Origin of the sequence: Acidovorax sp. KKS102 (assembly GCF_000302535.1) — a bacterium.
Taxonomy (GTDB): Bacteria; Pseudomonadota; Gammaproteobacteria; order Burkholderiales; family Burkholderiaceae_C; genus Acidovorax.
In genome coordinates this window covers 856,152-913,822 of record NC_018708.1, presented here as the reverse complement: position 1 = coordinate 913,822, position 57,671 = coordinate 856,152, and the positions used below count along the sequence as shown (strand labels likewise).

The following is a 57,671-nucleotide window of genomic DNA, read 5'->3' as shown; positions in this document are numbered from 1 at the left end:
CCGCGCCGGACGGCCGCACCTCGCCCCGCTTGCGCACCAGCAACGGCGCCCCAATCAACGCCTCCAGGTCGGCAATGTGCAGGCTGACGGTGGGCGGCGCCAGATGCAGCGTGCGGGCCGCTTCGGCAAAAGACCCGAGATCAGCGATGGTGACCAGGGTGCGCAGCCGGTCGAGATTGAGTTCGCGCATGACGTTCAGCAGAACTGATCTTGAAGTTTGTGAAATTCAACTTTTCAAAGTTTAGACCGGCGCCGAAGATTCCATATCCCCCCATGTCAGGAATCCGCACCATGACCACCCAGCCCCTTGTTTTTATTGACGGCGACCAAGGCACCACCGGCCTGCAAATCCACCAGCGTCTGCACGGCCGCACCGACCTGCAGGTGCTGACACTGCCCGAATCCGACCGCAAGAACCCCACCCGCCGCGCCGAAGCCATCAACAGCTGCGACATCGCCATCCTGTGCCTGCCCGACGCCGCCGCCCGCGAAGCCGTGGCCGCCATCCACAACCCCGCCGTGCGCGTGATCGACGCCAGCTCGGCCCACCGCACGGACGCGCAATGGGTCTATGGCTTTCCAGAAATGGACGCGGCGCAGGCCGCGCGCATCGCCAGCGCGCAACGCGTCAGCAACCCCGGCTGTTACCCCACAGGTGCTATCGCCCTGCTGCGGCCCCTGGTGCAGGCCGGCTTGCTGCCTGCCGACCATGCGCTCAACATCCATGCGGTGTCGGGCTACTCCGGCGGTGGGCGTGCTCGCGTGCAAGCGCACGAAGGCCCCGAGGCCGCCCATGCGCCCGCCTTCCAGGTCTACGGGCTGCAGCTGGAGCACAAACACACGCCCGAAATCGCGCAACACGCCGGGCTATCGCAGCGGCCGTTTTTCTTGCCCTCGTACGGCGCCTTCCGCCAGGGCATCGTGCTGACAGTCGGGTTGCATCTGCGGCAGCTCGCGCCGGGCACACAAGGCGAACACCTGCACGCCTGCCTGCAGCAGCACTATGCCGATGCCCCCTTTGTCGAGGTGATGCCCCCCGCCGCTACCGAAGCAGCCGAACACCTGGACCCACAGGCCCTGAACGGCACCAACCAGTTGCGACTGGGGGTGTTCAGTAACGTCCGCCACGGCCAGGTGCTACTGACCGCCGTGTTTGACAACCTGGGCAAAGGCGCCTCAGGGGGGGCAGTGCAGAACCTGGATCTGATGCTGAGTGGCGCGGCCTGACGGACGCGGGCAGAGCTGGAGAGGCGAAGCCTTCTTCCCTATGTTCTGGGGGGGTGTCTTGAAATGGCCACAAATGCCCGTATCATTAGCACTCACCGCAGACGAGTGCTAACACCGCGCTCCCTGCTGGCAGTTTGGTGGCCCCGGATGGCCGGGGCTGATTGAATCCATCAGCTTTTTTTACTGAAAACAGGAGCAATGCAATGAACCTTCGCCCTCTGCACGATCGCGTGATCGTCAAGCGTATTGAAAGCGAAACCACGACGGCCTCCGGCATCGTGATCCCTGACAACGCCGCCGAAAAGCCCGATCAAGGTGAAGTGTTGGCCGTGGGCCCTGGCAAGAAGAACGACAAGGGTGAAGTGATCGCCCTGAACGTGAAGGTCGGCGACCGCGTTCTGTTCGGCAAGTACTCGGGCCAGACCGTCAAGGTCAACGGCGACGAGCTGCTGGTCATGAAGGAAGACGATCTGTTTGCCGTGGTCGAGAAGTAATTCCCCCTGCGTTACTCATCTTTTCATAGCTGCTCGCACTGATTGATCAAGCGCTAGCAGCCAATTTGAACCCAATTTTCAGGAGCTCCAAAATGGCAGCAAAAGACGTAGTTTTCGGCGGCGAAGCCCGCGCACGCATGGTTGAAGGCGTGAACATCCTGGCCAACGCGGTCAAGGTCACGCTGGGCCCCAAGGGCCGCAACGTGGTGCTGGAGCGCTCGTTCGGCGCCCCCACCGTGACCAAGGACGGTGTGTCCGTGGCCAAGGAAATCGAACTGAAGGACAAGCTGCAGAACATGGGCGCCCAGCTCGTGAAGGAAGTGGCCTCCAAGACCAGCGACAACGCTGGTGACGGCACCACCACCGCTACCGTGCTGGCCCAAGCCATCGTGCGCGAAGGCTCCAAGTACGTGGCCGCTGGCCTGAACCCCATGGACCTGAAGCGCGGTATCGACAAGGCCGTTCTGGCCCTGACCGAAGAGCTGAAGAAGGCTTCCAAGCCCACCACCACCTCCAAGGAAATCGCCCAAGTGGGTTCGATCTCCGCCAACTCCGACGAATCCATCGGCAAGATCATTGCTGACGCCATGGACAAGGTCGGCAAGGAAGGCGTGATCACCGTGGAAGACGGCAAGTCCCTGCAAAACGAGCTGGATGTCGTGGAAGGCATGCAGTTTGACCGCGGCTACCTGTCGCCCTACTTCATCAACAACCCAGAAAAGCAAGCCGCTCTGCTGGACAACCCCTTCGTGCTGCTGTTCGACAAGAAGATCAGCAACATCCGCGACCTGCTGCCCACGCTGGAACAAGTCGCCAAGGCTGGCCGTCCCCTGCTGATCATTGCTGAAGAAGTCGAAGGCGAAGCCCTGGCTACGCTGGTGGTCAACACCATCCGCGGCATCCTGAAGGTGGTGGCTGTGAAGGCTCCTGGCTTCGGCGACCGTCGCAAGGCCATGCTGGAAGACATCGCCATCCTGACGGGCGGCAAGGTCATCGCTGAAGAAGTGGGCCTGAGCCTGGAGAAGGTCACGCTGGCCGACCTGGGCCAAGCCAAGCGCATCGAAGTGGGCAAGGAAAACACCATCATCATCGACGGTGCTGGTGCCGCTGCCGACATCGAAGCCCGCGTGAAGCAAATCCGCATCCAGATCGAAGAAGCGACCAGCGACTACGACCGTGAAAAGCTGCAAGAGCGCGTGGCCAAGCTGGCCGGCGGCGTGGCAGTGATCAAGGTCGGCGCTGCGACCGAAGTCGAAATGAAGGAAAAGAAGGCCCGCGTGGAAGACGCCCTGCACGCTACTCGCGCTGCGGTGGAAGAAGGCATCGTGGCCGGTGGTGGCGTGGCCCTGCTGCGCGCACGCCAAGCGGCTGGCGAGATCAAGGGTGACAACCCTGACCAGGACGCTGGCGTGAAGCTGATCCTGAAGGCCATCGAAGCCCCTCTGCGCGAGATCGTTTACAACGCTGGTGGCGAGCCATCGGTGGTGGTGAACGCCGTGCTGAACGGCAAGGGCAACTACGGCTTCAACGCTGCCAACGACACCTACGGCGACATGATCGAAATGGGTATCCTGGACCCCACGAAGGTGACCCGTACCGCTCTGCAGAACGCCGCTTCCGTAGCATCGCTGCTGCTGACGACCGAAGCCATGGTGGCTGAGGCTCCAAAGGACGACGCACCTGCTGCTGGCATGCCCGACATGGGCGGCATGGGTGGCATGGGCGGCATGGGCATGTAATTGCCCGGCCCCTGCGCAGCAGCCCGGTGCTCGCTGCGCAGTCCACAACACAAAAGCCCGCAGGCCTTACGGTCTGCGGGCTTTTTTCATGGGCGCCAACGCGGGGCGTCAGCTTGCGGCGGCTTTACTCCCCGCTGGGCTGCACCCACCAGTAAATTAGCACCAGGGTACCAATACCGGTGAGCGACAGCAGCTGCCACCAGCCGGAGCGCCCAATGTCATGCAAGCGGCGTGCGCCCACCGCCAGCGCGGGCAGCAGCAGGGCCAAGGCGGCAATGCCGTAGAGCACCTGGCTGATCATGGTGGCAATCACCAGCACGCCGAGCTGGAACAGCGCGAACCACCAGAACTCGGAGCGTGGCGCACGACCCGAAAACCCGGCGTACTGCGCGAAGCAGCTTTTGACAGCCGAAACAAAATCCATAGCGAACTCCCTCTCTTGAACAATCGTTGCTCGGTCACGGGGTATCCCCGCGTGGCCATGATAGAGGGGCGTTGCGACAAGTCCAGCCGGCTCGACACACACAGCGGCCACGCTGTGCCGCCCGCGCCACGGATTTTTTAAAGTTAGACGCTATTATTTTTATAGCTGCCAGCGCTTAATGCACTAGCGCATGGGGCACTTTCGGCAGCAAACCCAGCGCCAGCGATCCCTCAGGCCGCCTTGCGCAGCGCCTGGGTGTCGCGCGCCAGTTGCGTGATGCGCGCCCAGTCGCCCGCACGCACCGCGTCGGTGGGCGTGAGCCACGAGCCCCCCACGCAGCGCACATTGGGCAGCGCCAGGTAGTTGGAAGCGGTGGCGTTGGTGATGCCGCCGGTAGGGCAAAAGCTCACCTGGCCAAACGGGCTGGCCCAGGACTTGAGCAGCGGGATGCCACCCACGGCCTCGGCCGGGAACAGCTTGAGGAACGAGAACCCATCGGCCAGCGCCGCCATGATCTCGCTCGACGTGGCCACGCCGGGCAGCAGCGGCAGGTTCAGGCCCTTGCAGGCGCTGCCCACGGCCGAGGTGTAGCCGGGGCTCACGGCAAACCGCGCACCGGCTTCGCTCGCGCGGCGGGCGTCATCGGCGTTGAGCACCGTGCCCACACCCACCACGGCCTCGGGCAGATGGCGGGCGATGGCTTCGATGGCAGGCAGACCCGCAGCGGTGCGCAACGTCACCTCCAGCACCTTCACGCCACCGGCCAGCAAGGCCTCGGCTAGGGGCAGCGCGTCGTCCACGCGGTCGATCACGATGACGGGGATGACCGGGCCGTGGCTGGCGATGTCGAGGGGATTCATGGAGGTGGAAGCAGGGGTTACAGCCATGTGCAGGCTCCTTGTTCGGCACCGCCTGCGTGGCGGCGAAAGTTGGTGAAGAGTTCACGGCCAAAGCCGATGGGTGATGGGGCGTTGAAGGGTGCCGGGGCGCGAGCGGCCCACTCGGCATCGTCCACCAACACATCGAGCGTGCCAGCGACTGCATCCACCCGCACGATGTCGCCATCGCGCACCTTGGCCAGCGGACCACCGGCCAGTGCCTCGGGCGTGACGTGGATGGCAGCAGGCACACGGCCCGATGCGCCGCTCATGCGACCGTCAGTCACCAGCGCCACCTGGAAGCCTTGGTTCTGCAGCACCGCCAGCGGGGGCGTGAGCTTGTGCAGCTCGGGCATGCCATTGGCCTGCGGCCCCTGAAAACGCACCACGGCCACCATGTCCTGGTTGACCTCGCCCGCGCTGAAGGCGGCGAGCAGGGCTTCTTGCGAATCGAAAACACGCGCCGGGGCTTGGACGATGTGGCGGTCTTCGGGCACGGCCGAGACCTTGATCACCGCACGGCCCAGGCGGCCTTGCAGAAGGCGCAGGCCGCCCGTGGGCGAGAAGGGTTCGCTCACAGGCCGCAGCACCGAGGTGTCGCCCGATACGGCGGGTGCGCTCTTGCCGCCATCGGCAATGCCGCCCGCGTTCACGCTCAATACATCGGGGTGCATGAAGCCACCCGCCAGCAGCTCGCGCAGGATCCACGGCGGGCCGCCTGCGGCCTGGAACTGGTTCACATCGGCATCGCCGTTCGGATACACACGGGCCAGCAGGGGCACCACGGACGAGAGCTCGTCAAAGTCCGTCCAGTCGATCAGGATGCCCGCGCTGCGTGCAATGGCTACCCAATGGATCAGGTGGTTGGTGGAGCCTCCCGTGGCCAGCAAGGCCACCATGGCGTTGACGATGCAGCGCTCGTCCACCAGCTTGCCGATGGGGGTGAAACGCGATCCGCGCTTGCCGATGTCGAGCACGGTGCGCAGCGCCTGGCGGGTGAAGGCCTCGCGCGCCTCGGTGCCGGGGGACTCGAACGCCGCGCCGGGCACATGCAGGCCCATGGCTTCGAGCAGCATCTGGTTGCTGTTGGCCGTGCCGTAGAAGGTGCAGGTGCCGGGGCTGTGGTACGCGGCGGACTCGGCCTTGAGCAGTTCGTCACGCCCCACCAGACCTTGTGCGTACTGCTCGCGCACCTTGGATTTGTCCTTGTTCGACAGGCCCGTGCCCATGGGGCCTGCGGGCACGAACACGCAGGGCAAGTGGCCGTAGTGCAGCGCACCGATCAGCAAGCCCGGCACGATCTTGTCGCACACGCCCAGCAGCAGCGCACCATCGAACACATCGTGGGACAGCGCTACCGCCGTGGCCATGGCAATCGCATCGCGGGAGAACAGCGACAGCTCCATGCCGGGCGTGCCCTGCGTCACGCCGTCGCACATCGCGGGCACACCACCGGCCACCTGCACCGTAGCGCCTTGCTTGGCGGCCTCATCACGCAGCACGGCGGGGTAGCCCTGGTACGGCTGGTGGGCCGAGAGCATGTCGTTGTAGGCGGTCACCACGCCAATGTTGGGCGCCTTTTCGACCGTCACCTTGAACTTGTCGGAGCCCGGCAGCGCCGCATAAGCATGGGCCAGATTGGCGCAGCCCATGCGGTCTTGGGCGGGCTTGCGGGCGATCATGGCGTCAACGCCGGCAAGGTAGGCGCTGCGGGTGTCTGCGCTGCGCTGGACAATGCGCTCGGTCACGCGCGCTACAACTGGGTGCATGGAAGTCTCCATCGGTGGGTGGCAAGGCCCCATGCATGGTGCCGGGGCTCAGTAGCTGAAGCCCTAGAATGTAACTCGATAACCACCCCGCTTCAACCCATGTCCCTGCAAACCTTGCCCTTGCCGCCGTCCGAACTGGGCGAATCGCCCTTCTGGCACCCCACGGAAAAATCCCTTTACTGGTGTGACATTCAGGGACAAGCGGTGCATGCATGGCACCCCGAAAGCGGCCGCCACCGGCAATGGCGCATGCCCAGCGAGCCCGGCTGCTGCGCGCCAGCGGCGGATGGACGATTGGTAATCGGGTTACGAAACGGTTTCTATCTTCTGGACACGGCCAAGGACAGCGCAGACCCCACCGCCCTCACCTGCCTGGCCCCGCTGCCGCCGGAGCAGCACGACACCGCGGTCCTGCGCTTGAACGACGGCCGCTGCGACACCGCAGGCCGCTTCTGGGCGGGCTCGGTCATCACGCCGCGCACGGCGCCGAATGCCGCGCTGTGGTGCCTGCAGGCCGATGCCAGCAGCGCCACCAGCTACCGCGTGCGCTACATGGCAGGCGACAACTTCACCGCCAACGGCCTGGCCTTCAGCCCCGACAACCGCACGATGTATTGGGCCAACACGCCGGAGCACCGTATCGATCAGTTCGACTTTGATGTGACCACGGGTGAGATCACGAATCGCCGCCCCTGGGTGCACTTTGACCGCAAGGTGGAAGGCCAGCCCTACGGCGGGCGTCCCGATGGGGCTGCGGTGGATGTGGAGGGGAATTACTGGGTCGCTATGTACGAGGGGGCATACGTGTTGCAACTCTCGCCAGCGGGTGAGGTGCTGCAGCGCATTGCGGTGCCGGTGCAGTGCCCGACCATGGTGTGTTTTGGGGGGGAGGATCTGCACACGCTGTTCATTACGTCGGCGCGAGCGGGGAGGCCTGTAGACGAGCAGGAAGCGGCGATTCCGGCGGGGTCGCTGTTCAGTGTGCGGGTGAAGGTGGCAGGACTGCCAGTCAACGCATTCCAATGTGCATAAGAAGGAGCGATCCAGCGTGCCCAGCGGCAATGCTTGCAGGCCCGTTTTCCCGGCTTACCGATTGGCCGTGTATCGCAGCCAGCCAGCAATCGTTCCGCTGCGTACACCAGCATCCTTGGGATGCATCCGCCCTTCGCTGACGGGCACCTCTTCGAAGTCGAAAGGACTCATTCCTTCGATACACGCAACATTGATCCCGTATTGATGAGGAGAGGACCGGCGTTGATGAAAGGTATAGATGCCGCAGCGGGAACAAAAGTAGTGCTTGGCCTCACGCGTGTTGAACTGGTACAGGGTCAGTACATCCGCGCCCTGCAATACCTTCATATCGCTCAAGTTGGCAGAAACAGCCACCGCGCCACGCATGCTGCAGTAGGAGCAATTGCATCTACGGGCACTGCGCAAGCCGTCTGTGAGCCGTACCTCAAACCGAACTGCACCGCAATGACAGGCCGCTTGGTACATGGGCCGACTCTCAGTGGCGATTTCGCTCATACACAAACCTCGTCCTTGGAAATGGCAGTAGTCGCCATTCTCCGCGCTCAAGTCCCCGCTGCCACCACTCCCAACACGTCATAACACGCCCCCATGTTGTGATAGTCCACCTTCCCCGCATTGCTCTTTTCGCGGGTGGTGTTGCGGTTGTCGCGGTGCAGGATGCGAAACCACGCGCCGTGTTGGTGGTCCACAAAGTGGGCCCAGCAATAGGCCCAGATGCGGTCGTACCACTGCCAGTAGCGCTCGTCGCCCGTGCGCACCGCCAGCACCGCCGCAGCCGCCACGCTTTCGGCTTGCACCCAGTGGTATTTGCCGTCGTCGCAGATGCTGCCGTCGGGCGCCATGCCGTAGTACAGGCCGCCGTGCTCGGCATCCCAGCCGCGCTCCACAGCCGCATCGAACAGGCGCTGCGCACAGGGCAGGTGCCAGTCGGCGGGCAGCAAGGCGTCGAGTTGCAGCAGCAGCTTGGCCCATTCGGTCTGGTGGCCAATCTGGTAGCCCCAGGGGCGGAAGATGTTGCTGCGGTCGTGGCGGTTGTAGTCCCAGTCCACGGACCAGTCGGCGTGGAAGTGTTCCCACAACCACCCTTCAGCGGCGGGAGCAAGGGCGGCGGTGGACAGCGCGGCCTGCCGCTGGCAGATGCCTTGTGCGAGTTGCTCCGCACGCTCGATGTAGCGATGCTCGCCCGTGGCGCGGAAGGCCGAGATCATGGCCTCGCAGGCGTGCATGTTGGCGTTCTGGCCCCGGTAACTGGTGAGTTGCCAGTCAGGGCTGGCCTCGTCGGCATACAGGCGTGCGGCGGGTTGCCAGAAATGCTTCTCAGCCGTTTGAAAAGCCTCAGCCAGCCAATCGCAGGCCTCGGGCACTCCGGCCTCGTAAGCGCGCGCACAGGCCAGCATCACAAAGGCCATGCCGTAGCAGTGGCGTGTGGCGTCTTGTATGGTGGCGCGGCCATCCTGCCAATCGATCAGCCAAGCATAGCCGCCCGTCGCAGGATCGAGGAACGCTGTGCGCAGGAACGTGAGCGCGTGCCGCATGCCCACCTGGTAGCGCTCATCGCCCGTGGTGCGATAGAGCATGGCATGCGTGATTACAAAACGCGTGGCGCTGACGAGGTGGCGGGTGCGCGGGTTGTAGACCGTGCCATCGTCCAGAAAGAAGTGGAACTGCCCGCCGCTCGGGTCGGTGGCCACGGGGTCGTAGAACGCCATGGTTTTACGCAGATGCTGGCGCAAAAAGGCAGCGGAGCGGAAGTTTGGCAGTGGCGGAATCGCCATGGCATGTGTCTCCTGATCTGTGGGCTGTGGGCAAGAAACCGCGCTGGTTTCTGCCGGTGGGGCGCCTAGTCTCGCGCCAGCGCTACCCCGAGGACGGTGCAGTTCCGTGAGGGTCAGGCCGCGTTGCGCAGCAGGCCCAGCAAGCCCGCCGTGGAGCCATCGAGCCCGGCCACGTCACCGCTTTCCAGGCGCGCCTCGATGTCTTTGGCCAGCACCTTGCCCAGCTCCACGCCCCATTGGTCAAAGCTGTTGATGCCCCACAAGCTGCCGCTCACAAACACGCGATGCTCCTGCAGCGCAATCAACGCGCCCAACGAGGTGGGGGTGAGGGATTCGAGCAGCATCAGCGTGCTGGGGCGGTTGCCGGGAAAGTGGCGGTGCCCGTCGTCGCTGGCCTTGCCCACCATCAGCGCCTGCGTTTGCGCCAGCGCGTTGGCCAGCAGCTTTTGCTGGTGGCCGGGTAGGGGGTGTGATGCCTTGCGCACGGCCACGATCTCCAGCGGCAGCACGTCGGCGCCCTGGTGCAGCATCTGGAAGAACGCGTGCTGGCCGTTGGTGCCGGGCTCGCCCCAGAGCACGGGCGACGTCACGCAGGTAAGCAGGCTTCCGTCTTGTGCCACACGCTTGCCGTTGCTTTCCATCTCCAGCTGCTGCAGGTAGGCCGAGTAGCGGCCCAGCGCCGCGTGGTACGGCGCGATGCAGCGGCTGGTGAAGCCGTGGAAGTTGCGGTACCAGACATCGAGCAGGCCCAGGCGCACGGGCAGGTTCTGCGCCAGCGGCGCGGTGCGGAAATGCTCGTCCATGGCATGCGCGCCCGCGAGGAAGTCGCGGAACCCCTGCGCACCAATCGCGATGGCGATCGGCAGGCCAATGGCCGACCACAGCGAGTAACGGCCGCCCACCCAGTCCCAGAAACCGAAGGTGGTGGTAATGCCCAAGGCGCCAGCGGCTTCGATGTTGGTGGTGAGCGCCGCAAAGTGGCGGGCTACATCGCGACCGCCCTGGGCAGCAAACCACGCGAGCGCCGAGCGCGCGTTGGTCATGGTCTCGGCCGTGGTGAAGGTTTTGGACGCGACCAGGAACAGCGTGCTCTCGGGCCGCAGGCCCTTGAGCACATGGTGCAGCTCGTACCCGTCCACGTTCGACACAAAGTGAAAGCGCTTGCCGGGGATGCGGAACTCTTCGAGCGCACGCACGGCCATGTGCGGGCCCAGGTCCGACCCGCCGATGCCGATGTTCACCACGTCGGTGATGGCGGCATCGCTGCGCACCCGCTCGGCGTACTGCAGCATAGCGTCAAGCGTGTGGTGCACATCGGCCAGGCGCTGCGCGGTCTCGGGCACATCACCGGGCAGGGCCACGCCTGCAGGGCGGCGCAGCAGCGTGTGCAGCACGGCGCGGTTTTCGGTGGTGTTGATGGCCTCGCCAGCAAACATCGCATCGCGGTGTTGCACCAGGCCGCAGTCGCGGGCCAGGTCCAGCAGCAACGCTTCGGTATCGCGGTCCCACAGGTTCTTGGACAGGTCGGCAAACACATGCGGGGCCGACTGGCTGAAGGCGGCAAACCGCTGGGCGTCCTGCGCAAACGCCTGGCGCATGTCCAGGTGCTGGCCATGGGAGGCGTAGTGGGCGGCCAACTGGGGCCACAGCGCAGACTGGTCGCAACGGAGGGGCATGGTCATCAAACAGGTAGGGTGAAAAGCGCCGAGATAGTAACTTGATTACACAATCAAATGGCTTATTGGCAGGTTCTTTTGAGTTACACGCAGTAGTAACAAGGCAGCATTCTTTGGAAAATCATGTAACGTGATTACAATTCCACGCAACAAAACGAACCACCCCATCACGGAGACACCATGAGTTTTGACCTCGTCCTGTTCGGCGGCACCGGCGACCTTGCCTGGCGCAAGCTCATGCCCGCATTGTTTCAGGCATTCCGACATGGCACGCTGCCTGAGGGGGGGCGCATCATCGCGGTCGCACGCGACGACCTGAGCGACGAACAATACCGCAGCCTGATCCAGTCGCGGTTCGACAGCGTGGAACTGGCCAAGCGCCCCAGCCCGGACGAGTTTGCACGCTTCGCGGCACTGCTGCATTACCTGCGCATGGACCTGTCCAAAACCCAGGACTACGAGCGCCTGGCCGAGACACTGAAAGCGCGCGGCGCCGAATCGGTGGTGATGTACGTGGCCACCGCGCCCAGCCTGTTCACCAACGTGTGCGAGCAGATCGCCGCCGTGGGCCTGAACGGTCCCACCACCCGCGTGGTGCTGGAAAAGCCCCTGGGCCACGACCTGCAGTCCAACCAGGCCATCAATGACACGCTGCGCCGCGTGCTCAAGGAAGAACAGGTCTTCCGCATCGACCACTACCTGGGCAAGCCCTCGGTGCAGAACCTGTTTGCGCTGCGCTTTGGCAATGCGCTGTTCGAGCCCCTGTGGCGCCGCGAGACCATCGCCAACATCCAGATCACGATTGCCGAAGAGCTGGGCGTGGAATCGCGCGGCGCGTTCTATGACCAGACCGGCGCGCTGCGCGACATGGTGCAGAACCATGCACTGCAGCTGCTGTGCGCCATCGGCATGGAGCCGCCCATCAACTCCAGCGCCAACGCCATCCGCGACGAAAAGCTCAAGGTGCTGCAGTCGCTCAAGCCCTGGACGCTGGAGACCATCGGCCAGCATGTGATCCGTGGGCAGTACGCCGCCGGCAACCACCAGGGCCAGCCCGTGCCCGGCTACGCGCAAGAAAAGGGCGTGGCCGCCAGCAGCACCACCGAGACCTTTGTGGCGCTGCGCACCGAGATCAGCAACTGGCGCTGGGCGGGCGTGCCGTTTTACATCCGCACTGGCAAGCGGTTGGCGGGGCGCGACGCGCACATCGTCATCAACTTCCGGCCCGTGCCCCACCCCATCTTCAAGACGCCTGCGGGCGCCGCCAACCGGCTGGTGATCAACCTGCAACCCAAGGACGGGCTGGAGCTGCACCTGATGGCGCAGGGCGCCGCCCAGCACCAGACCGAACCCGCGCTGTCGCAGGTGCACTTGAACCTGGACTTTGACCAGCGCTTTGGCACCGAGCGCGTGGGCGCCTACGAACGCTTGCTGCTCGACGTGATTGCGGGCCGCCTGAACCTGTTTGTGCGCAGCGACGAGCAGGAAGAAGCCTGGCGCTGGGTAGAGCCCATCCTGCAGTACTGGAAGAACGACCCGGCAGGCCCACGCCCCTACCCTGCCGGCAGCTGGGGCCCGCGCGCCGCGAGCGCAATGATTGCGCGCGACGGGTATTGCTGGAGCGAGGAGATGTGAAACGGAAAAAGGCCCGCCAGGGCCTTTTTTTTCTGAGCGCAGACAGATCAGCGGGGGTCGCGTACAGGTCCCACCAGCTCGATCGGCAACCCGTCCGGGTCGGCAAAGAAGGTGAACAGTGCGCCCGTGAACGGGTCCGTGCGCACTGGCTCCACGGCCACGCCATGGGCGGCCAAGGCGGCCACGCTGGCCTGCATGTCGGCCACGCGCAGGGCCAGGTGACGCAGGCCGCAGGCCTCGGGGTAGGACGGGCGCGGCGGCGGGTTTGGAAAGGAGAACAGCTCCACCTGCGTGCCATCGGGCAGTTGCAGGTCGAGCTTGTACGACTGCCGCTCGGCGCGGTAGTGCTCGTGCACCACCTGCAGGCCCAGCACCTGGGTGTAGAAGCGGCGGGAGCGCGCATAGTCGCTGGCGATGACGGCCACATGGTGCACGCCGATGGGCCGCAGCGTGGGCGGTGGTGCGCTGTCGCTGCTCATGCATCCGAGCCCGCAATGTCCAGCGCACGCGATGCGCCAAACAGCGCGGGTGTGGCGCTGGGGTCAATCACCCAGCAGGGAATCGTCGCCAGGTAAGACTGGAACCGCCCCTTGGATTCAAACCGTGCGCGGAACGGCGACTGGTCAAACCACGTGCCCAGGCGCGGCACCATGCCGCCGCCGATGAACACGCCGCCGCGCGCGCCGAGCGTGAGCGCAAGATTGCCCGCCACGCTGCCCAAGAAGCCGCAGAACAGCTCCAGCGCCTCCTGCGCCAGCGGGTCGTTGGCTTGCAGTGCCAGCTCAGTCACCTGCGCGGCCGAGCTGACCTCCTTGCCACCGCGCTGGGCCAGCCGCCGCAGCGCGTGGTACAGGTCCACCAGCCCGGCGCCACACACGGCGCGTTCGGCCGACACGTGGCCGTAGCGCTCTTGCAGGATGCCCAGCACATCGAACTCGCGCTGGGTCTGCGCGGCCAGCGTGACATGGCCGCCCTCGCCCGACAGCGGCACCCCCAGGCTCGAGCCGGGCGGAAACACCAGGCCCGACACGCCCAGGCCCGTGCCCGGGCCCAGCAACGCAATTGCGGCGCCCGGCACGGCCTCGCCACCACCCACCGGGCGCAGCTGCTCGGGCGTGAGCAGGGGCAGCGCCAGCGCGAGTGCGGTGAAGTCGTTGATAACCACCAGCCGCTCAAAACCAAACGCCTCGCGCACGGCGCGCTGCGAGAAGCTCCAGCTGTGGTTGGTCATGCGGATGGCGTCTCCCGTGACCGGGTTGGCGATGCCAAACGCCGCCTCGCGCGGGGTGGCGATGTTCACTTCGGCCAGGTAGGCCGACAGGGCAGCATCCACCGTGGGGAACTGAGCACAGGGCAACACACGGGTGTCGTGCAGGGGGCCATCGGGCTGGTCTTGCCAGGCCAGGCGAATGTTGGTGCCGCCGATGTCGGCCAGCAGGCGCAGGGGTGTCATGCGGTGTTTTTAAGCAAAAACAGCTGCCAGCGCTAGTAGGACATGCGCTAGCAGCTATTGTTTCAATAGCAATCAGTGTGCTGTCCCGCAAATAGCTGCACGAAATGAAATCGATGGCATCGCGCCCAGGGCAAGGCGCAAACCGCAGTGATAGCCGTAGCTATCGCGAGGATTTGCAACGCAGCCCTGGGGGTGAGGACGCGATTTCATGTGCAGCTATTTGCGGGACGGCACACTACATGCAACGACCGGGCGGCGCTTGCACCGCGCGGCTCACGCCAACCGATTCTCGCTGCTGGCGTCAAACCAATGGGCGTTGGCGGGCTCTACCGCCAGGCCCACGGCGTCGCCGGGCTGCACGCGGGTCTGGGCGTCGGTGCGCAGCGTGACGCTGCCTGCGGCCGTGTCCACCATCACATAGGTGTCTGGGCCGGTGGGCTCCACCACACTGACGCGGCCGCGCCAGGGGGCGGTCTCCTGAATCACCAGGTGCTCGGGACGCACGCCCAGCAGCACCTCGTTGGCGCTGGCGGGAGCGGCCAGGTTCAGCGCTGCACCCTGAATGCCAAACTGCCCGCCCGTGGCCGCGCCGCGCAGCAGGTTCATGGTGGGCGATCCGATGAAGGTGGCCACATAGGTGTTGGCCGGGCGGTTGTAGATGTCGTCCGGTGTGCCCAGCTGCTGCACCACGCCGCCCTTCATCACCGCGATGCGCGAGCCCAGCGTCATCGCCTCCACCTGGTCGTGCGTGACGTACACGCTGGTGATACCGCTGGCCTGGTGCAGGCGCTTGATCTCGGCGCGCATCTCCACGCGCAGTTTGGCGTCCAGGTTGGACAGCGGCTCGTCAAACAAGAAGAGCTGCGGCTGGCGTGCCAGCGCCCGGCCCATGGCCACACGCTGGCGCTGTCCGCCCGAGAGTTGGCTGGGCCGGCGGTCCAGCAGGTGGCTGATCTGCAGCATCGTGGCCACTTCGTCGATGCGCTTTTGGCGCTCGGCCTTGGGCATCTTGCGCATCTCCAGCGCAAAGCCGATGTTGTCGGCCACGCTCAAGGTGGGGTACAGCGCGTAGCTCTGGAACACCATGGCGATGTCGCGATCGCGCGGGGGCATGCCCACCACGTTCTTGCCGCCGATGCGGATCTCGCCCTCGGTGGGCTCGTCCAGCCCCGCAATGATGTTGAGCAGCGTGGACTTGCCGCAGCCCGAGGGGCCGACCAGGATGAGGAACTCGCCGGGCGCGACGTGGATGTCCACCTTGCGCAGCACTTCCACGCTCTTGTCGCCCTTGCCAAAGCGCTTGTTGATGCCTGCAATGTCGAGTGATGACGCCATGATTTATCCCTTCACCGCGCCGGCCGTCAGCCCGCGCACAAAAAATTTACCCGCCAGCACATAGATCACCATCGTGGGCAGGCCCGCGATGATGGCGGCCGCCATGTCCACGTTGTACGCCTTCACGCTGCTGCTGGTGTTGGCCAGGTTGTTCAGGCCCACGGTGATGGGCTTGGACTCGGTGCCCGAGAACACCACGCCGAACAGAAAGTCGTTCCAGATGTTGGTGAACTGCCAGATCAGCGTGACCATGACGATGGGCGTGGACAGCGGCAGCACGATGCGCCAGAAGATCTGCCAGAAGCTTGCGCCGTCCATGCGTGCGGCGTTCACCAGCTCCTTGGGGATGGCCGCGTAGTAGTTGCGAAAGAACAGCGTGGTGCCTGCCAGCCCCGCCAGGCAGTGCACCAGCACCAGCCCGGTGATGGAGCTGGACAGCCCCAGCCAGCCCAGCACCTGGCTCATGGGCAGCAGCACGACCTGGAAGGGCATGAACACGCCAAACAGCAGCAGGCCAAACAAGGTGTCGCTGCCGCGAAACTTCCACAGGCTCAGCACATAGCCGTTGAGCGCGCCCCACACGGTGGAGATCAGCACCGCAGGCACGGCCATGGCCACCGAGTTCCAGAAAAACGGGCGCAGTCCGTTGCAGTCCACGCCCGTGCAGGCGCTCTGCCAGGCCGTGCCCCAGGCCGACCAGTTCAGCGAGCCCGGCAGCGCCAGCAGCGAGGTGCTGCGGATCTCCTCGGCGTCCTTGAACGACGTGACCAGCATGGCGTACAGCGGCAGCAGAAAAAACGCGGTGGCCAGGGCCAGCACGCCATAGACCAGCAGGCGGCCCACGGACGGAAACACAGAGGGCTTAGCGGTCATGGGGTTTGCTCCGCAGTTCGCTGTAAAGGTAAGGAATCACCAGGGCCGCCACGGTGGCCAGCATCATGGTGGCGCTGGCCGCGCCCAGGCCAATCTGCCCGCGCGAGAACGACATGGTGTACATGAAGGTGGCGGGCACATCGGTGGCAAAACCGGGGCCACCCGCGGTCAGCGCCATCACCAGGTCAAAGCTCTTGATGGCCAGGTGCGACAGCACCATGAGCGTGGAGAAAAACACCGGCCGCAGCGCGGGCAGCACGATGCGCCAGTAGATGCGCGGCAGCGAGGCACCATCGACCTGCGCGGCCTTGATGATGCTGTCGTCAATGCCGCGCAGCCCGGCCAGGAACAGCGCCATGGCAAACCCGGCGCTTTGCCAGATGCCGGCGATGACCACGCAGTAGATCGCCATCTCGGTGTCCACCAGCCAGCCAAATTCAAAGTTCGTGAAGCCCCAGTCGCGCACCATTTTCTCGATGCCGAGGCCGGGGTTCAGCAGCCACTTCCAGGCCGTACCGGTCACCACGAACGACAGCGCCATGGGGTACAGGTAGATGGTGCGCAGCGCGCCCTCGGCGCGGATCTTCTGGTCCAGCAGCACGGCCAGCACCACACCAATCACCAGAGAGCCACCCACATAGCCCACGCCAAAAATACCCAGGTTCTTCAGGGCGACCCACCAGCGGTCCATCTCCCACAGGCGCTCGTACTGCGCCAGGCCCGCCCATTCGTAGTTGGGCAGCATGCGCGATGCGGTGAGGCTGAGCACGCCGTTCCACACCATGAGGCCATAGATGAAGGCAAAACCCAGCACAAACGCCGGGGTCACCACCAGCCTGGGCAGCCAGGTTTCAAAGGAATTCTTCATTGCTTGCGAATCTCTCTTGCGTACGCACTTCACACGCTGCGTGCGCGGTAGGCGCTGTACGCGGTATCTCGATCAATCACTCAACCACCGTTTCACTCATTCACACATCCACTTTGTGTCACATGAAAAAAGGGGGGGTGCGCTCAGAGCACCCCCCAATGAACAAAGTGTTTACCTCAAACTAACTCGCTACTCACTCTCTCACTTAGAACCTGTTCAAAATCTGTTCGGGGATCGCATTGGAGTGCAATCGGGATGAGTGGCTGCTTCGGATGCGCCGCATGGGCTCATGCCCATGCAAGCAGCCGGGGCGTCCAATCGCCCGATTTCACTCCAACCCTTCGGGCAAGTGGCTTGCCGGGCGGTCTGCGGCGTTGCGGCGCTTGCCAATAGCACGGGCTATTGGCTGCGCAGCGCGCCTTGCACCCCATCCCGGCAAGGTACTTGTGCGACCCCGAAAAGATCTTGAGCAGGTTCTTACCACCACACCTCGTACTGCACGCCCACCAGCGTGCGCGAGGTCTTGCCATTGGCGCCAAAGGTGCCTGCGTTGGCCACCGCCGCCGCCTGGTTCCAGTTGGCCTTGGTCACATACAGACGCAGCTCGGGGCGCGACCAGAAGTCTTCATTCAGGGCCAGGGCACCCGCCAGCGTGACCTTGGACAGGCGCTGGTCCGGACCACTGCCCTTGCGGGTGGTGGTGGACAGTTCCACCAGGCCCTTGAAGTTCTTGGTGAACGCGTACGAGCCACGGCCGCCCAGCGAGAAGTCCTTGGTCTCCACACCAGTCAGGTCAGCCTTGTTGGTCTGGTAGCCAATGAGGGCCTGGCCGCCAAACGGGCCGCTTTGCCAGTTGATGGAGTCGGCGATGCGGGTGGCGCGCTTGCCAGCGCTGGTGCCCTCGATGGCCTCGAACTCCCCGTCGATGCGGGCATGGCCACGCGATGTCTGCAGGTACAGCGTGTTGGTGATGCTGGGCAGCAGGAACTCCTTTTGCGTGTGCATCAGCGAGATGCCAGAGCCCGAGCCGCCGCCCACCTGGTTCTTGCCCCCCACAGCCGTCAGCAGCACCCGCAGCTTGCCGCCGGGGTTGGTGTTGATGTCAGACAGGTCTGCGTTGATGCGGTGTGCCTTCACGTTGTTGGGCAGGCCGCCGTCAAACTTGTCGCCGGAGAACACGCCCACGCCCAGCTTCATGCCGCCCACAGGCACGTCGGTCACACCGGCGCCGATGTTGTCGCCGTAGTTCAGCAGGAAGTAGTCGACGATGTGCACGTCCTGGATCCGCAGGCGGCGCTGGCCGACCCAGAACTTGGCTTCGGGCGAGAACGAGAAGCCGCTCATTTCCACAAACGCCTGTTCGGTGCTGATGTCGCCACTGCCCCACTTGGCGGGCATGTAGTTCACCTTCCAGTTGATGCCACCGGCCTCGAAGCCCTTGGCGAAGTTGACTTCGATGCCGTTGTCACCCTCGTTGCCCAGGCGGTACTTCTGCAGTTCGCCGCCCAGCGTCAGGTTGCCCTTGACGCCGTCGGAGTGGTTGAACACCGGGCCACCGCGGGAGTAGCCGTTGAACTCAAAGCCTGCTACGTCCATAGCAAAGGCGCCATTCGCGCATGCGGCGGCCAAAGCCACCGCCGTGAGGCGGTTTCTTGTCTTCATGATGGGATCCCTCTGGGGTTGGTTTTAGTGCGTGCGGGTGCGTGTGTTGGACACGGCTTACTTACTTGGTCTTCGCGGCGGCCGCGATCTTCTTCATGGCGTCGGCGACGCTCACCTTGTCGTCGTTCCAGAACTGGCTGACGACATCCTTGATCGCCCCTTCGGTGGCAGGCGCAATCGCCATGCCATGGGCCACGCTGGGCACCAGGCCACCGCTCTTGGCAGTGTCGGCAAAGTCTTTGCTGGACAGCTTGGCGCAGTCGTCAAACTTGTCCATCTTCTGTCCGGTGCGCACAGGGATCGAGCCCTTGTTGAGGTTGAACACCTCCTGGAACTCAGGGCTCATGATGGAGCTGGCCAGGTCGCTCTGCGCCTTCTGTGCTGCTGCGTCCTTGAGCTTGAACAGGATGAACGAGTCCACGTTGAAGGTGAACGCGTTGGCCGTGCCCGGTGCCGCTGCGCACTGGAAGTCCTTGCCCGGCGCCTTGTTGGCCGCGATGAACTCACCTTTGGCCCAGTCACCCATCAGCTGGAAGCCCGCCTTGCCCTGGATGAGCATGGCCGTGGCCAGGTTCCAGTCGCGGCCGGGAGCGCCAGGATCGGTGTAGGTCTTGATGCGGCGGAAGGTCTCCAGCGACTTCTTCATGGTGTCGCTGTTGATGGCCTTGTCGTCCAGCTTGACCAGCGCGTCCTGGTAGAACTTGGCACCACCCACGCCCAGCACCACGGATTCAAAGGTCGTGAAGTCCTGCCAGTTCTGGCCGCCATGCGCCACGGGGATCAGGCCTGCGGCCTTGAGCTTGTCGGCTGCGGCAAAGAATTCGTCCCAGGTCTTGGGCATGCTCGCCACGCCCGCCTTCTTGAGCGCATCGGAGCTGGCCCACAGCCAGTTCACGCGGTGCACGTTGACGGGGGCGGCCACGTAACTGCCCTTGTACTTCATCACGTCGGCGACCACCTTGGGCAGCACGTCGTCCCACTTCTCGGTCTTGGCCAGTGCATCGACATTGGCCAGTACGCCTTCAGACGCCCATTCCTGGATCGCCGGGCCCTTGACCTGGGCGGCCGAGGGCGGGTTGCCCGAGATCACGCGGCTCTTGAGCACCGTCATGGCGCTGTCGCCACCGCCGCCCGCCACGGCAAAGTCGCGCCAGGTATGGCCCTTGGACTGCATGATCTTCTTGAGCTCGGCAGCCGACTTGGCCTCGCCGCCCGATGTCCAGTAGTGCAGGACCTCGACCTCCCCCGCGCTGGCAGACATCGCGGCCGCCAGGCCCACCGCCAGTGCGGCGATCTTTGTCATCTTCCACATACCCTTGTCTCCTCGACGTTGTTTTCCAGAATCCGTTGCTGCGCCGTGATACCGGTGCCGTTCAGCGCAGTCGGTACTTTAATTACAATAATTAATTTAATTCTCAGGGCTTTCCCTGAGAGTCGCAGCGGCCCCACAGCGGGGCCGTTGCGGGGGCCTTTGTTATGCTCAATCCATGGCCACGATACTGATTGTCGAAGACGACGCCCTCCTGCTCGACGCTCTCACCGGCCAGCTCAAGCAACTCGATTACAGCGTCTGCACCGCCAGCAGCGTGGCGCAGGCCATGGCGCTTTTGCAGACGCAGGCAGTGGACGGCATCATCCTGGACCTGGGCCTGCCCGGCGCCGACGGCATGGAACTGCTGACCTGGGCCCGCGCGCACATTGCCGGCCTGCCCGTGCTGATCCTCACCGCCCGCGACGGCGTCGATGACCGCGTGCTGGGCCTGAACGCCGGGGCCGACGACTACATCACCAAGCCCTTCAACATGCAGGAGCTGCAGGCCCGCCTGCAGGCCATGCTGCGCCGCGCACGCCAGCCCGCCTTCACCCAGGCCAGCAGCGCGGCCGGCGTTGCCAACACCACCATCGGCCCGCTGGTGCTAGACCACGCCAGCCATTCCGCCGCGCTGAACGGCGATCTGCTGGAGCTGACCCAGCGCGAGTGGGAGCTGCTGGAGCTGCTGGCCCACCGCTGCGGCGAAGTCGTCACCCGCGACGACGTGCTGGCCGCCTGGCGCGCCAGCCCGCCCGAGCCCGGCCAGACCGCCGCCCCGCTGAACTCCAATGCGCTGGAGGTGTATGTGCACCGCCTGCGCAAGAAGCTCGACCAGTCCAACCTGGTGATCCGCAATATCCGGGGGCTGGGGTACATGCTGAACAAGCCGTAGATGGCACCCCCCCCTGAGTCGCTGCGCGCCTTCCCCCCGCTCTCGCTTCGCTGCGCTGCGCGGGCAGGGGGACGCTGCCCTCGCTGCGAGGCGACCCTTGCTCGGCATCCCGCGCCTCGGCCGCGCCAGCGGCACGCGTTGCGGGCTTTCACCACCTCCCGCAGTGGGGTTCGCTGACATGCGCCACGTACCAGGGGTCTCTCTTCAACGCAAGCTGCTGCTGTGGCTGCTGCTGCCGCAGCTGGTGCTGTGGCTGTCGGGCGGGTTCCTGGCGTGGCGCATTGCGCTACAGAACGGCGAAAAGGGCATTGACCAGACGCTGACCCAGTCGGTGCGGGCGCTGGCGCGGCAGATCAAGCCGATTGGCGACGGGCTGCTGGTGGACTTTCCGAAGGCCGCGCAGGACATCCTGGAGCAGGACCCGGCCGACCGCATCACCTACATGGTGTCGTCCCCGCCCGGCCGCTTTTTGCTGGGCAACGCGCAGCTGCCGGCACCGCCCGCCCAGGTCGATGTGGCGGTGGGCGAGGCGTTTTTGTACCAGGCGCGGGTGGACGACAAACCGGTGCGCGTGGCCTTGCTGGATGTGGACTACGGCACCGCCTCCACCCGCCAGCGCCTGCGCGTGCAGGTGGCACAGAGCCTCACGGTGCGCGAGCGCATTGCGCAGGAACTGCTGGAGCGCATGGTGCTCCCCATGGGCCTGATGGGACTGGCCCTGAGCGCCGTGGTGTACGCCGGCGTGCTGCGCGGCCTGCAACCCCTCAAGCGCCTGGAGGCGCAAATTGAACGTGCAGGCGCACAGCCCCACACGGGCACCACGCCGCTGCCGCCCATTGAGCTGACCTCAGCACCGCAGGAAGTGCATTCGCTGGCCAGCACCATCAACCGCCTGCTGGAGACCGTGGCGCGCGGCCAGCAAAAGGAAAAGCGTTTTCTGAACGACGCCGCCCACCAGTTGCGCACGCCGCTCGCCGGCCTGATCGGCCAGACCGAGCTGGCCCTGCACGAAAGCCACGAACCCGCCGTGCAGGCCCGCCTGCAAAAGGTGCTGTCGGCCGCACAACGCAGCGCCCACCTGGTGCACCAGCTGCTGCAGTTGGCGCGCTCGGAGTCGAACGTGGAGATGCAGTCCATCGACCTCGCCGCCCTGGCCCGCGAGGTGGCCCGCGAATGGGCCGCCCGCGCACTGGCGCAGGGCATGGACTTGGGCTACGAGGGCGTGGACCACCTGCCCGCGCAGGGCCACCCGCTGCTGCTGCGGGAGGCGTTGAACAACCTCATCGACAACGCCCTGCACTACGCCGGCCCCGGCGCCACCGTAACGGTGCGTGTGGGCCATGAGGAACCCGGGCACTGGGCGTTGCTGGTGGTGGAGGACGACGGACCGGGCGTACCAGCGGAGCACCTGGGCGATTTGTTTGCGCGGTTCTGGCGCGGGTCGGACAAGGCAGGGGGGTGTGGGCTGGGGCTGTCAATCGTGGAAGAGATCGCGCTGCGGCACGGGGGGCGGACCGTGGCGGAGGGGGTGGTGCCGAAGGGGTTGCGGGTGGGGATGCGGCTGCCTGCGGGGTGAGTTTTGGGTGTTATCGGCTGGGGGCGCTAGTTTTTCATGCCTTGGTAGCTATCATTTTTATAGCTTCTTCCAGCACTTCCGGGCGGGAGTTTTCCGGCCGACGTTGACGGTTTGATGCGTCTTTTTTGCACTCTCAGTCTTGGGGGCGCGTGCTCATCGAATGGCATGCCGTCACTGAGGGCGGAGGCCGGGAGTCGCCCGGCATGCGAGTCCCTTTCTTTCGCGTCGCCGAAAGAAAGGAACCAAAGAAAGGGCGACCCCACTGTCTGCGTCCCCTGCGCTTCGCTTCGGGGCAACCTGTAGTGCTCGGGTTTGGCGGGGTCTCGCTCGAACTCGCTCCGTTTCACTTCGCTCAGACAATCGCGAGTCCTGATCCGCCAAACCCTGCGCTCCTCGGCGCATCCAGAGGGGCAAGGGAGCAGAACATCCACACGGGCCATCGCTGCGCTCGGCCCCAACTCGCGGGCGCAAGCGCCACGCGCTGCGCAGGCCAGGCCGAGCGCAGCAATGGCCCGAACGGATGTTGGCTGTTCGGCTGCCCCACCCCTGCTGGCTGCGCCTGCGGCGGGGCGGTTGCGGGGTGGCACGCGCGTCGAAGCGCGCGTGCTTCGTGAACTGACTCGCCGTGGATGTCTGAACGAAGCTGCAACGCAGCGCAGTGAGTTCCACGGCGCACCCCGCAACCGCCCCGATGCAGGTTTGCCCCTTCGCATCGCGAAGGGGTCGCAGACTGGGGGTCGCCTTTCTTTTGGGTACTTTTCTTTGGCGAAGCAAAGAACAAGTACCTCGCCCGCCGGGGCGACAACCCGGCTCCCGCCCCAAACGCAAGCATGCGGCTCGATGTGCTCGCAATAGCCCAGCAAAAACAAAAGCGGCCAGCACCTGCAACCCAGGCACCAGCCGCTCACAAAAAATAAGCCCGACCTCAGGCCGCCAGGATCAGCTTCTCCAGCTTCACAGCATCCACCGCAAACGCCCGAATCCCCTCAGCCAGCTTCTCGGTCGCCATCGCATCCTCATTCAGCGCAAACCGGAACCCCGCCTCGTCATAGTTCACCGCAGGCAGGTTCATCGCCTTGGCAGCCTCCGCATCCAACGCCCGCTGCAACGGTGCATCACTCGCAGCCAGCTGCGCCAACAGCTCGGGTGCAATGGTCAACAGATCACACCCGGCCAACGCCGTGATCTGCCCCACATTGCGGAAACTCGCGCCCATCACCTCGGTGGCAATGCCAAAACGCTTGTAGTGGTTGTAGATCTGCGTGACCGACTGCACGCCCGGGTCGTTGGCGCCAGCGCGCGCAGCTTCGTCCCAGCTCGCTCCGGCCTGCTTCTTGTACCAGTCGTAAATGCGGCCTACGAAAGGCGAGATCAGCTGCACCTTGGCCTGGCCGCAGGCCACGGCCTGGGCGAACGAGAACAGCAGCGTGAGGTTGGTGTGAATGCCCTTGCGCTCCAGCTGTGCGGCGGCCTGGATGCCCTCCCACGTGGCCGCGATCTTGATGAGCACGCGGTCGATGTGGATGCCTTCGGCCTGGTACAGCTCGATGATGCGTTCGGCGCGCGTGACGGTGGCGCTGGTGTCAAAGCTCAGGCGGGCGTCCACTTCGGTGGAGACGCGGCCGGGCACGTGGGTCAGGATCTCGCAGCCAAAACGCACCAGCAGGCGGTCGATCACCTCGTCCATCGCACGCCCTTGCCACTTGGCAACGGTGTCCTTGAGCAGCGGCGCGTATTCGGGCTTCTGCACCGCCTTGAGGATCAGCGAAGGGTTGGTCGTCGCGTCCTGCGGACGGAACTGGGCCAGTTGCAGAAAGTCGCCGGTGTCGGCAACCACGGTGGTGAACTGTTTGAGGGCGTCGAGTTGGTTCGTCATGGCGCCATTATTCCGCATTGGTCCGGGCAGCTTCGGTACTACCAACCACCGATACGCCATGGGCACCCAGGCTCAGTTGCACGGCGTCCCCCACGGCCAGCACATCGTCCAGGTCGGACGACACCACAAAGATGTGGCCGAGCGCGGTCTCGAAGGTGTATTCGTACACCGCGCCCAGGTAGGCACGCTTGTCCAGCCGCGCAGGTAGGAGGCCCGTGCCCTGGCGGTGAATGCGCCAGGCCTCGGGTCGCACCGCCACCTTCACCGGGCCGCTCTGCACCGCCATGCGCGGGCGCAGCACCAGCGGGCCGAGCGCCACCGTGCCATCAGGGTCGGCCACCGCCGGGAACAGCATGGCCTCACCCATGAAGCCCGCAACAAACTCGCTGTGCGGGGTTTCGTACAGCGCACGGGGCGAGCCCTTCTGCGCAATCAGGCCCTGGTTCATCACGATGATCTGGTCGCTCACCGCCATGGCCTCGGCCTGGTCGTGCGTGACATAGGCCACCGTGAGCGACAGGCGCTGCTGCAGCGCGCGGATCTCCTCACGCATCTCACGGCGCAGGCGGGCGTCGAGGTTGGACAAGGGCTCGTCAAACAGCAGCACCTCGGGCTCCAGCACCAGCGCGCGGGCCAAGGCCACGCGCTGCTGCTGCCCGCCTGACAGCTCGCTGGGCAGGCGGTCGTCATAGCCCACCAGGCCCACGCCGCGCAGCGCCTCCACGGACTTGGCGCGCGCCTGCTCCTTGGGCTGGCCCGACATGCGCAGGCCATACATCACGTTCTCGACCACGTTCATGTGCGGGAACAGCGCGTAGCTCTGGAACATCATGCTCACATTGCGTTGCGCGGGGCCCAGCGTGGTCACGTCCTGGCCTGCGATGAAGATCTCGCCCGAAGTGGGCGATTCCAGCCCCGCAATCATGCGCAAGGTGGTCGTCTTGCCGCAGCCCGAAGGGCCGAGGATGGTGGTGAGCGTGCCGCGTGGCACCTCAAAGCTGATGCCCTTGACGGCCAGGGCCGCGCTGCTGTCGCTGCCGTAGCGCTTGGTGATGTTGCGGAACACGATGCCCGCGTCATTGTTGTTCATGGCGTGTTTTCTTTTTTCAGAGGGGGTCAGTGCGCAGCGGGAGCGGCTCCACGGCGGCCCAGTTTGCGATCACCCACCAGCAGCTGAATGAGTCCGATGGAGGCCGACATCAGGATGATGAGCACCGTGCAGTACGCCAGCGCCACGCCATAATCGCCATTGCCCACGCGGCCGATGATGTAGGTGGTGGCCAGCTCGTTCTCGGCTGTGACCAGGAAGATCACCGCGCTCACGGTGGTGATGGCGCGCACAAAGCTGTAGACCAGTGCAGCCACCAGCGCGGGCTTGAGCAGCGGCAGCACCACATGGCGCAGCGTCTGCACGCTGCCCGCGCGCAGCATGACGGACGCCTCATCGAGCGACCGGTCGAGTTGCTTGAACGCCGCCGTGCCCGCCCGCACACCCACCGGCAGGTTACGGAACATGAAGCACAGCACGATGATGAGGGCGGTGCCCGTCAGCTCGAACGGCGGCACGTTGAACGCCAGGATGTAGCTCACGCCCAGCACCGTGCCGGGAATGGCAAAAGCCAGCAGCGCTGCAAACTCGAACGCGCCCTGCCCCCGGAACTCGGTGCGTGCCAGCAGCCACGCAATGGCAATGCCCAGCGTGGCCGTGAGCGGCGCGGAGATGGCGGCGAGCTTGAGGGTGGTGAAGAACGAGTTCCACGCCGTGCCCGCCCACACCACACCAAACTCGCCCCATTCCACGCTGAACGCGGTACGGAAATGCGCCAAGGTGATGGTGTAGTCGCGCCCCCAGGTCTGCACAAAGCCGCCGGCCAATGCAAACAGGTACACGATGAGCGTGAAGGCCATCCAGGGCAGCGCAATCGAATGCACCACGCGGCGCACGCCCCGGGGCAACGGCATGGCAATGCCCGCGTCACCCTTGCCCGACACGGTGGTGAAGTTCTGCTTGCCCAACAGCCCGCGCTGGATGGCAAACACCGTGAGCGCAAAGAAAGTGAGGATCCAGGCCAGCGATGCCGCACGGCCCTGGTCGTACTGCGCGCCCACGATGGCAAAGAAGATTTCGGTGGACAGCACCGAGAACTGCCCGCCCACCACGATGGGGTTGCCGAAGTCAGCCATGCTTTCGATGAAGCCCACCAGGAACGCATTGGCCAGGCCGGGCTTGAGCAGCGGCAGGGTCACGGTCATGAAGGTGCGGTGCGGGCTGGCACGCAGCGTTTGCGCGGCCTCTTCCAGACTGGGCGCCACGCCCTGCACCACGCCGCGCATGATCATGAAAGCAATGGGTGTGAAGGCAAAGGTCTGCGCCACCCACACGCCCAGCCAGCCGTAGAACCAGCGCGACGGCGTGATGCCAAACGCGTATTCCAGAAACTGGTTGAACACCCCCGCACGGCCGAACAGCAGGATGAGCCCCAGGCCCACCACAAACGGCGGCGTGATGATGGGCAGCAGCGCCACGATGTTCAGCGGCCGCGCATAGCGGCGCGAGGCGCGCTCGGCCATCAGCGCCATGAAGGTGCCCAGCAGCGTCGTGCTGGTGGCCGTCATCAGGCCCAGAAACAGCGTGTTCCAGGCCACGCCACAGCGCTGGCCTCCACCCAAGTTCGCCAGGCACGACAGGCTGAAGTTGCGCTCGTGCGCGATGCGCTCCCACACCACGGCCAGCGAGAACGGGCCGTCTTCCAGAAAAAACGCCGCCGACAGCGCCTTGAGCACCGGGAACACGATGAACAGCGCCAGCAGGCTTCCACAGCCCACCACCGCAGCCGCCACGAACAGGTCGCCCTTGAAGAAGCCCCGCCGCGCAATGCCGAACGACAGCAGCACCAGCAGTGCCGACAGCACCACAAACCCGCCCCAGCCCATGCCGGGCTGGCGCGCGCCCAGTTCGCCCAGGCTGGTGTTCATCCATTCAAACGCCCAGCCGCGCGCACCAATCGCAAAGCCGCTGAGCAGCAGGGCCGCCAGCCCCAGTGCGCCCCCCGCCACCAGCAGCGTGCCTTGCTTGCGCCCGGCGGGCAGGCAGGCCCCCAGGCCCGCCACCGCCAGCCCGGCCAGGCCCAGCCACAGCCAGGGGCGCCCGAACAAGGCCGCCTGCATCAGTCCGTTGGCCGCCTGCTCGCTGCTGAAGACCTGGCCCACCGCCAGCAGGCCATTGGCGTCCTGCTGTGCATACCAGGGGAACACCAGGTACCCCAGCACGCCCATGGCCAGCCAGACCCACAGGGGCCGGTTGACCGAGGCACCGGGAGCCCGGGTCCGGAGGGTTGCGTGCGCTGCCGCCGCTGCTGCCGACACCACCACCCCTTAGCGCGTTGCGTTCTGCACGTCTTTTTCCCAGCGCGCAATCAGGCGGCGGCGCTCGGCGCTGGCGCCGTACTTGGCGTAGTCGTAGTTGATGAGCTTCATCTTGGCCGGATCGGTCATGCGCGGGTCCTTGGGCACCTGCGTGTTGCTGGGCAGCTGGAACTGCTTGGCCGCCAGGCCAAACTGTTGGCCGCCGGGCGTGAGCGCCCATTCGTAGAACTTCTTGGCCGCCTCGGTGTTGGGGCCGTTCTTGACGATGCTCATGGAGCCCACTTCTGCGCCGGTACCCTCCGACGGTGTGGCCGATCCCACAGGGAAGCCATTGACCGCCTCGGTGGTCACGTCGTGCACAAAGCTCACGGACACCGTGGTCTCGCCGCGTGCAACCGCCTTGACCGGGGCTGTGCCCGAACGGGTGTACGCGCTGATGTTGGGGTGCAGGGCCTTGAGGTATTCAAACGCCTTTTCCTCGCCCATGATCTGCACCAACGTGGCGATCATGGTGTAAGCGGTGCCGCTCGATGCGGGGTTGGCCATCTGCACCTCGCCCTTGAACTCGGGCTTGAGCAGGTCAGCCCACGACTGCGGCGGGTTGAGCTTGCGCTTGGCCAGCAGTTCCTTGTTGTAGCCAAAGCCCAGCGGCCCCAGGTACACGCCCACGGTGCGGTACTTGGAATCGGCCGCCTGCTTTTGCGCCCAGGGGTAGAGCTGCGCGAGCTGGGGAGACTTGTATTCGAGCGTCAGGCCCTGCTCGGCCGCCTGCAGGTGCGGGTCGCCTGTGCCGCCAAACCAGATGTCGGTCTTGGGGTTGGCTCGCTCGGCATTGAGCTGCGCCAGCGCCTCGCCCGAGCCCTTGGCCGTCATGCTGACCTTGGTGCCAGTGGTCTTGGCGTACACCGTGGACATCAGGTTGCACCACTCGGCCTGCACCGAGCAGATGATGTTGACCTGGCCCTGGGCCGAGCTGCCCGACGCAGCGGCCACCAGGGCCGCACCGGCCAGAAGTTTTGTCAGCAAGGGTTTGCGCATGGAAGGCTCCTCAGTATCTGGATAACGTGATGGAGGATGCTATGCGTGCAGGGCCCGCCCGGGCCAGGGGGGAAACGCCCAGGGTCGGTGCAAGCAGGTTGAAAGGCAGGGATTGCGCGGGCCCCGCAGGTTTGGGAACCGAGTTACATTAAATGAGGACGGCCCCGCCACCGCGCTGACCGCAGCCAGATGGAGCGTCCCGTCCCAGCCCCTTTTTCAAAGGCCCCTGCGCAGCCTGCCCCGCCTTCACAGACTGACATGCTCGACCGCATCACCGCCTCCCTGCCCTCGCTGGCCCCCGCCGAACAGCGCGTGGCCAAGCTGGTGCTGACCGACCCGCGCACCTTCGCCCGCCTGCCCGTGCGCGAGCTGGCCGAGCGCGCGCACGTGAGCAAGCCCACCGTGGTGCGCTTTTGCCGCAGCATGGGCTACGACGGGCTGGCGGACTTCAAGCTCAAACTGGCTGGCAGCGTGAGCGAGGGCGTGCCCTTCATCCACCGCAGCGTGGATGCCGACGACAAGACCGGCGACGTACTGGTGAAGGTGGTGGACAACGCCGTGGCGGCCTTCCTGCAATACCGCAACGCGGCCAGCACCGTGGCCATCGAACGCGCGGCCGACGCGATTGCGGACACCTGGAAGAAGGGCAAACGCATCGAGTTCTACGGCGTGGGCAACTCGGGCATCGTGGCGCAGGACGCGCAGCACAAGTTCTTTCGCCTGGGCGTGACCTCCATCTCCAGCAGCGACGGCCACATGCAGGTGATGAGCGCCACCCTGCTGGGCCCGGGCGACTGCGCGGTGATCATCTCCAACTCGGGCCGCACCCGCGACCTGATGGACGCGGCCGACATCGCCCGCCGCAACGGTGCCACCACCATCGTCATCACCGCCAGCGGCTCGCCCCTGGCCAGCACCTGCCAGATCCACCTGGCGGCCGACCACCCCGAGGGCTACGACCGCTACAGCCCCATGGTGTCGCGCCTCATGCACCTGCTCATCATCGACGTACTGGCCACCTGCGTGGCGCTGCGCATTGGCAGCTCGCTGCAGCCCATCCTGCAGCAGATGAAAGAGAACCTGCGGGCCAAGCGCTACGCGTAAATCCTGGCCGTCAGGCCAGGCCGGCGCACGCCTTCTCAGTCCAGCGTGACACCCGCGTCGCGGATCACCTTGCCCCACTTGGTCGTCTCGGCCGCCAAAAAGGCGTCGCACGCCTCGGGCGTGGTGCCCTCACCAAAGGTGCCCATGGTGTCGAGCTTGGCCTTGGTTTCATCACTCTGGATGATGGCGTTCACCGCGTCCGACATGCGCTTGACGATGTCGCGCGGCGTCCCGGCGGGTGCAATCATGCTGGCCCAGGTACTGCCCAGCATGCCGGGCACGCCTTGCTCGATGAAGGTCGGCACGTCAGGCAACATGGGCAAGCGCTTTTCGCTGGCCACGCCGATGAGGGTGATGCGGCCTGCCTTGGCGGGCTGGATCAGGTTGGGCGGAGGGTCGAGGAACAAGGGCACCTGGCCGCCGAGCAGGTCCGTCAGCGCCGGGGCTGCGCCGCGGTAGGGAATGTGGACCATGAAGGTCTTGGTCAGTGACTTGAGCAGCTCGCTGGTCAGGTGCGCCGCAGAGCCTGTGCCTGATGAGGCAAAACTCACCTTGCCCGGGTTGGCCTTGGCATAGGCCACCAGTTCCTTCACCGTCTTGAACGGTGCATTGGGCGCCACTGCGGCCACCAACGGAGAAACACCCAGCAGCGACACGCCCATCAGGTCCTTGCGGGGGTTGTAGGGCAGCTTGGGGTAGAGCGTGGTGTTGGCGGTAAAGGCCGGAATGACCACACCAAAGGTGTGACCGTCCGGGGCGGACTTGGCGACGGCATCCACGCCGATGATGCTGTTCGCGCCGGGTTTGTTGTCGATGACAACCGGCTGGCCGAATTGCTTTTGCAGGCCCACCGTGAGCAGACGCGCCATCTGGTCGGTAAACCCGCCCGCCGTGTAAGGCACGATGATGCGAATGGGACGGCTGGGCCAACTGGTTTGGGCCAGCGCTGGCAATGCCGCACCGGCCAGCGCTGCGCCGGTGACCTGGACCAGCCTGCGACGGGAAAGGAATGTGCTCATGGTTTTGTCTCCTGCTAATTTTTAGAAATAAAACAGACTCAGCGCTTATGCATTAAGCGCCGATAGCTCTGTTTTTAATAGCAACAAGATCCCATCAGATGGGCTGTGCCAGTAATCTGCGGGGGCTCAGAGCGCCTTGACCAGTTCCGGCACCGCCGTGAACAGATCCGCTTCCAGCCCATAGTCGGCCACGCTGAAGATCGGTGCCTCAGGGTCCTTATTGATCGCCACGATCACCTTCGAATCCTTCATGCCCGCCAAGTGCTGGATGGCACCCGAGATACCGGCGGCCACATACAGCTGCGGCGCCACGATCTTGCCCGTCTGGCCCACTTGCCAGTCGTTGGGCGCGTAGCCTGCATCCACCGCCGCGCGGCTGGCACCCAGGGCGGCGCCCAGCTTGTCGGCCAGCGGGGTCATGACTTCGTCGAACTTTTCCTTGCTGCCCAGCGCCCGGCCACCGGAGACGATGATCTTGGCAGCGGTCAGCTCGGGGCGGTCGCTCTTGGCGATTTCGCTGCCCACGAAGCTGCTCTTGCCGGCATCTGCTGTGGCAGCGGCGGTTTCTACTGCTGCGCTGCCACCAGTGGCGGCTGCGGCGTCAAAGCCGGTGGTGCGCACGGTGATGATCTTGACGCTGTCGCTGCTTTGCACGGTGGCGATGGCGTTGCCAGCGTAGATGGGGCGCTCGAAGGTGTCAGGAGAGACGACCTTGGTGATGTCGCTGATCTGGGCGACATCGAGCTTGGCGGCCACGCGGGGGGCCACGTTCTTGCCGCTGGCAGTGGCGGGGAACAGGATGTGGCTGTAGTTGGAGGCGATGGCGAGCACTTGGGCGGCCACGTTCTCTGCCAGGCCGTGTTCCAGGCCTGCTGCGTCGGCGTGGATGACCTTGGCGACACCGGCGATGCTGGCGGCGGCTTGTGCGGCTGCACCGGCATTGTGGCCGGCCACCAGCACGTGCACGTCGCCGCCGCAGGCGACGGCGGCCGTGACGGTGTTCAGCGTGGCGCCCTTGATGGACGCGTTGTCGTGTTCAGCAATAACGAGTACCGACATTTAGATCACCTTCGCTTCGTTCTTGAGTTTTTCGACCAGTGCGGCCACGTCGGCCACCTTGATGCCTGCGCCGCGCTTGGCGGGTTCGGTCACCTTCAGGGTCTTCAGGCGCGGAGCAACGTCCACGCCGAGGTCTTCGGGCTTGACGGTATCGAGCTGCTTTTTCTTGGCCTTCATGATGTTGGGCAAGGTGACGTAGCGGGGCTCGTTCAGGCGCAGGTCGGTGGTGATGACGGCGGGCAGTGTCAGGGCCAGGGTTTCCAGGCCGCCGTCGACTTCGCGGGTCACGCTGACTTTGTCGGCAGCCAGTTCCACCTTGCTGGCGAAGGTGGCCTGGGGCAGGTCGGCCAGGGCCGCCAGCATCTGGCCGGTCTGGTTGGCGTCGTCGTCGATGGCTTGTTTGCCCAGGATGATGAGAGAAGGTTGTTCTTTGTCGACCAGGGCTTTGAGGAGCTTGGCCACGGCCAGGGGCTGCAGTTCGACGTCGGTTTCCACCAGGATGGCGCGGTCGGCGCCAATGGCCATGGCGGTGCGCAGGGTTTCCTGGCATTGGGCTACGCCGCAGGAGACTGCGATGACTTCGGTCACCAGGCCTTTTTCTTTCAGGCGCACGGCCTCTTCAACGGCGATTTCGTCAAAGGGGTTCATGCTCATCTTCACGTTGGCGATGTCCACACCCGTGTTGTCCGACTTCACTCGGACCTTCACGTTGTAGTCCACCACGCGTTTCACGGGGACGAGGATTTTCATGGTTGGGTCTTTCTGAAAAAACAGGAAATCGATCAATGCGACAGCGTGCAGTGCAGGTCGCGCAACTCGCGCTTGAGCACCTTGCCGATGGCGCTGCGCGGCAGCTCGTCGATGAAATGCAGCGCAGCCAACCGCTGTGTCTTGCCCGCCCGGGCGTTGTACCAACCCATGATCTGGGCGGCGTCATCGGTGGCGCCCGGCCGGCGGCACACAAAGGCCACCGGCGTCTCGCCCCACTGTTCGGAGGGCATGCCGGTCACGGCCACGTCCTCCACGGCGGGGTGCTTGCGCAGCTCGGCTTCGAGGTCGCTGGGGTAGATGTTGAAGCCGCCACTGATGACCATGTCCTTGCGGCGGTCCAGCAGGGTCAGAAATCCCTGCGCGTCAAACCGGCCCACGTCGCCCGTGCGGATGAAGCGCTTGCCGGTGGCGTCAAACCACTCGGCCTCGCGCGTCTTGTCGGGCTGCCGGTGGTAGCCGGTCATCATGCCGGGCGAGTGGCCCACCACCTCGCCGGTGGCACCGGGCGGCAACTCGTTTCCTTCTTCATCGATCAGGCGGATGTCACTGGTGGAGGCGGGCTGGCCCACAGTGTGCAGCTTGTCCGGGTGCTCGTGCGCCGCCAGGATGCAGGTGCCGCCGCCTTCGGTCATGCCATAGAACTCGTACAGCGCGCCCGGCCAGCGCGCCAGGATGTCGGCCTTCAGCTCGGCGCGGAACGGCGCACTGGTGCAGAACTTGGCGCGAAAGGACGACAGGTCGAACTCACCAAACTGCGGCAGCGCCATGATGCGCTGGTATTGCACCGGCACCAGCATGGAATGCGTGGCGCGGATCTGCTGCGCGGTCTGTAAGTAGCGCAGCGCATCGAACTTCGCCATCAGCCGCACGCTGCCGCCCCAACACAGGCCGGGAAAGAACGACACCAGCGTGGTGTTGGAATACAGCGGCGTCGCCAGCAGTGTGACGCTGTCCGGGCCGTAGCCCTGCGCCAGGCCGCGCACCAGGTGCGCCCAGCGCATGCCGTGCGATTGCACGATGCCCTTGGGGTTGCCGGTGGTACCAGAGGAATAAATGATGTTGAACGGATGCTCGGGGCCCACGTCCACCGGCGTCGGCGCCGCGCCTTCAGGGGCAAGCCACTCCCTCCACGGCATGCCCGCACCGGCGTCGTCCAGCGCCACAAGCGGCAGCGCACCGGCGCCTTCCATCACGGCAGGCGGCACCGCCGCCCTGCCCTGCGCATCGGCAAACAGCAGGCGCGCCTGGGCATCGCCCAACATGGACGCCATGGCCTCGGGCGTGACGGACGGCGCCAGTGGTGCCACCACCACACCTGCGCGCAGGGCACCCAGGTACACGGCGGCATAACGCACAGACGACGCGGCGCACACGGCCACCACATCGCCCGACTGCAGGCCCGCCTGCTGCAACGATGCGGCCACGCGGTCCACCAGGGCATCGAGCGCAGCCCAGTCCAGCGCGGAGTCGTCATCGGCCAAGGCATTCGCCTGCGGGCGCTGCCGCGCGTTGTCACGCAGCAGATCGGAGACCCGGCGGAACGGGGGGAAAGGGGCAGAGGCAGTGGTATTGGTCATGGCCCAACTTACTCGAAGACGATGCCCTTGTCGCGGATCACCTGGCCCCACTTGGCGTAATCGCCACGCACGCGCTTGGCCATCTGGTCCGGGCCCTGGTAGTTGGCGATGGCACCGGCGTTGAGTAGCTTGTCCTGCACTTCCTTGTCAGCCAGGATGGCTTTGACTTCGGTGCTGATGCGGTCGACCACGTCCTTGGGCGTACCGGGCGGGGCCATCAGGCCGCCCCACGACACGGCATCAAAGCCCTTGAAGCCCTGCTCGGCAATGGTGGGCACGTTGGAGATCACCCCCACGCGCTGCGGCGAGCCCACTGCAATCGCGCGCAGCTTGCCCGTCTGGATATGGGGCAGCGCCGCCACGAGGTCGGCATACATCATGGGCACCTGGCCGCCCAGCGTGTCGGTGATGGCGGGCACACCGCCTTTGTAGGGCACATGCTCCATCTCAAATTGGCCCAGCTGCTTGAGCAGCTCCATGCTCAGGTGGCCAAAGCTGCCCACGCCCGAGGACGTGTAGTTGAGCTGCCCCGGCCGCGCCTTGGCATGGGTGATGAGCTTTTGCAGATCGGTCACGGTGGGCATCTGCGCCGGGTTGACCACCACCACGATGGGCAGGTCGTACACGGTAGCCACGGACACGAAATCCTTGGTGGTGTCGTAGCCCGCCTTTTTGTACAGGTGCGGAGCCAACAGCGTGGGCGTGGCCAGCATCATGAGCGTGTAGCCGTCGCCAGGGGTCTTGGCGATCTGCTGCGCGGCAATTGAGCCCGAAGCGCCCGCGCGGTTCTCCACTACCACGGGCTGCTTCAGCCGCTCAGCCAGCTTCTGGCCGACGATGCGCGAGGCCGTATCGGTGGGCCCCCCTGCCGGGAAGGGCACCACGAGCTTGATCATCTTGTTGGGCCAGGCCTGGGCGTGTGCTGGGACCGAGCCCAACAGGCCCATGACCGACACTGCAGCAGCGGCTGACAGCACGGTGCGACGGGAGAAAGCAGCAGGGAAAAGAGATGGTTTGTTCATGGCGAAAACGTCTTGTCTTTCAGTGGTCCTAAGCGCTGCGTAGGCCCACGCCGTCCGAAACTGGCGAGGCCGAAGCGAGAGCAGCCGCGCAAGGGCCGCCCCGCCGCGCTGGCTGCGTCCCCCTGCCCGCATGGCGCAGCCATGCGAGAGCGGGGGGGGAAGCCGCGCAGCGGCTCAGGGGGGTGTCAATCTAGTTTCGCGCCAGAGACCTTCACCACGCGCTCCCACACCGGTGCGTCCTTTTTGAACTGGGCGCTGAACTGCTCGGGACTGCTGCCCACGGGGATGAAACCCATCTGCTGGATGCGGTCGCGCACTTCGGGCATCGCGATCACGGCCTGCAGCTCGGCGCCGAGCCGGGCCACGACTTCAGGCGGCGTCTTGGCGGGTGCGCTCATGCCCACCCAGCCCGTCACCTGGAAGACCTCGTCCTTGATACCCTGCTCGGCCATGGTGGCCACTTTGGGCAGCGCGTCCATGCGCTGCGCGCCGGTCACGGCCAGTGGCTTGAGGCGGCCCGACTCGATGTACGGCCGGGCCGACTGCAGGCTGGCAAACGCCATCTGGAACTGCCCGCCCACCAGGTCCTGCAGCATGGGCGCCTCGCCCTTGTAAGGCACATGGTTCATGTCGGCCTTGTGCTTGTCGGACAGCCAGGCGCCCGCCAAATGGGCATACGAGCCCGCACCCCACGAGCCGTAGGCGATCTTGCCCTTGTTGCGGTCGATGTAGGCCATCAGCTCCGACGCGTTGTTGACCGGCAGCTGCGGGTTGACCAGCAGCACCACCGGCGCCAGCGCGATCTGGGTGATGAGGGCCTGGTCCTTTTGCGGCTGGTAAGGCAGACGGTCGTACAGAAACTGGTTGATGAGCATGGTGGTGCCCAGGGACACCAGCAGGGTGTAGCCGTCGGCGGGCGACTTGAGCGCCTGATCGGTACCGGTCACTCCACCCGCACCGCCGCGGTTGTCCACCAGCACAGGCTGGCCCAGACGGGCCGAGAGCTTCTCGCCCAGCGTGCGGGCGGTAATGTCCGTGGCGCCACCGGCCTGGTAGGGCACGATCAGCTTGATGGGCTTGGCAGGCCAGGCCTGCGCATGGGCTGCCGACATGATGCCGGGGACAGCCAAGGGGGCCAGGGCAGCCACGGTGGCCAGGATGGTACGGCGGGAAAGGGATCGCATGGGGGAAGTCTCCTGTCAATGTTGTTGTGGGTCGGGCAGCGTGAGCACCCCCTTGTCGCGCAGGGCCTGCAGCTCGGCCTCGGGCAGTTGCAGCAGCTGCTGCAGCACCTCGCGCGTGGCGGCGCCCAGCGTGGGCGGTGCGTTGCGGATGGGCAGGCGCTGCCCGTCCAGCCGATAAGGCGGCGCGAATACATGCGTGGTGCCCGCTACGGGGTGTGGCAGTTCCTGCAGCAGGCCGCCGCGGCGCGTGCGCTCGCTGGTCAGCGCTTCGTGCAGGCCGGCCACACGGCCGCAAGGGATGCCTGCAGCGGTCAGGCGTTCGAGCAGCACATCACGCGGAAAGCTGGCAATCAACGCCTTCATCTCAGGCAGCAGAGTCAGTCGATTGCGGGCGCGCTCGACGTTGGTAGCGTAACGCGGGTCTTCCACGATGTCCGGGCGCATCACCACCTGGCGGCAGAACTTGTCGAACTGGCTGTTGTTGCCCACGGCGATGATGAGCGGACCATCCTGCGCCTCGAACATGCCGTAGGGCACGATGGACGGGTGGGCGTTGCCGTAGCGCTGCGGGTCATGGCCCAGCAGCATGGCGTCCAGGCCGTAGTAGCCGGTAATCATCAGGCCGCAGTCGTACAGCGCCATCTCGATGTGTCGGCCCTTGCCGGTGCGTTCCCGGCGGAACAGCGCCGCCAGCACAGCCTGCGCGGCGTACATGCCGGTCATCATGTCCACGGCGGCCACGCCAAACTTCAGCGGCGGCTGGTTGGCCTCACCGTTGATGGCCATCAGACCCGCCTCGCCCTGGATCACCAGGTCATAACCGGGGCGCTTGGCCTCGGGGCCCGAGCTGTCGTAGCCCGCCACCGAGCAATAGATGAGGTCGGGCTTGATGGCCTTGAGCTGCTCGTAGCCCAGGCCCAGCTTCTCAGCGCCGCCGGTCTTGAAGTTCTGGACCACCACGTCGCACTGGGGCAGCAGGTCGCGGATGATCTTCACGCCTTCGGGCGTCTGCAAATCCACGGTGATGGACCGCTTGTTGCGGTTCATGCTGTTGTAGTAGGTGGTCTCGGTCTTGCCGATGCGCATGCCCCAGTCACGGGTGTCGTCACCCCGGCCGGGGTGTTCCACCTTGATGACGTCGGCACCAAAGTCGGCCAGTACCTGGCCGCACAGCGGCCCGGCAAACACGCGCGAGAGGTCGAGCACGCGCACGCCTTCGAGCGGGAAATCCATGCCCTCGGGCAATGAGGGTGTAGGGGTTGTGGAGGTCATTGCGTAGTGTCTTGTGTACCCGCGCCAGCGGCATTGACGTGGCGCAGACGGACGAAATCGGCCGGGCGTTTTTCCAGAAACGCACCAATGCCTTCGCGGGATTCTTCGGTGGCTTGTGACTGCACCATGAGCTGTGCTTCCAGCTCCAGCTGGTCGTCCAGCGGCTGGCTGTAGGCACTGCGGCACAGCGCCTTGATGCGGCCCATGGCCAGGTCTGGCCCGGTAGCTACCTGCGCAGCCAATGCCAATGCCTGCGTCAGCGCCTCACCCGGTTCGGCCAGTCGGTTGACCGGGCCCAATGCGTGCAGCCGCTCGCCCGAGATGCGTTCGCCGGTGAGGCACAGCTCGGTCAGCACCTGGCGCGACACGAACTCGGCCAGGAAGGCCGTGGCGCCGCCATCGGGCGTGAGCCCCACCTTCACATAAGCCACCGAGAACACGGCATTGCGCGCAGCCACCAGCATGTCGCAGGCCAGCGCCAGCGACAGGCCCGCACCGGCCGCTGCGCCCTCTACCGCCGCGATCACCGGCTTACGGCAATCGCGCACGGTGCGGATCAGGTCATGCAGGCCTTCGAGTTTGGCACGGCGCTCTTCAATGGGCAGCTCGCGGCGCTTGGCCAGCTGGCGCAAGTCACCGCCCGCACAAAAGTGCCCGCCTTCGCCCGTGAGCACGATGGCGCCCACGTTGGGGTCGGCCTCGGCCTGCGCCAGTGCCTCGGTCAGCGCCGCGTAGAACGCGGGTGACAACGCATTGCGCGCGGCGGGGTTGTTGTTGGAGAGCACGAGCACCGCGCCCTCGCGGCGTTGCAGCAGAGGCAGTGGCTGCTCCATGGCTTCAGCTCCGGCCCAGCGCGATAAAGCGCGCCAGGTGGTGGTCTTCATCACCAAACTGGTGGTCCACCATGACGAGGCGCTTGGCGTAGTGCGACAGCGGCAGCTCCCACGTCATGCCAATGCCGCCGTGCAGCTGAATGCTTTCTTCAGCCACCAACGCGCCGATGCGGCCCATGGTGACCTTGGCGGCCGACAGCGCGCGCTCGCGCTCGGTGCGGTCCGTGCTGTCCATCGCGGCCGCTGCGTTGATGACGGCAGAGCGCGCCTGCTCCACTTCCAGCAGCAGGTCGGCCATGCGGTGCTGCAGGGCCTGGAAGCTGCCGATGGGCACACCAAACTGCTTGCGCGTTTGCAGGTATTCCAGCGTGTGCTTCTTGGCAACGTCCATCGCACCCAGCGCCTCGGCGCACACGGCCAGAATGCCCCAGCCTACTGCGTGCTCCAGCGTGGCAAGGCCCTGCCCCTCCGTGCCGAGCAGCGCATCGGCGCCCACCTGCACGTTTTGCAACGTGACTTCGGCCACGCGGCCACCGTCGATGCGGCCCATGCCACGGCGGCTCAGGCCTGCGGCATCAGTGGGCACCAGGAACAGCGAGATGCCGTTTTCATCGTCCACAGCGCCCGAGGTGCGGGCACTGACCAGCAGCCACTGCGCCTGGTCGCCATGCAGCACCACGGCCTTGTGGCCGGTGAGTTGCCAGCCATCGCCATGGCGCACGGCGCGGGTAGTCACGCGGTTCAGGGCGTAGTGCGCGCCGGGCTCTTCATGCGCCAGCGCGGCCACAGTGCTGCCGTCGATGAGGCTGGCGATGTGTTCCTTCTGTGCCGCGCTGCCCGCCAAGCCCAGCGCCCGGCCCACCACCAGCGCGCTGACAAAGGGCTCCACAACCAGGCCGCTGCCCAGGGCTTCAAACACCACTGCCACATCAAAGCCTGCGCCGCCAAAGCCGCCATCGGCTTCGGGGAAGAGCGCGCCAATCGCGCCCAGCTCGGCAAAACGGGCCCACAGCGCCGGGTCCGTGCCGGTGTCGCCGTAAGCGATGTGGTTGCGCGTTTCGATCCCGTACTGCTCGGCCACAAAACGGTTCAGGGTGTCCGCCAGCATGCGACGGTCTTCGGTGTGTTCAAAGTTCATCGCGGCAACCTCACAGGCCGAGAATCATCTTGGAGATGATGTTCTTCTGGATTTCATTGGAGCCGCCAAAAATCGACAGCTTGCGGTAGTTGAAGTAGTTGGCTGCTGCCGTGGCCGCCTCTTTCGGCCCCACGGGTTCGTCGGCATAGCCTTCGTACTGCGCCTCTTCGATGAAGGGCAGCGCGTATGGGCCCACCGCACGGCGGATGAGCGACAGGATTTCCTGGCGTATTTCGGTGCCGCGGATTTTGAGCATGGAGCTTTCTGCCCCCGGCACGCCGCCACCAGCCACAGCGGCAATCACGCGCAGGTTGGTGGTCTTCATGTTCTCCAGGTCAATCTCGACCTGGGCCATGCGGGCGGCAAACAGCGGGTCCTGGTCCAGCGGCTGGCCGTTCTTCATCACCTTGGCAGCAATGACTTTGAGCTTGGCCAGTGCAGCAATGCAAAAGCCCACGCCTGCAATGCCGGTGCGCTCGTAGGTCAGCAGGTACTTGGCGTAGGTCCAGCCCTTGTTTTCCTCACCCACCAGGTTTTCCACGGGCACCTTCACATCGGTGAAGAAGACTTCGTTGACTTCCTTGTCGCCATCCAGAGTGCGGATGGGGCGCAGCTCCACGCCGGGCGATTTCATGTCCACCAGCAAGAAGCTGATGCCCGACTGGGCCTTGGCTTCGCGATCGGTGCGCACCAGGCAGAAGATCATGTTGGCGTGCTGGCCCTGGGTGGTCCAGGTCTTCTGGCCGTTGACGATGTAGTGGTCACCCTGGCGCACTGCCGTGGTCTTGACCGAAGCCAGGTCAGAGCCCGCGCCGGGTTCGGAATAGCCCTGGCACCACCAGTCCTCACCGCTCAGGATGCGCGGCAGCCAGTACTTTTTCTGCGCCTCGTTGCCGAACTTGATGAGCACCGGGCCCAGCATGTTCACGCCAAAAGGCACGATGCGCGGGCCACCGGCCAGGGCGCACTCGGTATCGAAAATGAACTTCTCGACCGCACCCCAGCCCGGGCCGCCGTATTCCTGGGGCCAGTGGTTGGCCAGCCAACCGCGCTCGTTCAGGATGGCGTGCCACTCGTCCTGGTCCGCCTTGGACAGGCGCTGCCCGGCCTTGACCTTGGTGGCGATGCGTTCGGGCAGCTTGTCTTTCAAGAAAGCCTGCACCTCGGCGCGGAAGGCTTCTTCTTCGGGGGTGAAATTCAGGTCCATATCGGGTCGCTTGCTGTTTCAGAGTTCGGTGGTGTGGCGCAAGGTCAGAAAATTTCAAACAGGCCTGCAGCGCCCATGCCACCGGCGATGCACATGGTCACCACGCCGTACTTGGCCTTGCGGCGGCGGCCTTCGAGCAGCAGATGGCCCACCAGGCGTGCACCGGTCATGCCAAAGGGGTGGCCAATGGCAATCGCCCCGCCGTTCACGTTCAGCCGCTCCGACGGAATGCCCAGGCGGCGCTGGCAGTACAGGGCCTGCGAGGCAAAGGCTTCGTTCATCTCCCACAGGTCAATGTCCTGCACCGTGAGGCCGTGGCGTGCCAGCAGCTTGGGCACGGCAAACACGGGGCCAATGCCCATTTCGTCGGGCTCGCAACCGGCCACTGCAAAGCCGCGGAAGGCACCCAGCGGTTGCAGACCACGGCGCTCGGCCTCCTTGGCTTCCATCAGCACGCAGGCGCTGGAACCGTCGGACAGTTGCGAGGCATTGCCTGCGGTGATGAACTGGCCGGGGCCCTTCACCGGCTCCAGCTTGGCCAGGCCCTCCAGCGTGGTGTTGGCCCGGTTGCAGTTGTCGTGCGTGGCCGTCACTTCACGGTAGGTGACCTCGCCGGTCTCCTTGTTTTTTTCCATCATGCGTGCGGCGCAGGGCACGATCTCGTCAGCAAACACGCCCGCCTGCTGTGCGGCGGCGGTGCGTTGCTGGCTTAGCAGCGAGAACGCATCCTGGTCTTCGCGGCTGATGCCGTAGCGGTGGGCCACGATGTCGGCGGTGTCGATCATGGCCATGTAAAGGTCGGGCTTGTGCTCTTGCAGCCAGGGGTCGATGTCTGCCGGGTTGCCAGGCCGGATGGCCGAGATGCTCTCCACCCCGCCCGCCACCATGGCGGGCACGCCTTCCGCCACGATGCGGCCTGCGGCAATCGCCACCGACTGCAGGCCCGACGCGCAAAAGCGGCTGGCCACCATGCCGGCCACCGACAGGGGCAGGCCCGCACGCAGCGCCGTCTGGCGGCCAATGTTCTTGCCGGTGATGCCCTCGGGGTAGCCGCAGCCCATCACCAGGTCTTCGATCAGCTCGGGGTCGATGCCCGAGCGCTCGACCGCTGCCTTGACGGAAAAGGCCGCCAGCTGCGGGCCGGGTGTGGCATTGAATTCGCCCCGGTGCGACTTGGTCAATGGGGTGCGGGCGGTGGAAACGATGACGGCTTCACGCATGATTTGCTCCTGATTTAATAGCTGACTGCGCTTATTGATAGAGCGCTATAGGCCAAGATGACTTGAATTCAATGGAATTGAGAGGCCGCCTGATGTGCTGTGCGCGTGGGGCGGCTTCTGCACTATTCGGCCTTGTTCAGGCTGTCAAAGTTGCGCCCCTCCCGCACCAGCTGCACCAGCAAGGGCGACGGCTTCCAGAACAGCGGGTCCTCCTTGGCAAAGGCCTCGATGTCGGCCAGCACCTTGGGCAGGCCCGTCATGTCGGCCCACTTCATCGGGCCGCCCCGATGGCGCGGAAAGCCGTAGCCCGCCACAAAGGTCACGTCCACATCCAGCGGGCGCAGGGCAATGCCCTCGTGCACCACGTTGGCCCCTTCGTTGACCATGGCGGCCATGTAGCGACGCATGATCTCGTCGGCAGTGAAGCTGCGGGGGCTGATGCCCTTTTTGGCGCGCTCGGCATCCACAATGGCCAGCACTTCAGGGTCGGGCTGGCCCGTGCGGGAGCCTTCGGGGTAGAGGTAAAAGCCGCGCCCGGTCTTCTGGCCAAACCAGCCGCGCTCGCAGATGCGGTCGGCAATTTCCACGTAGCGGGCTTGGGGGTCGCGTGTCGCAGCGCGGCGCTTGCGAGTGGCCCAACCAATGTCGCCACCGGCGAGGTCCGTCACCTGGAAGGGGCCCATGGCAAAACCGAAACCGCGCACGGCGGCGTCGATCTCGTAGGGGCTTGCGCCGTCTTCCAGCAGGTAGTCAGCGGCCTGCTTGTACACGGCCAGGATGCGGTTGCCGATAAAGCCGTCGCACACACCGGCGCGCACGGGCACCTTTTTCAGCTTGCGAGCCAGCTCGAACGCCGTGGCGACCACATCGGGCGCGACCTTGGCGGGCACCACGATCTCCAGCAGCTTCATGATGTTGGCGGGGCTGAAGAAGTGCAGGCCGATCACGTCCTGAGGGCGGCCGGTGGCGGCGGCGATGGCGTCGATGTCGAGGTAGGACGTGTTGGTGGCCAGCACCGCGCCGGGCTTGCACACGCGGTCCAGCTCGCGGAACACGGTCTTCTTGACCTCGATGTCTTCAAACACGGCCTCGATCACGAGGTCCACCTGGGCGATGTCGGCATAGCTGGTGCTGCCGGTGTAGCGCGCCATCACGGCGACCTTCGCTGCGTCGGTCATGCGGCCTTTGGCGACCAGGGCGTTGTAGACCTTCTCGACATTGGCGCGGCCACGGGCGATGGACTCGGCATCACGCTCGATCATGGTGACGGGCAAGCCGGCATCGAGGGCCGCCACGGCAATGCCCGCGCCCATGGTGCCGCCACCGATGACGGCGATGCTGGCGACAGGGCGTGGCTGCGCGGCCTGGGCCTCGGGCACCTTGACCACTTCACGCTCGGCAAAAAAGGCGTGGATGAGCCCGGCGCGTTGCGGGCTGTCCAGGCATTCCATGAACAGTGCGCGCTCGCGGGCCATACCTTCGTCAAACGGGAGTTGCAGCGCAGCCTGCACGCATTCGATGATCTTGAGGGGCGAGAACAGGCCGCGCGACTTCTTGGCCGTCTCGGTCTTTTGCTCTTCGAGCCAAGCCAGTGCAGCTTGCGGCTCGGCAATGGCAAGGTCACGCGTGCGGCGCACGGGGGCTTGGGCAGCCAGCAGCTCGCGCACATAGGCCAGGCCTGCGGCCAGTGGGTCGGTGCCTTCCACCAGTTTGTCGACCAGCCCGGCTTGCAGCGCGGCCTGTGCCTTGAGGGGCTGGCCACTGAGCATGAGGGTGGTGGCCGCCTGCACGCCCATGAGGCGCGGGGCGCGCTGGGTGCCGCCGGAGCCGGGCAGCAGGCCCAGGTTCACCTCGGGCAGGCCCAGTGTGGCAGCGGGCAAAGCCAGCCGGTAGTGGGCCGACAGCGCCACCTCCAGCCCACCGCCCAAGGCCGCGCCATGCAACACGGCCACCACAGGCTTGTTCAGGTTTTCGATGGCGCGACAGACCTCGGGCAGGATGGGTGTCACCGGGGGCTTGCCGAATTCGCGGATGTCCGCCCCGGCAATGAAGGCCTTGCCCGCGCCCACCAGCAGCACGGCGGTCACGGCGGCGTCGGCCTGCGCCTGCTGCATGGCGGCCAACAAGCCCTGGCGCACGGCGGCGCCCAGGGCATTGACGGGCGGGTTGTCGATGGTGACGACCAGAACATCGCCATGCAGCGCGGTCGTAACAACGGAAGATGCGGCAGCGGCGGCATGCATACGGGGAAGTCTCCTGGTCAATGGCTGTGCCTGTTGATGACCGGGGGATTGTTGATGCGCGAAGTAATCTTGACAATTACATAGCCCATTGACAGACTGTCAAACTTCTTTTGACAAACTGCGGCAAGCGAGCGTTCAGGCGCCGCCCCACCTATCCCGCCTATGGAACTCACCTCCCTCACCGTGCTGGTCGACATCCTTGATGCCGGCAACCTGAGCCAGGCCGCGCGCAACCTGAAGATGACCCGTGCGAATGTGAGCTACCACCTGCACCAGTTGGAAAAATCGGTGGGTGTGCAGCTGGTGCGCCGTACCACGCGCCGGGTAGAGCCCACCGAGGTGGGCCTGCGCCTGTACGCCCATGGCCGCGCCATTCAGAACGAAATGCTGGCCGCGCGCGAGACCATTGCCACGCTGGGCCAGGGCCTGCAGGGGCGCGTAGGCCTGAGCGTGCCCAGTGGCTACGGGCAGATGGTGATGTCAGACTGGCTGATCGACTTCAAGCGGCTGTACCCCGGCATCGTGCTGGATGTGCGCTTTGAAAACCGGGTGGATGACCTCATCCGCGATGAGGTGGACATCGCCATCCGCGTGATGCCCGAGCCCCCACCCACGCTGGTGGCGCGCGACCTGGGCAGCGTACGCTACATCGCCTGCGCATCGCGCGGGTACGCCGAGGCGCACGGGCTGCCCCAGGACTTCGAGGCTCTGCAGGCTGCGCCAGTGATCACCGCAGGGGTGGTGGGCAAGCAGCTGCGCCTGCGCGGGTACCGGGGTGACCAGCGCCAGGAAGCCATGCTGGAGCCCACCCTCATTTCGGAGCACTTTCCGTTTCTGCGCCAGGGCATCCTGGCAGGGCTTGGCGTGGGGCTGGTACCGGACTACGTGGTGCAGGATGCCGTGTCCAGCGGTGAAGTGCTGACCACGCTCGACGACTGGCGGCTGAGCATTTTTGGCACCCAGATGTTCATGCTCTACATGCCCAACCGCCACCAGACCCGGGCGGTGCGCACCTGCATTGACTACCTGCTGGGGCGGGCCCTGCCCGCCGCCGAGTCAGGCGCGCCAGCGGCGGCCGGATCAGCGCCTTGATCGAATTTCAATGAAAAAACGGGCGCAGGTGCTAGTTAATCATGCATCAATAGCTATATTTTTATAGCAAACGCATCCACCTGCACCCTTGACCCGCACACCGGGCGACTTCGCCGCACGCCGGTGCGGCGCTGGGCATCAGATCCGCCCTTCCTCCACCGCATGGCACGCAATGCGGATGCCGCCGATGCTCTGGAGCTTGGGGCGCTCCGTGCGGCAGCGGTCATTGACATGCGGGCAGCGCGGGTTGAACGCACAGCCGGGTGGCGGGTTCAGCGGGTTGGGCACCTCGCCCTGCACCGGTGTGCGCGCCTTGCCGGTGTCGTGCATCTTGGGGATGGCATCGAGCAGCATGCGCGTGTAGGGGTGGCGCGGCGTGTCGAACAGCGTGTGCTTGTCGGCCAGCTCCACCAGGCGGCCCAGGTACATCACGCCGACCTGGTCGCTCACATGGCGCACCACGGCCAGGTTGTGGCTGATGAACAGATACGTGAGCTGCCGCTCGCGCTGCAAGTCCTTCATGATGTTGAGCACCTGCGCCTGCACCGACACGTCGAGCGCGCTGGTGGGCTCGTCGCAGACCAGAAACTCGGGCTCGGTGGCCAGGGCACGCGCAATGGAGATGCGCTGGCGCTGGCCGCCGGAGAACTGGTGCGGGTACTTGACCATGTCGAGCGGCGACAGGCCCACCGATTGCAGCAACTCGCCCACACGTTGCTTGAGCTGCTCCTTGTCGGTGATGAGCCCATGCTCCTTGAGGGGCTCGCCGATGATGTCCTCCACCAGCCAGCGGGGGTTCAGGCTGGCGTACGGGTCCTGGAAGATCATCTGGATGCGGCGGCGCATGGCCTTGGCGTTGTTGCCCTTGAAGGCCGCATGGGCGTCTTGCCCATCAAACGTGAGACCGCCGCGCGTAGGGTCGTACAGGCCCACCAGCAGTCGAGCCACGGTGCTCTTGCCGCAGCCGGATTCGCCCACCAGCGCCAGCGTCTTGCCCTTCTCGATCTCGAAGCTCACGCCGTCCACCGCATGCAGCAGGGTGCGGGGCTTGCGCTCGATCACGCGGTTGAGCCACGGGGCAGAGACGTCAAAGGTCTTGGCCAGGTCATGCGCCTGCACCAGCGCCTTGCTATTCGTTGCGGCGGCGCTCATGCGGTCACCTTGGCTTGGGTCGTTGCACCGGCATGCAGCCAGCAGGCAGCGCGGGTAGCGCCGGCATCCATCAGGTCGGGGCGGTCGGTCATGCAGCGGTCAAAGGTCTTGGGGCAGCGGGGGTTGTAGGCACAGCCCTTGGGGATGGCGTTGAGGCGCGGCATGGCGCCGTCGATCTGGTTGAGGCGCTCGCGGTCCTGTTCCATGTCGGGGATGGAGGCCATCAACCCGGCGGTGTAGGGGTGGGATGGCTGGTTGATCACGTCATGCACCGGGCCGATCTCGGCCACACGCCCGGCGTACAGCACGGCCACGCGGTCGCAGGTTTCGGCGATCACGCCCATGTCGTGGGTGATGAGCATGACGGCCGCGCCACGCGATTTGCAGATGTTTTTCAGCAGCGTGATGATCTGCGCCTGGATAGACACGTCGAGCGCTGTGGTGGGCTCGTCGGCCACGATGAGCTTGGGCTCGGCGGCCAGGGCCAGGGCGATCACGACGCGCTGGCGCATGCCCCCCGAAAACTGGTGCGGGTAGTGGTCGATGCGCTCTTCGGCGGCGGGAATGCCGGTGTCCTTGAGCAGCTGGATGGCGCGCTGGCGGGCTTCGGCCGCATTCACGGGCAGGTGGGCCAGGATGGTTTCGGTGAGCTGACGGCCCACGGTGTACAGCGGGTTCAGCGAGGTCAGCGGGTCTTGAAAGATGGCACCGATGCGGCGGCCCCGGATGTGGCGCATCTCCTCGTTATTGAGGTTGTCGATGCGCTGACCCTCCAGCAGGATCTGGCCCGAGGCCACACGGCCGGGCGGTTCCAGCAGGCCGATGATGGCCGCGCCGGTGAGCGACTTGCCGGCGCCGGACTCTCCCACCACGCCCAGAATCTCGCCGGGTGCGATGGAAAAGGAAATGTCGTCCAGAGCGCGCAGGGTACCGCGGCGGCCCGGGAATTCGACAACGAGGTTTTTGACTTCGAGAAGGCTCATGGAAATATCGCTTTTCTTCTTGTTCTTGTTCAACGCAGGCGGGGGTTGAGAGCGTCGCGCAGCCAGTCACCCAGCAGGTTCACGGACAAAGCAATCAGCACCAGCATGGCGCCAGGGAAGACGGTGATCCACCATTCGCCCGAGAACAGGTAGTCGTTGCCGATACGGATCAGCGTGCCCAGCGAGGGCGAAGTGGGCGGCGCGCCCACGCCCAGGAAAGACAGAGTAGCTTCGGTGATGATGGCCGTGGCCACCTGGATGGTGGCCAGCACCAGCACGGGCCCCATCACGTTGGGCAGCACGTGCTTGCGCATGATGCGCAGCGGCGAGACGCCCGTCACGCGGGCGGCCTGCACGTATTCCTTGTTGCGCTCTACCAGCGTAGAGCCGCGCACCGTGCGGGCATATTGCACCCAGCCGGTGAGGGAGATGGACAGGATCAGCACGCCAAACGCCAGCGACTCATGCGCATTGGGGAACAGCGCACGGCCCACGCCAGCAATCAGCAGCGCGACCAGGATGGCGGGAAAGGACAGCATCACGTCGCACAGGCGCATGAGCACGGCATCCACCCAGCCGCCCCGAAAGCCTGCCAGCAGGCCAAAGGCCACGCCCACCACCACGGACAGCACCACCGAGGCGATGCCCACCACGAGCGAGATGCGCGCGCCGTAGATCAGCGCCGAGAGGATGTCGCGGCCCTGGTCATCGGTGCCCAGGGGGTATTTCATCGAGCCCATTTCGCTCCATGCCGGGGGCAGGCGCGCATCGCTCAGCTCCAGCGTGGTCAGGTCGAACGGGTTGTGGGGTGCCACCCATCCGGCAAACACCGAACAGAACAGGCAAATCAGCGCAATGGCAGCGGCCAGCATGGCGACCGGCGATGTGCGGAAGCTGTAGCCGACGTCGCTGTCGAACCAGCGGGCAAGGGTAGTTTTCATTGTGGGAAACCAGTCAACGGGCAACAACACGCGCAGCGGGTAGCTGCGGGTGTTGTTGCGGGCTTGGATCAGCCGGTGGCTTTGTTGTTGTCGTCGTATCGATCAGTCGGAAAAACGCGGGCTCACTTGCTCACGGTGATCCACTTGAACGGCATGTAGTTGTCGGCCATCTGCACGAGCTTGACCTTCTTGCTCACGCCCCAGGCCAGCGCCTGCTGGTGCAGCGGCAGGTGGCCCACATCGGCGGTATGCACTTCAAAGGCTTCCTTGATCATGGCGTCGCGCTTGGGCTTGTCGGTCTCGACCAGGATCTTCTTGGTCAGTTCGTCCAGCTTGGGGTTGCAGTACGCACCCAGGTTGAACTGGCCCGCGCCGGTCTTGTCGTCCGGGCAGATCATCAGCGCATTGAGGGCGTTGTGCGAGTCGTACGTGGTGGGCGTCCAGCCCAGCATGTAGAAGCTGGTGTCACGGCGCAGCACCTTGGGGAAGTACGTGCCTTTGGTTTCAGCCGCGAGGTTGATCTTGACGTTGATGCGCGACAGGTTCGCAGCCACCGTCTGGCAGATGCGGCCGTCGTTCACGTAGCGATCGTTGGGACAGTTCATGGTGACTTCAAAGCCGTTGGGGTAACCGGCTTCAACCATGAGCTTCTTGGCGGCTTCGACGTCTCATAGGGCAGGCGCTTGACATCCGGCTGGAAGCCGTTGATACCGGGGCCCACCATCAGCGCGGAGGGGTTGGAGGCGCCCCGCATCACAGTCTTCTTGATGCCTTCGATGTCGATGGCCTGGTAGAAGGCCTGGCGCACGCGCTTGTCCTTGAAGGGGTTCTTGCCCTTGACGTTGGAGTACAGCAGCTCGTCGCGTTTCTGGTCCATGCCCAGGAAGATGGTGCGCAGCTCAGGGCCAGTGATGGCGCGGGCATTGGCGCTGCCGTTGATACGCTCGATGTCCTGCACTGGCACAGGCTCCATCACGTCCACTTCGCCCGACAGCAGGGCCGCCACGCGCGTGGCATCGTTACCGATGGGCGTGAACACAACTTCGGTGGCGTTGCCTTCGATCTTGTCCCAGTAGGCGCCATTGCGCACGAACACCGTGCGCACGTTGGGCTGGCGCTCACGCAGGCGGAAGGGGCCGGTGCCATTGGCGCGGAACGACGCCGCGTTCTCGATGCCCTTGCGGCGGTCTACCGGGGTTGTGGCCTGATTGGTCTCGCACCACTTCTTGCTCATGATGTAGGAAGTGGTGATCACGTCCGGAAGGATGGGCTGGGGAGCCATGGTGTCGATCTCTACCGTGTGGTCGTCGATCTTGCGCACCTGCTTGATGTCGCTGTTGGTGGCCTTCATGTCAGAGCCATCGCCCTTCATGCGGGCGAAGCTAAACACCACATCGTCGGCCGTGAACGGCGTGCCGTCGTGGAATTGCACACCCTTGCGCAGTTCGAAGCGCCACACGGTGGGGGCAATCTGCTTCCAGCTGGTAGCCAATGCGGGCGCAAGGCTCAGGTCCTTGTTGCGGCCCACCAGGGGTTCGTAAACGTTGCTGGTCACGCTCAGCTGCAGCGACTCGTTGAGTGAGTGCGGGTCCATCGACAGGGCATCGCCCTGGTTGGCGATGCGAACGGTCTGTGCCTGAGCTACCAAACTCGTCGCAGCCAGCGCAGCGAAGAGAGCGGTCACAGCGACTTTTTTCTGGAATTTCATGGAAATCTCCTGGTAGTGAAAGGGTGGGATGGAAGGGTACGAAGACTTCCGGTGGGTGAGCGGTGTGTGCGTGGAGAAGTCAGACGCCCGCGCCTGATCAGAGCGCGGGCAGCGGCATGGCCTGCTCGATCAGGCTGGCGTGCAGCGCAGCGCCCAGCGGCAGGATGTCATCGTTAAAGTCATACCGACTGTTGTGCAAGGCGCTGCCGCTCGATCCTGTGCCTTGGCCAATGCGCAGGTAGGCCCCCGGCTTGTTCTGCAGCATGAAAGAGAAGTCTTCAGCGCCCATGCTGGGCTCCAGGTCGCGCACCACGTGGTCGGCCCCCAGCAGCGACTCGGCCACATCGCCCGCGAAGATTGCTTCGCTTTCGCTGTTGATGGTGGCGGGGTAGATGCGTTCGTAGTGCACCGTGGCCGTGGCACCGAAGCCGAGCGCAATGGCGCTGCACAACTCCTTGAGGCGCTTTTCCACCATCTCCTGCACCAGCGGGTCGAAGGTGCGCACGGTGCCCACTAGCGTGGCCGTGCCGGGCAGCACGCTGAAGGCACCCAGGTCGCCTGCCTGCATCGCGCACAGGCTGACCACCGCACTGTCGATGGGCCGCACATTGCGCGAAACGATGCTCTGCGCAGCGGTGATGATGTGGGCCGCGACCAGCACAACGTCCACCGTCTGGTAGGCGTGCGCGCCGTGGCCGCCACGCCCAGTGATCTCGACCGTGAAGCGGTCGGCGGCTGCCATCATCGGACCGGCATTGATCCCCACGGTGCCGGGTTTCATTGCGGGCCAGTTGTGCATGGCAAAGATGGACTGCACGGGGAAGCGGTCAAACAACCCGTCTTCCATCATCACGCGGGCACCGGCAAAGCCTTCTTCGCCCGGCTGGAACACCAGCACGGCGGTGCCATCGAAGTTGCGGGTTTCGGCCAGGTAGCGCGCAGCGCCAATCAGCATGGCGGTGTGGCCGTCATGGCCGCAGCCGTGCATGAGGCCCTGCTTGCAGGACTTCCAGGCGAAGTCGTTGTGCTCGGTCAGCGGCAGGGCATCCATGTCGGCGCGCAGGCCCACCATGCTACCGCTGGCGCTGCTGCGCCCACGAATGACGCCCACCACACCCGTGCGCCCGATGCCTTCGTGGATCTCATCCACACCGCAGAGCTTCAGCGCTTCCTTGACGCGCTTGCTGGTGTAGATCTCTTCGAAACCCAGCTCCGGATGGGCATGCAGGTCACGCCGCAGTGCCGTCAACTCAGGGTGGTACTGCGCGATGTGAGCGAAGGCGCGGCCACCAGCTTTCAAACGGGGGCCTTGCATCAATGGCCTCCTGCCTTGCCAACGCGCAGTCGAGGATCGACCGCGAAGTACAGCAGGTCAACCACCAGGTTGATCACCACAAAGATCAACGCAATCAGGCACAGGTAAGCGGCCATCACGGGAATGTCAGCGAAGGTCACAGCCTGGATGAACAGCAGGCCCATGCCTGGCCACTGGAACACCGTCTCGGTAATGATGGCGAAAGCGATCAGGCCACCCAGTTGCAGACCTGTGATGGTCAGCACGGGCACGAGAGTGTTCTTGAGGGCGTGGCCAAAATGGATGGCCCGATTGGACAGGCCACGAGCCCGGGCGAACTTGATGTAGTCGGTGCGCAGCACCTCCAACATTTCGGCCCGCACCAGCCGCATGATCAGCGTGAGCTGGAAGATGGCCAGCGTGATCGCAGGCAGGGTGATGTGGTGCCAGCCCTTGGCCTTGAGCAAGCCGGTGCTCCACCAGCCCAGCTGCACGACCTCACCCCGACCAAAGCTGGGGAACCAGCCCAGGTGTACGGCAAACACCAAAATCAACAAGATGCCGATCAGGAAGGTGGGCAGGGACACTCCCAGCAGGGACAGTGTCATGAACAGCTGGCTGGTGAAGGTGCCGCGCTTGAGGGCGGCATACACGCCCATCGGCACACCAATGACCAGCGCGAGGAGGGCCGCTACCAGCGCCAACTCGAGAGTGGCCGGGAAGCGCTCGGCAATCAGGCGCGACACCTTGGCGCCCTGGCGCAGGCTCAGTCCAAACTCACCCTGCGCTGCATTCACCAGAAAGTGCCAGAACTGCACAAAGAAGGATTTGTCCAAGCCGAGGGCGCTGCGCAACTCGCGGATCTGCTCGGGGGTGGCGTCCTGGCCCAGCAGGAACACCACGGGATCTCCCACGTACTGGAACAGCATGAAGGAGATGAAGGCCACCGTGACCATGACAATCACAGCCTGTATCAGGCGGCGCAAAATAAAGGCAAGCATCAGAGAGTCGAGTGAGTGTTCGATGGAAGTGCCGCCGCAACTTTTGGTGGCTGAGGCACTGCGGGTCAATACATCGTCAAATATACCAAAGAAAGCAAGGGCCGCACGGCCCTTGCTTTCAGTCTGTCAAGAATAAATCAGTTCACCTTGACCGTGCGCATGTCCACGCGGTTATCGGCACGGTGCACCAGTTCGATGTTCTTCTTCATGGCCCATGGGATCACCTGGTCATGCAGAGGAATGTGGGACACGGTGTCGTTGGACAGTTGCAGCGCCTCGGTCAGCATGCGGGCGCGCACCGGTGCATCGGTTTCGGCCTTGATGCGGTCCACCAAGTAGTCCATGCGCTGGTTGCTGTAGCGACCCACGTTGTAGTTGCCGTCACCGCCTTGGCCCACGGTGCGCACCAGCGATTGCAGGCTGTACAGCGCGTCGAATGTCGGCACGCCCCAGCCCAGCATGTAGATGCTGGCTTCGTAGCGCTGGATCATCGGAAAGTAGTTGACCAGCGGCAGCGTGCGCAGCTTGGCCTTCACCCCCACGCGCGCCCACATGGCCGTCACAGCCTGGCAGATGGCTTCGTCGTTGATGTAGCGGTTGTTAGGGCAGGCGAAATCCACTTCAAAGCCATCGGGGTAACCCGCCTCGGCCAGCAGCTTCTTGGATGCATCAACGCTGTATGGGAAACGCTTGCCAACAGCCTCGGTGTAGCCAGCCACTTGCGGCGCAACGATGGTGCCCGTGGGCTTGCCCAGACCGCGCATGATGTTGCGCGAGATGGTTTCTGCATCAATCGCCTGGTAGAGGGCCTTGCGCACCCGCACATCCTTGAGCGGGTTCTTGCCCTTGATGTTCGAGCCCGGGAGCTCTTCGCGGAACTGGTCCATGCCCAGAAAGATCGTGCGGTTCTCCACGCCATCAATCACCTTCAAGTCAGGGCTGGCGCGCAAGCGACCCAGATCCTGAGGAGACGGGTCGAGCACCAGATCCACTTCACCCGACAACAGCGCAGCAATGCGTGTGGCTGCGGACTTGATGGGTGTGTAGACGATCTCGGTCACATTGCCGTCCATCTTGCCCCACCAGTTGGGGTTGCGCTTGAACACCATCTTCACATCAGGCTGCCACGACTCCAGGGTGTAAGGGCCTGTGCCCATGGCGTTGCGGTGGGCAAAGTTTTCGTCAGTGCCCTTGATGTCTTTGGGCTCTACCGACTTGTTCTTTTCGGCCCAGGCCTTGCTCATGATGCGCAACTCGGTCATCTGACGCAGCAGAACCGGATTGGGCGAGGACAGGATGACGTCAAAGTTCTGCGCATCCACCTTCACCACTTTGCTGATGCCCTGTACGTAGGGGGTGAAGTTGGACGTTTTGGCCATGGCCCGCTGGATGGAGTACACCGCATCGTCGGTGGTCAGCGGCGAACCATCATGGAACTTCACGCCCTGACGCAGCGTGAAGCGCACCTGCGTGGGGCTGATCTCCTTCCAGGCGGTTGCCAACACGGGCTCCACATCGAACGTCTTGCTGTTGTAGTACACCAGGCTTTCATACACATTGGCATGAAGGCCGTTTTGCAGCGCATTATTTTGGGAGTGAATGTCCCAGGTCGCGATTTCTCCCTGACTGGCCCATTTGAAAGGCTTGGCCTGCAATGACGGCGCAAACAGCAGCGCGGCAGCAGCAGCCACCGACAAAAGACTGTAGTTGAGTTTCATGGAACCCTCTTGATTGAAAGTTTTACTATGCAGTAAAGGTTGCTCTATAGCCAACGGGAAATCCCTGAATCCCCGCTGCCATGAAGGGCCTATAACTGCGCTGGCAACACTTTCGCCATGCAAGGTTGGTGCCAGCTAAAAACTTTGCTTTCGCGAGTACCCATTGGCACTCATGCGGTTACTCGCGAGGGCGATATCGCCTCGGCACCTTTTCAATAAACCTTGGGCCGATGTACCGGCGTTGGGCCTCCTAACCGCGGTTCTTGAGCCCCTAGTCGCTACGGGAACACCGGGCGCATGGAGGCAACCGGCCGCAAAACACAGCCAAAGCTCCGCATGAGCGTTCCTCTTGGAACACCAACCAGGGAGTCAATTGGAATCAACCCAAACACACCGACAAAGGCTCTCTCAGGGACAAAACGAACAAGCAAACAACCCGAGAAATGAAAAAGCCGCCCGAAGGCGGCTTTTGAGCTTATGTATCAACAACTGGCCAAAGCCAGCTGACGATATTAGAAGCTGTGACGGATACCGAAGTCGTAACCGTTGGAGTTGTCGTTCACACCAGTCACAGCACCGTTCAGGGATTGAGCAGCGCCGTTCTTGTTGTTCAGGTGAGCGTACGTTGCGTACAGAGCCGTGCGCTTGGACAGGTTGTGCACATAGCCCAGAGCCAGCTTGTTCGTACGGGGATCTGCACCAGGAGTGGTGATCTTGTAGGTGGAGTAAGCCAGACGAATTTCGCCAGCGCCCACGGGCACCAGACCACCGATCAGGAAGCCCTTGCCGTCGTTGCCGCCGCTGATCTTGTCTTGGTTGTAGTGAGCCATGATCTTAGCCATGCCCAGGTCGTATTGACCGCCCAGGTTCACAGCCTTGATGTTGCCCGTCAGGAACTTGGTTTCGGAGAAAGCGATAGCGGCGTTGATGGGGCCGTTAGCGTAACCAGCGCGCAGTGCCAAGCCGTTGCCGTCCTTCTTGTTGGCAGCGTTGCTCAGGTTTTCACCCATGTAATACTGGGCTTGGCCATAGAAACCGCCCAGGTTGCCAGGCAGGAAGTAGCCGATGGCGTTCGACGCGCGGAGGGTGGTAGGGCCGCCCAGGCTGGAGTTCAGGGTTTGGGTGGTGCCGACGCCGTTCGTGCCGAACGGATCGAACACGGTCAGGTTCCAGAATTGGGGGGTGTAGTCACGGCCCAGACGCACTTCACCGAAGCCGCCGTTCAGGCTGACCGTCGAACGACGGTTGAAAGTCAGGCCGCCACCAGTGCTGGTAGCTGCTTGGTTGTTGGTGTTGGTAACGCCGCCGGTGCCGTTGTCGTTGTTCAGACCAGCTTCGAGCCAGAACGAAGCGGACATGCCGCCACCCAGGTCTTCAACGCCGCGGAAACCCAGACGGCTGCTGTTGTAGCCGGAGTTCGTCAGTTGCGACTTGTTAGAGACGCTGCCGGAACCGTAAGCGTAGGTTGCGTCAACCACGCCGAACAGGGTCACGGAAGATTGAGCCATTGCAGCGCCGGAAGCAGCCAGCACAGCCAGGGCAATCAGGGATTTTTTCATTGCGAGTTACTCCAAGGTTAAACATCGGGCTCCGGTACGGGGGGTCTATGGTGAAAGCACCTGCACAGTCCCGCCGGTTTCCCGGGCCAACCTCCTGGTGGGGAAGTTGCTCTTATTGCACCAGACCCGGACCGGTTTCGCAAAGGAATTCACCCACAATCGCCCCGAAAGGGGAAATTCGTTGCAGTGTTGCAACATTTCAGTGCGCACGGGCAAAATCACGATTGCTGCATGCAACTCCTGTGCCTTGCCTTGTGGTTTTTTGTATCTAAGTGCAATTTGTGTTTCGACACCATTGCCACTTGAAAGCTTTCCATGGACGCTTTTTTGACTGCCGCAGACAACGCGCTGCGCACACTGTTTGCCCAACCCCGCGCTGCCGAGCAGACACCAGCCCACGGTGTGCCCGAGGCGTCGCTCGATCCCGCACAGAAAAAGCTGGCGGGAGCCCTGATGCGGGTGAACCATGTGGGAGAAGTGTGCGCCCAGGCGCTCTACAGCGCGCAGGCGGCCGTCACCCGCGACCCCGCCCTGCGGGACCACCTCCAGGCAGCGGCGCGCGAAGAAACCGATCACCTGGCCTGGACGCAACAGCGCCTGGACGCGCTGGGTGCCCGCCCCAGCTTGCTCAACCCCCTGTGGTTCGCAGGCGCCTTCGCGCTCGGACTGGTTGCCGCCAAGGTCAGTGACCGGGCCAACCTGGGGTTTGTGGTGGAAACAGAAACCCAGGTGGCCGCGCATCTGCAAAGCCACCTCGACCGGCTTCCCGAACAGGATCAGGCGTCAAGGGCCGTGGTCGCCCGAATGAAGCAGGACGAGGAGCGGCACGCGGACCAGGCCCGCGCCGCAGGCGCCCTGGAATTGCCCGCCCCGGTGCGCTTGGCCATGAAAGGCGCCGCCAAGGTCATGACCACCACGGCGCACTATCTTTGAACCCCCAGCTGGTTCACGCGGGCAACAGGTGCACCAAAAACATACGCACAACCACCCGCTCAGTCTGGCAGCCCAGACCATCCCACGACTTCGTCAGGCCTCCAGCACCTCGTAGCCGGTGGTGATGTCGGCCGTCTTGCCCAGCATGATGCTGGCCGAGCAGTACTTGTCATGGCTCATGGCAATCGCGCGCTCCACGGCGGCTGGGGGGATGCCCTTGCCCGTGACGGTGAAGTGCATATGGATCTTGGTGAACACCTTGGGGTCGGTCTCGGCGCGTTCCGTCGTCAACTTAACGCTGCAGCCGCGCACGTCATGGCGGCCCCGCTTGAGGATCAGCACCACGTCATAGGCGGTGCAACCGCCCGTGCCTGCCAGCACGGTCTCCATGGGCCGGGGCGCCAGGTTCTGGCCGCCGTTGGCGGGGTTGGCGGCATCGGGGGCACCATCCATGGTCAGAACATGGCCGCTGCCGGTTTCGGCCACAAAACCCATGCCGGAGCGGGTCCCCGCCCCGCCGGTCCAACTGACTGTGCATTCCATTTGTGTTTCTCCTGTGTGACACGTGGTTTTTTTCGCACGGAAAACCGAAACGAAAAGAATTTGATGCGAATTTTGCTGCATCGCAACAAGACTCGCGCTAAACTTCGCCCATGCGCTGCCGCTTTCGAACAGAAAGGAACCGGCAGGCGGCAAGAAGCCTGGAATCCGGCACTTGCCTCGCACCGATTGTCTCCTCCA

The 57,671-nt window shown here is 64.6% G+C and carries 48 protein-coding genes and 1 pseudogene (1 of these 49 only partly in view); 10 read left to right on the top strand and 39 right to left on the bottom strand.

Annotated features, from left to right (window positions below):
• Positions 1-190: the 5' portion of a LysR family transcriptional regulator gene (locus C380_RS04085; protein ID WP_015012627.1), read on the bottom strand. Its footprint begins 698 nt before the window's first position; the window shows 190 of its 888 coding nt (coding positions 1-190); it begins with the start codon at positions 188-190; the stop codon falls past the left edge of the window.
• Between the two features lie 101 nt (positions 191-291).
• On the opposite strand from C380_RS04085, the gene argC reads away from it, so the two are divergent.
• The 3 genes from argC (at position 292) to groL (ending at position 3,460) form a co-directional block, all read left to right on the top strand.
• Entirely contained in the window at positions 292-1,227 is a 936-nt protein-coding gene (gene argC / locus C380_RS04080) for an N-acetyl-gamma-glutamyl-phosphate reductase (RefSeq protein WP_015012626.1), read from the top strand.
• A 203-nt stretch (positions 1,228-1,430) separates the two neighbouring features.
• Positions 1,431-1,721, top strand: coding sequence for a co-chaperone GroES (locus C380_RS04075; protein ID WP_015012625.1), 291 nt, complete (start codon positions 1,431-1,433; stop codon positions 1,719-1,721).
• Between the two features lie 92 nt (positions 1,722-1,813).
• Positions 1,814-3,460, top strand: coding sequence for a chaperonin GroEL (gene groL / locus C380_RS04070; protein ID WP_015012624.1), 1,647 nt, complete (start codon positions 1,814-1,816; stop codon positions 3,458-3,460).
• A gap of 124 nt (positions 3,461-3,584) precedes the next feature.
• On the opposite strand, the gene C380_RS04065 is transcribed toward groL, so the two are convergent.
• The 3 genes from C380_RS04065 to edd form a co-directional block, all read right to left on the bottom strand.
• A complete protein-coding gene (locus tag C380_RS04065) occupies positions 3,585-3,884 on the bottom strand; it encodes a DUF805 domain-containing protein (RefSeq protein WP_015012623.1) in 300 nt (99 codons plus the stop codon).
• Positions 3,885-4,114: 230 nt separating this feature from the next.
• Entirely contained in the window at positions 4,115-4,771 is a 657-nt protein-coding gene (gene eda, locus C380_RS04060) for a bifunctional 4-hydroxy-2-oxoglutarate aldolase/2-dehydro-3-deoxy-phosphogluconate aldolase (protein WP_015012622.1), read from the bottom strand.
• Positions 4,762-6,531 carry a phosphogluconate dehydratase gene (gene edd / locus C380_RS04055; protein ID WP_015012621.1) on the bottom strand — a complete coding sequence of 590 codons (1,770 nt, stop codon included), beginning with the start codon at positions 6,529-6,531 and terminating at the stop codon, positions 4,762-4,764. The genes eda and edd overlap by 10 nt, the downstream gene beginning before the upstream one ends.
• Before the next feature lie 99 nt (positions 6,532-6,630).
• Between edd and C380_RS04050 the strand changes: the two genes are divergently transcribed.
• Positions 6,631-7,563 carry an SMP-30/gluconolactonase/LRE family protein gene (locus tag C380_RS04050; protein WP_015012620.1) on the top strand — a complete coding sequence of 311 codons (933 nt, stop codon included), beginning with the start codon at positions 6,631-6,633 and terminating at the stop codon, positions 7,561-7,563.
• Between the two features lie 54 nt (positions 7,564-7,617).
• On the opposite strand, the gene C380_RS04045 is transcribed toward C380_RS04050, so the two are convergent.
• The 3 genes from C380_RS04045 to pgi form a co-directional block, all read right to left on the bottom strand.
• Entirely contained in the window at positions 7,618-8,058 is a 441-nt protein-coding gene (locus tag C380_RS04045) for a GFA family protein (RefSeq protein ID WP_015012619.1), read from the bottom strand.
• 47 nt (positions 8,059-8,105) lie between these two features.
• Entirely contained in the window at positions 8,106-9,338 is a 1,233-nt protein-coding gene (locus tag C380_RS04040; protein WP_015012618.1) for an AGE family epimerase/isomerase, read from the bottom strand.
• A gap of 113 nt (positions 9,339-9,451) precedes the next feature.
• Entirely contained in the window at positions 9,452-11,020 is a 1,569-nt protein-coding gene (gene pgi / locus C380_RS04035) for a glucose-6-phosphate isomerase (RefSeq protein ID WP_015012617.1), read from the bottom strand.
• A gap of 174 nt (positions 11,021-11,194) precedes the next feature.
• On the opposite strand from pgi, the gene zwf reads away from it, so the two are divergent.
• Positions 11,195-12,649, top strand: a complete 1,455-nt coding sequence (gene zwf, locus C380_RS04030; protein ID WP_015012616.1) for a glucose-6-phosphate dehydrogenase — start codon at positions 11,195-11,197, stop codon at positions 12,647-12,649.
• 47 nt (positions 12,650-12,696) lie between these two features.
• Here zwf and C380_RS04025 read toward each other — a convergent pair whose 3' ends face one another.
• The 7 genes from C380_RS04025 to C380_RS03995 form a co-directional block, all read right to left on the bottom strand.
• The gene (locus tag C380_RS04025) at positions 12,697-13,128 is read right to left on the bottom strand and encodes a VOC family protein (protein WP_015012615.1); all 432 of its coding nucleotides are present in this window, start codon (positions 13,126-13,128) and stop codon (positions 12,697-12,699) included.
• Positions 13,125-14,102: a glucokinase gene (gene glk, locus C380_RS04020; protein WP_015012614.1), complete on the bottom strand. Its 978-nt coding sequence runs from the start codon at positions 14,100-14,102 to the stop codon at positions 13,125-13,127. Before glk ends, C380_RS04025 begins: the two co-directional genes overlap by 4 nt.
• 273 nt (positions 14,103-14,375) lie before the next feature.
• Positions 14,376-15,437 (bottom strand): ABC transporter ATP-binding protein, encoded by a 1,062-nt coding sequence (locus C380_RS04015; protein ID WP_015012613.1) that lies wholly within the window; start codon positions 15,435-15,437, stop codon positions 14,376-14,378.
• Positions 15,438-15,440: 3 nt separating this feature from the next.
• Complete coding sequence (locus C380_RS04010) at positions 15,441-16,310, bottom strand: carbohydrate ABC transporter permease (RefSeq protein WP_015012612.1); 870 nt, start codon at positions 16,308-16,310, stop codon at positions 15,441-15,443.
• Positions 16,300-17,178, bottom strand: a complete 879-nt coding sequence (locus C380_RS04005) for a carbohydrate ABC transporter permease (protein ID WP_015012611.1) — start codon at positions 17,176-17,178, stop codon at positions 16,300-16,302. Before C380_RS04005 ends, C380_RS04010 begins: the two co-directional genes overlap by 11 nt.
• 477 nt (positions 17,179-17,655) lie before the next feature.
• Positions 17,656-18,774: a carbohydrate porin gene (locus C380_RS04000; protein ID WP_015012610.1), complete on the bottom strand. Its 1,119-nt coding sequence runs from the start codon at positions 18,772-18,774 to the stop codon at positions 17,656-17,658.
• Positions 18,775-18,901: 127 nt separating this feature from the next.
• A complete protein-coding gene (locus tag C380_RS03995; RefSeq protein WP_015012609.1) occupies positions 18,902-20,152 on the bottom strand; it encodes an ABC transporter substrate-binding protein in 1,251 nt (416 codons plus the stop codon).
• Positions 20,153-20,327: 175 nt separating this feature from the next.
• Between C380_RS03995 and C380_RS03990 the strand changes: the two genes are divergently transcribed.
• Positions 20,328-21,044, top strand: coding sequence for a response regulator transcription factor (locus tag C380_RS03990; protein ID WP_015012608.1), 717 nt, complete (start codon positions 20,328-20,330; stop codon positions 21,042-21,044).
• A 178-nt stretch (positions 21,045-21,222) separates the two neighbouring features.
• Positions 21,223-22,620: a sensor histidine kinase gene (locus C380_RS03985; RefSeq protein ID WP_015012607.1), complete on the top strand. Its 1,398-nt coding sequence runs from the start codon at positions 21,223-21,225 to the stop codon at positions 22,618-22,620.
• Between the two features lie 925 nt (positions 22,621-23,545).
• Here C380_RS03985 and tal read toward each other — a convergent pair.
• The 4 genes from tal to C380_RS03965 all read right to left on the bottom strand — a co-directional run bounded on the left by tal (position 23,546) and on the right by C380_RS03965 (position 28,900).
• A complete protein-coding gene (gene tal / locus C380_RS03980) occupies positions 23,546-24,496 on the bottom strand; it encodes a transaldolase (RefSeq protein WP_015012606.1) in 951 nt (316 codons plus the stop codon).
• Between the two features lie 7 nt (positions 24,497-24,503).
• Entirely contained in the window at positions 24,504-25,586 is a 1,083-nt protein-coding gene (locus tag C380_RS03975) for an ABC transporter ATP-binding protein (RefSeq protein WP_015012605.1), read from the bottom strand.
• A gap of 26 nt (positions 25,587-25,612) precedes the next feature.
• On the bottom strand, positions 25,613-27,772 hold the full coding sequence (locus C380_RS03970) for an iron ABC transporter permease (RefSeq protein WP_238544105.1): 2,160 nt from the start codon (positions 27,770-27,772) through the stop codon (positions 25,613-25,615).
• A gap of 99 nt (positions 27,773-27,871) precedes the next feature.
• Positions 27,872-28,900, bottom strand: a complete 1,029-nt coding sequence (locus C380_RS03965; RefSeq protein ID WP_015012603.1) for an ABC transporter substrate-binding protein — start codon at positions 28,898-28,900, stop codon at positions 27,872-27,874.
• Between the two features lie 258 nt (positions 28,901-29,158).
• Here C380_RS03965 and C380_RS03960 point away from each other — a divergent pair, with 258 nt between their 5' ends.
• Positions 29,159-30,004 carry a MurR/RpiR family transcriptional regulator gene (locus tag C380_RS03960; RefSeq protein ID WP_015012602.1) on the top strand — a complete coding sequence of 282 codons (846 nt, stop codon included), beginning with the start codon at positions 29,159-29,161 and terminating at the stop codon, positions 30,002-30,004.
• A gap of 35 nt (positions 30,005-30,039) precedes the next feature.
• Here C380_RS03960 and C380_RS03955 read toward each other — a convergent pair whose 3' ends face one another.
• The 12 genes from C380_RS03955 to C380_RS03900 all read right to left on the bottom strand — a co-directional run bounded on the left by C380_RS03955 (position 30,040) and on the right by C380_RS03900 (position 44,549).
• Positions 30,040-31,023, bottom strand: a complete 984-nt coding sequence (locus C380_RS03955; protein ID WP_015012601.1) for a tripartite tricarboxylate transporter substrate binding protein — start codon at positions 31,021-31,023, stop codon at positions 30,040-30,042.
• Positions 31,024-31,149: 126 nt separating this feature from the next.
• Positions 31,150-32,082 carry an electron transfer flavoprotein subunit alpha/FixB family protein gene (locus C380_RS03950; protein ID WP_015012600.1) on the bottom strand — a complete coding sequence of 311 codons (933 nt, stop codon included), beginning with the start codon at positions 32,080-32,082 and terminating at the stop codon, positions 31,150-31,152.
• Positions 32,083-32,832, bottom strand: coding sequence for an electron transfer flavoprotein subunit beta/FixA family protein (locus C380_RS03945; RefSeq protein WP_015012599.1), 750 nt, complete (start codon positions 32,830-32,832; stop codon positions 32,083-32,085).
• A 32-nt stretch (positions 32,833-32,864) separates the two neighbouring features.
• Positions 32,865-34,430 carry a class I adenylate-forming enzyme family protein gene (locus tag C380_RS03940; protein ID WP_015012598.1) on the bottom strand — a complete coding sequence of 522 codons (1,566 nt, stop codon included), beginning with the start codon at positions 34,428-34,430 and terminating at the stop codon, positions 32,865-32,867.
• Positions 34,431-34,438: 8 nt separating this feature from the next.
• Positions 34,439-35,452, bottom strand: a complete 1,014-nt coding sequence (locus C380_RS03935; protein ID WP_015012597.1) for a tripartite tricarboxylate transporter substrate binding protein — start codon at positions 35,450-35,452, stop codon at positions 34,439-34,441.
• A gap of 185 nt (positions 35,453-35,637) precedes the next feature.
• Positions 35,638-36,636, bottom strand: coding sequence for a tripartite tricarboxylate transporter substrate binding protein (locus C380_RS03930; protein ID WP_015012596.1), 999 nt, complete (start codon positions 36,634-36,636; stop codon positions 35,638-35,640).
• A 15-nt stretch (positions 36,637-36,651) separates the two neighbouring features.
• A complete protein-coding gene (locus C380_RS03925; protein ID WP_015012595.1) occupies positions 36,652-37,908 on the bottom strand; it encodes a CaiB/BaiF CoA-transferase family protein in 1,257 nt (418 codons plus the stop codon).
• Positions 37,905-38,741: an oxepin-CoA hydrolase, alternative type gene (locus C380_RS03920; RefSeq protein WP_015012594.1), complete on the bottom strand. Its 837-nt coding sequence runs from the start codon at positions 38,739-38,741 to the stop codon at positions 37,905-37,907. The genes C380_RS03925 and C380_RS03920 overlap by 4 nt, the downstream gene beginning before the upstream one ends.
• Before the next feature lie 4 nt (positions 38,742-38,745).
• On the bottom strand, positions 38,746-39,879 hold the full coding sequence (locus C380_RS03915; RefSeq protein ID WP_015012593.1) for an acyl-CoA dehydrogenase family protein: 1,134 nt from the start codon (positions 39,877-39,879) through the stop codon (positions 38,746-38,748).
• A gap of 10 nt (positions 39,880-39,889) precedes the next feature.
• Positions 39,890-41,086 carry an acyl-CoA dehydrogenase family protein gene (locus C380_RS03910; protein ID WP_015012592.1) on the bottom strand — a complete coding sequence of 399 codons (1,197 nt, stop codon included), beginning with the start codon at positions 41,084-41,086 and terminating at the stop codon, positions 39,890-39,892.
• A gap of 44 nt (positions 41,087-41,130) precedes the next feature.
• The gene (locus tag C380_RS03905; RefSeq protein ID WP_015012591.1) at positions 41,131-42,306 is read right to left on the bottom strand and encodes an acetyl-CoA C-acyltransferase; all 1,176 of its coding nucleotides are present in this window, start codon (positions 42,304-42,306) and stop codon (positions 41,131-41,133) included.
• 122 nt (positions 42,307-42,428) lie between these two features.
• Positions 42,429-44,549: a 3-hydroxyacyl-CoA dehydrogenase NAD-binding domain-containing protein gene (locus C380_RS03900; protein ID WP_015012590.1), complete on the bottom strand. Its 2,121-nt coding sequence runs from the start codon at positions 44,547-44,549 to the stop codon at positions 42,429-42,431.
• A gap of 162 nt (positions 44,550-44,711) precedes the next feature.
• On the opposite strand from C380_RS03900, the gene C380_RS03895 reads away from it, so the two are divergent.
• Entirely contained in the window at positions 44,712-45,641 is a 930-nt protein-coding gene (locus C380_RS03895; protein ID WP_015012589.1) for a LysR family transcriptional regulator, read from the top strand.
• A gap of 138 nt (positions 45,642-45,779) precedes the next feature.
• Here the strand turns inward: C380_RS03895 and C380_RS03890 are convergent, their stop codons facing one another.
• The 8 genes and pseudogenes from C380_RS03890 to C380_RS03855 form a co-directional block, all read right to left on the bottom strand.
• On the bottom strand, positions 45,780-46,793 hold the full coding sequence (locus C380_RS03890; protein WP_015012588.1) for an ABC transporter ATP-binding protein: 1,014 nt from the start codon (positions 46,791-46,793) through the stop codon (positions 45,780-45,782).
• Positions 46,790-47,776 (bottom strand): ABC transporter ATP-binding protein, encoded by a 987-nt coding sequence (locus C380_RS03885; protein WP_015012587.1) that lies wholly within the window; start codon positions 47,774-47,776, stop codon positions 46,790-46,792. Before C380_RS03885 ends, C380_RS03890 begins: the two co-directional genes overlap by 4 nt.
• Before the next feature lie 29 nt (positions 47,777-47,805).
• Positions 47,806-48,717 (bottom strand): ABC transporter permease, encoded by a 912-nt coding sequence (locus tag C380_RS03880; protein WP_015012586.1) that lies wholly within the window; start codon positions 48,715-48,717, stop codon positions 47,806-47,808.
• A gap of 122 nt (positions 48,718-48,839) precedes the next feature.
• Positions 48,840-50,425: pseudogene (locus tag C380_RS03875) on the bottom strand (ABC transporter substrate-binding protein).
• A gap of 97 nt (positions 50,426-50,522) precedes the next feature.
• The gene (locus C380_RS03870) at positions 50,523-51,740 is read right to left on the bottom strand and encodes a M20 aminoacylase family protein (protein ID WP_015012585.1); all 1,218 of its coding nucleotides are present in this window, start codon (positions 51,738-51,740) and stop codon (positions 50,523-50,525) included.
• On the bottom strand, positions 51,740-52,720 hold the full coding sequence (locus tag C380_RS03865; protein WP_015012584.1) for an ABC transporter permease: 981 nt from the start codon (positions 52,718-52,720) through the stop codon (positions 51,740-51,742). The genes C380_RS03870 and C380_RS03865 overlap by 1 nt, the downstream gene beginning before the upstream one ends.
• A 137-nt stretch (positions 52,721-52,857) precedes the next feature.
• Positions 52,858-54,438, bottom strand: a complete 1,581-nt coding sequence (locus C380_RS03860; protein ID WP_015012583.1) for an ABC transporter substrate-binding protein — start codon at positions 54,436-54,438, stop codon at positions 52,858-52,860.
• A 512-nt stretch (positions 54,439-54,950) separates the two neighbouring features.
• Positions 54,951-55,997, bottom strand: a complete 1,047-nt coding sequence (locus C380_RS03855) for a porin (RefSeq protein WP_015012582.1) — start codon at positions 55,995-55,997, stop codon at positions 54,951-54,953.
• Between the two features lie 315 nt (positions 55,998-56,312).
• On the opposite strand from C380_RS03855, the gene coq7 reads away from it, so the two are divergent.
• Positions 56,313-56,930: a 2-polyprenyl-3-methyl-6-methoxy-1,4-benzoquinone monooxygenase gene (coq7, locus tag C380_RS03850; RefSeq protein WP_015012581.1), complete on the top strand. Its 618-nt coding sequence runs from the start codon at positions 56,313-56,315 to the stop codon at positions 56,928-56,930.
• A 93-nt stretch (positions 56,931-57,023) separates the two neighbouring features.
• On the opposite strand, the gene C380_RS03845 is transcribed toward coq7, so the two are convergent.
• Positions 57,024-57,473, bottom strand: a complete 450-nt coding sequence (locus C380_RS03845; RefSeq protein ID WP_015012580.1) for an OsmC family protein — start codon at positions 57,471-57,473, stop codon at positions 57,024-57,026.
• Between the last annotated feature and the right edge of the window lie 198 nt (positions 57,474-57,671).

Coding starts and splice junctions, on each gene's coding strand:
- C380_RS03890 (WP_015012588.1), bottom strand. CDS start 46,793: ATGAGCGCCGCCGCAACGAATAGCAAGGCGCTGGTGCAGGCGCATGAC.
- C380_RS03860 (WP_015012583.1), bottom strand. CDS start 54,438: ATGAAACTCAACTACAGTCTTTTGTCGGTGGCTGCTGCTGCCGCGCTG.
- C380_RS03855 (WP_015012582.1), bottom strand. CDS start 55,997: ATGAAAAAATCCCTGATTGCCCTGGCTGTGCTGGCTGCTTCCGGCGCT.
- C380_RS03845 (WP_015012580.1), bottom strand. CDS start 57,473: ATGGAATGCACAGTCAGTTGGACCGGCGGGGCGGGGACCCGCTCCGGC.
- coq7 (WP_015012581.1), top strand. CDS start 56,313: ATGGACGCTTTTTTGACTGCCGCAGACAACGCGCTGCGCACACTGTTT.
- C380_RS03960 (WP_015012602.1), top strand. CDS start 29,159: ATGCTCGACCGCATCACCGCCTCCCTGCCCTCGCTGGCCCCCGCCGAA.
- C380_RS03885 (WP_015012587.1), bottom strand. CDS start 47,776: ATGAGCCTTCTCGAAGTCAAAAACCTCGTTGTCGAATTCCCGGGCCGC.
- C380_RS03930 (WP_015012596.1), bottom strand. CDS start 36,636: ATGCGATCCCTTTCCCGCCGTACCATCCTGGCCACCGTGGCTGCCCTG.
- C380_RS03935 (WP_015012597.1), bottom strand. CDS start 35,452: ATGAACAAACCATCTCTTTTCCCTGCTGCTTTCTCCCGTCGCACCGTG.
- pgi (WP_015012617.1), bottom strand. CDS start 11,020: ATGACCATGCCCCTCCGTTGCGACCAGTCTGCGCTGTGGCCCCAGTTG.
- C380_RS04040 (WP_015012618.1), bottom strand. CDS start 9,338: ATGGCGATTCCGCCACTGCCAAACTTCCGCTCCGCTGCCTTTTTGCGC.
- C380_RS03900 (WP_015012590.1), bottom strand. CDS start 44,549: ATGCATGCCGCCGCTGCCGCATCTTCCGTTGTTACGACCGCGCTGCAT.
- C380_RS04010 (WP_015012612.1), bottom strand. CDS start 16,310: ATGACCGCTAAGCCCTCTGTGTTTCCGTCCGTGGGCCGCCTGCTGGTC.
- C380_RS04075 (WP_015012625.1), top strand. CDS start 1,431: ATGAACCTTCGCCCTCTGCACGATCGCGTGATCGTCAAGCGTATTGAA.
- C380_RS03925 (WP_015012595.1), bottom strand. CDS start 37,908: ATGACCTCCACAACCCCTACACCCTCATTGCCCGAGGGCATGGATTTC.
- C380_RS04050 (WP_015012620.1), top strand. CDS start 6,631: ATGTCCCTGCAAACCTTGCCCTTGCCGCCGTCCGAACTGGGCGAATCG.
- C380_RS03970 (WP_238544105.1), bottom strand. CDS start 27,772: ATGGGCGTGCTGGGGTACCTGGTGTTCCCCTGGTATGCACAGCAGGAC.
- C380_RS04065 (WP_015012623.1), bottom strand. CDS start 3,884: ATGGATTTTGTTTCGGCTGTCAAAAGCTGCTTCGCGCAGTACGCCGGG.
- C380_RS03990 (WP_015012608.1), top strand. CDS start 20,328: ATGGCCACGATACTGATTGTCGAAGACGACGCCCTCCTGCTCGACGCT.
- C380_RS03950 (WP_015012600.1), bottom strand. CDS start 32,082: ATGTCGGTACTCGTTATTGCTGAACACGACAACGCGTCCATCAAGGGC.
- C380_RS03975 (WP_015012605.1), bottom strand. CDS start 25,586: ATGAACAACAATGACGCGGGCATCGTGTTCCGCAACATCACCAAGCGC.
- edd (WP_015012621.1), bottom strand. CDS start 6,531: ATGCACCCAGTTGTAGCGCGCGTGACCGAGCGCATTGTCCAGCGCAGC.
- C380_RS03955 (WP_015012601.1), bottom strand. CDS start 31,023: ATGAGCACATTCCTTTCCCGTCGCAGGCTGGTCCAGGTCACCGGCGCA.
- C380_RS03895 (WP_015012589.1), top strand. CDS start 44,712: ATGGAACTCACCTCCCTCACCGTGCTGGTCGACATCCTTGATGCCGGC.
- argC (WP_015012626.1), top strand. CDS start 292: ATGACCACCCAGCCCCTTGTTTTTATTGACGGCGACCAAGGCACCACC.
- C380_RS03985 (WP_015012607.1), top strand. CDS start 21,223: ATGCGCCACGTACCAGGGGTCTCTCTTCAACGCAAGCTGCTGCTGTGG.
- C380_RS03910 (WP_015012592.1), bottom strand. CDS start 41,086: ATGGACCTGAATTTCACCCCCGAAGAAGAAGCCTTCCGCGCCGAGGTG.
- C380_RS04005 (WP_015012611.1), bottom strand. CDS start 17,178: ATGAAGAATTCCTTTGAAACCTGGCTGCCCAGGCTGGTGGTGACCCCG.
- C380_RS03905 (WP_015012591.1), bottom strand. CDS start 42,306: ATGCGTGAAGCCGTCATCGTTTCCACCGCCCGCACCCCATTGACCAAG.
- C380_RS04025 (WP_015012615.1), bottom strand. CDS start 13,128: ATGAGCAGCGACAGCGCACCACCGCCCACGCTGCGGCCCATCGGCGTG.
- C380_RS03915 (WP_015012593.1), bottom strand. CDS start 39,879: ATGAACTTTGAACACACCGAAGACCGTCGCATGCTGGCGGACACCCTG.
- zwf (WP_015012616.1), top strand. CDS start 11,195: ATGAGTTTTGACCTCGTCCTGTTCGGCGGCACCGGCGACCTTGCCTGG.
- C380_RS03945 (WP_015012599.1), bottom strand. CDS start 32,832: ATGAAAATCCTCGTCCCCGTGAAACGCGTGGTGGACTACAACGTGAAG.
- groL (WP_015012624.1), top strand. CDS start 1,814: ATGGCAGCAAAAGACGTAGTTTTCGGCGGCGAAGCCCGCGCACGCATG.
- glk (WP_015012614.1), bottom strand. CDS start 14,102: ATGACACCCCTGCGCCTGCTGGCCGACATCGGCGGCACCAACATTCGC.
- C380_RS03995 (WP_015012609.1), bottom strand. CDS start 20,152: ATGTGGAAGATGACAAAGATCGCCGCACTGGCGGTGGGCCTGGCGGCC.
- C380_RS03940 (WP_015012598.1), bottom strand. CDS start 34,430: ATGACCAATACCACTGCCTCTGCCCCTTTCCCCCCGTTCCGCCGGGTC.
- C380_RS03965 (WP_015012603.1), bottom strand. CDS start 28,900: ATGCGCAAACCCTTGCTGACAAAACTTCTGGCCGGTGCGGCCCTGGTG.
- C380_RS03870 (WP_015012585.1), bottom strand. CDS start 51,740: ATGCAAGGCCCCCGTTTGAAAGCTGGTGGCCGCGCCTTCGCTCACATC.
- tal (WP_015012606.1), bottom strand. CDS start 24,496: ATGACGAACCAACTCGACGCCCTCAAACAGTTCACCACCGTGGTTGCC.
- C380_RS04000 (WP_015012610.1), bottom strand. CDS start 18,774: ATGGACGTAGCAGGCTTTGAGTTCAACGGCTACTCCCGCGGTGGCCCG.
- C380_RS03880 (WP_015012586.1), bottom strand. CDS start 48,717: ATGAAAACTACCCTTGCCCGCTGGTTCGACAGCGACGTCGGCTACAGC.
- C380_RS04045 (WP_015012619.1), bottom strand. CDS start 8,058: ATGAGCGAAATCGCCACTGAGAGTCGGCCCATGTACCAAGCGGCCTGT.
- C380_RS04015 (WP_015012613.1), bottom strand. CDS start 15,437: ATGGCGTCATCACTCGACATTGCAGGCATCAACAAGCGCTTTGGCAAG.
- C380_RS03920 (WP_015012594.1), bottom strand. CDS start 38,741: ATGGAGCAGCCACTGCCTCTGCTGCAACGCCGCGAGGGCGCGGTGCTC.
- eda (WP_015012622.1), bottom strand. CDS start 4,771: ATGGCTGTAACCCCTGCTTCCACCTCCATGAATCCCCTCGACATCGCC.
- C380_RS03865 (WP_015012584.1), bottom strand. CDS start 52,720: ATGCTTGCCTTTATTTTGCGCCGCCTGATACAGGCTGTGATTGTCATG.